The organism is Streptomyces sp. H27-H1 (assembly GCF_026627445.1).
Classification (GTDB): Bacteria; Actinomycetota; Actinomycetes; order Streptomycetales; family Streptomycetaceae; genus Streptomyces.
Window position 1 is genome coordinate 112697 of sequence record NZ_JAPNLJ010000006.1, and the last position, 52678, is coordinate 165374.

Sequence of the window (52678 nt, forward strand, 5' to 3'; positions counted from 1 at the left end):
TCCCCACGAATCTGTTGTCCGCAGCCGTAAGCGGTGTCGAGACGAACGTCAGCGGCTGGACCGCAGGAACGAACACGACGCTTGCACACAGCGTCCGCTTCTATCAGGGCACTCGGTCTCTTGGCCTAGTGGCTGATGCCAGTGGATCCGTATCGGCTGTAACTGTCGCGCGTGTTCCGGTGGAGGAAGGTGCGGAATACCAGGCCTACGCTTTCTTTACACAGCAGAGCAGCCCGGGAGCTGCACGCGTGGCGTCGGTCCGCATCAACTGGCATACGGCGGCGTCGGGCGGATCAATTGTCTCGACGTCCACGGGTGCGGGCGTAACCCTGACGAACGACTTGACGTGGAACACTCCGCCTCCGCAGGTGACAGCATTCGCCCCGGCCGGGGCGACCTATGCCACGCTGACGCTCACAGTCACGGGTCTCACAGCCGGCGCTGTGGTCGCGGCGGATGTGATGACGCTGGGGCTGCCAACCGTCTGGCCGAACAACCTCCTGCCCTATACGACGGCCAGCTGTGAGACGAGCACGGCTGGGTGGGGCGCCTACCAGAACGCCAGCATCGACAGGGTCTCCACGGATTCGTGGGAGGGCTGGTACAGCCTTCGTATCGTAGCCACGGCCGCGGGTGCCGCGCGCGTAAACACAGCATCAGGCGTGCCTGCGGCAGACGTCACCGTGGGCTTCGAGTATGCGGCTGTGGCCATGGTCTTGGCTGGCCAGGACAGCTCCTTCATTATCGAGCTTCGCTGGTACGACGACGGCGGGTCCCTAGTGTCCGCCACTCCGGCTACATGGACGGTCACCGCTGGCTCATGGATCCGGGTAACGGCTATCGGTAATGCTCCTACGGGCGCAGCCACCGCACGGATTGCGCTGCGTCCTACGGCAACAGCGGCCGGGCAGACGTGGCTGTGCGACCAGATGGGGGTCTTTCGCACGCCACGGCTACCGAGCTCGGTGCTCCCATACAACACGCAGGGCATGGAAGTCGATGCCAGCGGGTGGACGGCAATCTCTGGTTGCGGAGTCTTTCGCTCGACCACCGTCGCCGTGCAGGGTGCCGCTTCCCTACGCATCACTCCGACGGGTGACGAGCCTGACGCAATGCTGCAAATGACCGACGCTGTCCCTGTGCTTCCGGGAAAGGCATACCGGGCGGCAATGTGGATCTACCACATTGCCACCGCCAAAGACGTCAACGTCGACATCATCTTTACGTGGTACGACGCTTTCGACGGAGAGATCGCCCGCGGCACTTTTCGGTGGGTAATGGACAAGGGTCTCGGCTGGTATACGCCCGTCGGATCCGACGTCGCCCCCGACGCCGCGCGTTCGCTCCGAGTGTCGATCAGGATCCTGAACCCAGACTCGATCAACTACTACATGGACGAGGTCGGCCTCTCCCGCGGCGGACTTGGCGTCACTGCGGTCGTCATCCCAAGCGCGTACGGCGCAGAGATCAGCATGCAGGGCCTTACGACCGGAGGGCATACCCACTACGGGCTGTGGAGGATGCGGGAGGATGGCGCCATCACGCCTCTTCGCGGGCCGGCCGGTGACACGTCGGCCATACCGATCACGGGAGACCTGGCAGTAGCCGCCGACTACGAGGCACCGCTAGGTATCCCGGTGCGCTACCTCCTGCGTGCCTTCACGGGCAGTACCTACCTTCAGGCGACGTCACGACCCGTTGAGCTGCCGGAGCCGGCCTCGACAGACATCGTCGTGAAGGACCCCACGGAGCCGGTCAGGCAGGTGACGCTAACCGTCGCGACGCTCCCCGACTGGACTCGGGCGGCCCGTCAGGGTGTTCACCAGATCTGTGGGCGAGAGCGCCCGATCGTGATCACTGACGTACGGACCAGCCGGACAGGAACCCTGTCCGTGGTTAGCGCCTCACAGGCCGAGATCCAGCAACTGTGGTGGGTACTGGAGCAGGGAACGACGCTACTGATTCAGTGGCCGTCCACCTGGGGCGAGGCAGACGCCTACGTGCAGGTTGGGGACGTCACCGAAGCCCACATCGTGCAGTGGGCTGACTACGCCGACCGCGCTTGGACGCTCGCCCTTACCGAAGTTGACCGCCCCGTCGGTGGCCTTAGCGGGTCTGCGGCACGCACGTGGGACGACGTAGCCACCGACTCCGTCGACTGGCTCAACGTGCTCACCCGCTACGCCTCATGGATGAACGTCTACAGCGACAAGGAGCGCTGATGCAGTCGACTACCAGCGCATTCCGGCAGGCGCTCACCTCGTCCCACCGCATGGCCGTGCAGGTGGACGCTTATTACGACGGCGAGTTGACGTATGAGAATCTGCCCATCGTCGACGGAGCCGTCACCCTGGACCGTGGCTCGAAGGTCCGTCGATCCCTCGCACTCACGATCGGAGACCTGTCCCTCCTTCCGTGGGACTCGGCGGACCCCTTGGCCGTCTACGGACAAGAGCTCGTGGTCAAGCGCGGAATCCCGCTGGCCGGCGGAACGGAATGGGTCCCACTGGGGACGTTCCGAATCGACGAGCCATCGGCAGATGTTCGGATGGGGCCGCTGACGCTAACTGGGAAAAGCGCCGAGGTTGCTATCCAGGACGCCAAATTCGTGGTGCCGACGTCGTCCCGGGGACATGGCACCTGCATGGACGTGATTACGTACCTTATCCGCGAGGTAGACCCGGATGCCGTTATCGTCAACAACACGGTGGGCGCCAGAAATCCGGGCTGCCCCATCGCGGACTGGACCGCGAACGCTGACCGATGGGACGCCGTAACGCAAGTTGCGCGGGCAATGCATGCCGAGATCTATTGCGATGCGTCGAATCGATATGTTGTTTCCGACGTTCCCAATCCCCTGACATCTCCCGTCGCTTGGGACATCGCAGACGGAGAGGGAGGAACGCTGATATCCGCCGCACGAACGCTGTCCCGTTCAGCCGTTTACAACGCCGTTGTGGTGATCGGTGAGAACACATCATCGGGCAACGCGCCGGTAAGCGCCATAGCTTACGACGACGATCCGACGAGCCCCACCAGATGGGGTGGGCCCTACGGGAAAGTGCCGTTGAGCTACCCTTCGGCGCTTCTGACGTCGTCAGCCGATTGTCAGGCCGTAGCGGATTCAATGCTTTTCGATGCCACGGCGGCGAACGTCCAGGTCGCAATCAACGCCATCCCTAACCCGGCGCTCGAAGCCGCGGACTGTGTCAGAGCCAGATATGCCGGGCGCCTAAATCTCTTCATCATCCAGGCACTGACTATCCCGCTGACTGCCCACGGGGCTGCCTCGATCACCCTGCGGGGCGGAAAGGAGGACCCGTCATGACACGCCTAGCGACGGCAGTTCAGAGGGCCGCAGAGGCGGCCGTCAGCCAGGGCGCCGCCGGCTGGATGCTCGCCACGGTGACAGCCGTAGGGGCTGCCGGGACCGTGGACGTCGCCACGGCCACTGGCCCCGCACTGGCCGTGCGCTACCTCCGGCGCTGTCGGCCTGCCGTGGGAGACACGGTCATGGTGGCTACGTCGCCTGCGGGAAACTGGCTGATCATCGACGCGCTTGCCGCCGGGCCCGGCTTCGTCCATCTCGCTCGCAGCGCTGATTGGAGCCTCCCCGCCTCGACCTACACAGGAATTCCGTGGGACGTACAGGTTGACGGAGCGGACACCATGAAGCCCGCTGTTGGCACCCCCACGCGGATCCCGCTGACGGCGGGCTCTTGGCTGGTCCACCTTCAACAGGCTTGGCCGTCGGGCTCCACACAAGCACGTGTACGAGTCCGCCGGGCTGACGGTGTCGAGTTTCAGGCCTCGTATATGCCGACATCCGCCGGCGGGCAGGGCGACTCCGGCACAGTCCCCATCTTCATTCCCTCCCCGACGTACATCGAAGTTCAGCTCTACTCAACTGATTCCATCACTGTCCCCGCCGAGTACTCGACAGTCCTCGTCGAGCGCGTACGTGGGTAGACGAGAGGAGACTTGCAGTGCCCGGAATTGACGACCTTGGCCAAGGAATTCCCTACCCGCTCCTGAGTGACCCGCCCAACATCGAGTCCGCGCTCAGCTCCATGGTTGACAGCGCTGTTCCGCGGATGAACATGCGTTTCGCCAACGCCAACGCACGTGCTGCAACGATTCCTAGTCCCGTTGCCGGTATGGAGTGCTACCTCATCGCAGAGAAACGCAAGGAGTTGTACGACGGGGCGGCGTGGGTCACGATCACGCCCTCGGGTTGGGTGCCCATTACCTTCGCATCGGGATATCAGGCACGGGCAGGAAGTCCGTCGTACCGGATCCTGAATTCCTGCGTGGAACTGCGAGGCTCTGTTCAGCGCGTCGGCTTCACCCCGTTCATCAAGGGGACGGGCTTTTCCATCGCCACGCTTCCCACTATTTGCCGCCCTCCGCATTACCGCACCTACGCCGTTGCCACGGAATGGGCAACGGACATGTACGCGCGGCTGGAGGTAACGCCGGACGGGGAGGTTGAGATTGGCATACCCACGATTACCGGGACGGCGGCCCGCTGGCTCTGCCTTGACGGAGTGCGCTACTCCCTGATTTAGCACACGCACCCCAGGATTTTCGGCCCCGCATCGACGGGGCCTTTTTCATGCCTAGAAATGGAGCACCCATGGGTGAGATATGGATCCCCGAAGCTGCGCGACTCGGTGACGGCAGCATCGGCGGAGCAATGGACACTCCGTCCGCGCCGGCCCGCGCCGTCTGGCACACCACGGAAAGCCGAGCGGGGGACGCCTCGTTCAAGTCGGTCGGCAAGTACCTGATCGACGAGGCGTCGGAGCCGCACATCCTCTACGACCCAACGACTGATCGCCTGGCGCAGTACGGCCCGCTGAACCAGTCCGCCCGGGCGCTGAAGAACGACGGATCGCTGAGGACGAACCGGACCGGCGCCGCGTGCATCCAGATTGAGGTTCTCGCCCGCGCCGGGAAGCCCTTCACGGAGTACTGGAGGCCGGGCCCGAACTTCAAGGCCCTCATGCGTGCTATCCGCTCGTGGGGCGTCCCTGACGTCTGGCCGGCGGGGGAGCTGGCGAAGAGCTACAGCGACCAGTCGAACCGGTCCGCGGCCACGTGGACGAGCAAGGGCGGCCACTACGGCCACTCGAACGCGCCTGGCAACGACCATTGGGACCCCGGCAACATCAACCGCGTGGCACTCCTGGCGGCTGGCGGAAGCGCGCCGAAGCCTCCCGCACCACAGCCGTCTAAGCCCTCTGTGAGCCTCGCTCATGTCCTGGCGGCGTCCCGGCGTGACCCGGGTCTCCCGCAGGGTGGGACGACGTACGCCACAGAGGTGCGGCTTGTGGAGGGGGCGCTCCGTGCGGAGGGTCTGCTCTCTGCGAAGTACGCCACGGACGGCAGCTTTGGCAGTCTCACGCGAACGGCTTACGCGGGATGGCAGCGCCGGCTCGGTTACTCCGGGTCGGACGCGGACGGCTACCCCGGCAAGACCTCCCTGACGAAGCTGGGGTCCAAGTACGGCTTCACGGTGGCCGGCTGACATGGGCCCTGAAGTGCTGATTGCTCTGATCTCGGCTGCGGCGCTCATTGTCGCAGCCGGGCTCGGCGCTGCGCCCGCTCTTCTGCGGCGTACCCGCGTCGCCGTAGCAGAGGACGGCGCCACTACTCGCGAGCACCTGGACTCCATGAAGGAGCTCCTGAACCGACGCATCGACGATGTCCGCACTGACGTGCGTGGAGACATCTGTGACGTCCGCACCGACGTATCCCGCGTCCGCGAAGACGTCGCGCGCGTCCGCGAATGGCAGGCAGGCCATGACGCGGAGCACGTCCTACTGACCGGCCATCGGCCACCACGAGGGGAGGACTAATGCCATTCCCGCCAGGCGTAGCGACGGTCACACTGACCGGCCGCTACTGCCACCCTGACGGTACGCCGATCAACGGCACCGTCACGTTCGCGGCCCCATCGCTACTGACGATCTCGGGGGCCGACACGATCGCCACCGGATCCGTCATGGTGACGCTCGTCGACGGACAGTTCAGCGTTGTATTGATCGCTACGGACAACCCGAGTGCGCAGCCAACAGACTGGCTCTACAACGTCACTGAGCGGCTCCAGGACGTCAGCAGCCGCTCGTACGCCATCGCGCTCCCGCAGGCGACGCCGCTGGTCAACCTCGCTGACATCGCGCCGGCCAACCCGGCAAGTGGCAACTACGTTCCCGTGATCGGCCCTCCGGGGACGCCGGGAAAGACGATCCTGTCCGGCACGGGCGCGCCAGGTGTAGGCGTCGGCATTGCTGGCGACTTCTACATAGATACCGCCACGTGGAACATTTACGGACCCAAGTCCGGGACCTGGCCCGCGGGCGTCCCGCTGGCGGGCAGTGGACTCGTTAGTGCCGTAAACGGCATGACGGGCAGCGTCTCCCTGAACGCGGGCCACGTCGGAGCGGATCCCGCAGGAACATCAGCCACGGCGATTGCGTCTGAGGTTGTCAGGGCCGACGCGGCTTACGCTGCGGCATCCGTCACAGGACGCGTCACAACCGCTGAGGCAACGATCGCGGCTCAGCAGCGACGGACTATCCGGCGCGGAGGAATCGACCCCTCTCTCATCGACGCCGTCTACTCCGGCACCGCTCCGACGATCACCACAACGCAGACGACGACGAGCAGCATCACGACTCCTGTGAAGTACGCCCCGCCGCTGGTGACACTGGCCGGCTCCGACGTCCGCGGAGACTTTCTCTTTCTCGGAGCAACCGACTTCGCGATCGGAGCCGGGGCTCCTGACTCGTCATACGCGTTGCCGACGTCAAAAATCCCCCACACGTACGCGAGCGGTCAGAGTTCGTGGGCCTTCGAGTTCGTCACGGATGCTCCTGAGCTGGAGTTGCGCTTCAAGTACATCTCAGCCGCCAGCATGTACCGCCTCAGCATCGACGGCCGTCCGATGACCCTGGCGCCACAAAGCGTGGGCGGGACGACGGCCGGCAGTGGGCACATGCTGAAGATTGCGTTCGGATCCTCCGTGTACCGCCGGATCCGCGTCGACATGTACAGCGTCCCCTTCGGGGGCATCTACATAGGCACTGACTACCGCCTCTACCGCCCGGTGACGTCCCGCGGTCGCCTGATGGTGCTGGGTGACAGCATCACCGACGGCAGCGCGCAGAACGCCGGTGGAGGCACGGGAACATGGCTCTACAAGGCCGCGCGCATGCTTGGTGTGACGGACGTCTGGGACCAGGCGCGCGGAGGCACGGGGTACATCACGGCGGGTTCCTACGCAGTCTTCGGTGACCGACTGGCGGCCGACGTCACGGCCTACGCACCCGACGTACTGATCATCAAGGGCGGCTACAACGACAACGGTGGAAATCAGACGACCGTCGGCACGGCCGCAGCCGCTCTGTACTCCGCGGCAAAGACGGCTCTCCCGTCGACACAGATCATCGTGGTCGGGCCTCTCGCCCCGACGGCTACGCCCAGCACGGGAATCGTCAACACGGACAACACCCTTGCCGCCCAGGCGCTGGCTGCGGGGCTGCCCTTCGTCTCACTGGTGACCGGCGAGACGAAGAACAGCACGGGCGCAGTCATCAGCACGCAGAACCCATACATCACCACGGCCAATGTGACGTCCTACATCGGTGCGGACAGCGTCCACCCAACGGACGCGGGTCACGACGCACTCGGGCGCTGGATGGTGCGCGCCCTGGCGCCAGTCCTGCCGCTCTGAGGTTGCGTCTGACATTCGCGCTCTTCCACCCCACTACCCCGGTGACAGTGCGAGTAGGGGAGAGGGACGCTATGAACATCGGACTCATCGGCCGGGCAAGGTCAGGCAAGGACACCGTCGGCAGGATCCTGCTGGAGCACGGAGGCTATGAGCGCGTGGCCTTCGCGGACCCGCTGAAGGCTGCGGCGCTGAGGCTCAACCCGATCGTCGAAGACTTTGGGGACGACATGGACTCCGATTTCTACCGTCTGGCTGACGTTGTCCGGGACTACGGCTGGGAGCAGGCCAAGGAAAAGCCCGAAGTCCGCCGCATCCTCCAGGAACTGGGCGCCTCCATCCGCGCCGTCGACCCGGAGGTATGGCTCCGCGCCGGCCTGGCCCGCGTCGACGAGGTCAACCGCACGACGGGCCGCCCGGCAGTGATCACTGACGTCCGCTACCCCAACGAGGCGGCTTCACTGGCCCGCTCCGGGTTCAAGCTGATCTACATCGACCGCCCCGGGGTCCCGCACTTGAACCACGAGTCCGAAGGCGCAATCGACCCAGTGTGCGCCCACTACGTCATCGAGAACGACGGCCCTCTCGACGACCTGAAGGCGCGTGTCCACGAGGTGTGGGGCGAGATCCACACCGCCGAATCGCGCCGCCAGTACGCCCGATCCCTCTCCTGAAAGGACTTCATGTCCAAGATCACTGAACGCATCAACGACGCCACCACCCGCGCCTACGTCGCGCTCCAGATCTTCGCCGCACAGGAGCCCGTCCGCGTCCGCGCTGGAGTCGCGTCAGTCGTCCTCGCGGCTGGAGCCTGGCTGGGCCTGGACGTGAGCGGCTACCTGGAGCCGACGGCCGTAGTAGGAGCCGTAGTCCTGCCGATCCTCGTCGGGGAATCCACGCGGAGGAAGGTCAGCCCGACGCACGACCAGTAGTGCCCAGCCCCCTGGCTCTTCGGAGTCAGGGGGCTTTCTGCGTAGGAGGAGATGCGCAGTGGATGAGATCACAGAGAAGAAGTGCACGAAATGCGGGGCGGCGAAGGCGCTGGACGCGTTCTACGCGAAGGCCGGGGGCAAGGGAGGCCGCGCGGCTAGCTGCAAGGTGTGCAACCGGGAGGTCGCCCGGGGGAACAGCCGTCGACGGCGCGAGGAGAACCCCGAACGAAGCCGGGAGAGCGCCCGTCAGTGGCGTGAAGCGAACCCGGAGCGAGACAGGGAGAACAAACGTCGGTGGCGCGAGGAGAACCCGGAGCGACACAGGGAGCACAAACGTCGGTGGCGCGAGGAGAACCCCGAACGTGCGCGTGAGGGTACCCGTCAGTGGCGTGAAGCGAACCCGGAGCGAAGCCGGGAGAGCGCCCGCGAGAGTACCCGTCGATGGCGTGAAGCGAACTCCGAGCGAAGCCAGGAGATCGTCCGTCAGTGGCGCGAGGAGAACCCCGAACGCCTCCGCGAGTACAGCCGTCGACGCCGTGCGCTCGAAGCCTCCGCAGCCATCGAGCCCTTCACCGCCCGGGACCTCCGCGCCGACTGGGAAGCCCTGGACCTCTACGACTGCTTCTACTGCGGAGGCCCGCCGCAACCGCTTCATGTCGACCACTTCTACCCGCTGAAGCCGGCCGACGCGGACGAGGCTCCCGGCCCCCACGCGCTCTTCAATCTCGTCCCGTCGTGCGAGACCTGCAACCTGTCGAAGAACAACCGCGACCCCTGGCAGTTCCTCCGTGACGCCATGGAGGAACGCGGCGTAGACCTGGACGCCTGCATGAAGTTCATCAGCGGCCGGTGACAAAAAGTGCCACCTCAGAGCCCTCGTTCTCCCGCCACCGGGAGGGCGGGGGCTCTTTTGCGTTTCCGGGCAGGAGCGTCTGCGGCGCACACCCCTGACGCGCAACCCTGCCCTCTATTGTGATGTGGAGCACAATCGCGGTTAGGCGCTCCGGCCAACGGGCAGGGCAAGGCACTATGCCACGACCGAGAACCTTAAATCCTCCGTAAGGCACCTTACGGAGGGGGGCCTAGCCACAATCAACGGGCGTACCCTCATGATCATGCCGACCTCACCCGGCGCCCTGGTAGACGCATTGACGACCACATGGACGCGCGTTCGTGCCAGCGTGCCAGAGCTACCAGATGCGCAGATCGCAGTAGTAACAACCGCGCCACCCGCTGACCACGGACCGGAGCGATGGAACCTGAAAAACGACGTATTGCAGGGCCTGGCCGTGAGCGCAGAAGTCCTGACAGGGGGCCCGGAGGATGTAATTACGTCGCTCCTCCATGACGCGGCACACGTGCTGTGCTGGTCGCGTGGCGTGAAGGACACCGCAAGCCGTGGCTATTACCACAACGAGGCGTTCCGGGATGCCGCTGTAGAAGTGGGACTTGAGTGGCCGGCGGACCGAGAGCGCGACCGGGTGCGGGGATACCCCGACCCCCGAATGACCTCTGAGGCTCGCGAGCGGCACATCGGGGACATGGAGTCACTGAGCGACGCCATTCCAACTGCGCTGCCACATCTCGAACCCCCGCGTACAGGGACCAAACGCGCGGCTCGCCCGGCGTTCCAGTGCCAGTGTGACCCCCCGCGACGGGTCTGGGCGGCACAGTCAACGATGGATCTGGGCGGGATTACTTGCTCCGTGTGTGGAAAAGCCTTCACGTGACACTCACAATGCGCCGTAGACAGAGCCCCCGTCACTCGCGCTAAGGTGACCCTAAGACCACCGTGAGGAGCTAGCGCATGTCCCGATCGACCCTCCCCGTCCCTAGCGGGAAGAGGACGGCCGCACAGGCGACGTCGCACACCGAGCAGCCGTCGCACCCGGTGCTGTCCCCTGACCTTATCGAACGTGAGTCCGAAGAGCAGCTACTTAACCGAGGCGCCGCGTACGCCCGCGAGTACGACGCGATCAACGGCAAACAGACGACGCTACTCAAGAACGTCGCTGTTGTGCTCGTGGAGTTGAGGCGCCGGTCTGACGACTGGCTTGGACGCTCCCACGAGTACCGGCAGCTAGCCGCGTCCCTCTACTCGCGGTCCGGTATCCCGTCGGACAGCCAGGCAGCCATTCAGGCAGCCGTCCGCTGGCACATCGGCAACCACCTGAGGACCGTCGTGTCTCCGGCGGAGCTGGCAGGACACGACCTGAAGATCGCAGGGCCGGCAGAGCGGGAGAAGACCGCGCGCCAGTCTCGGAACGCCATCGTCATGACTGCTCGGGCTGAGCTGGAGTCTTCGGCGAAGGCACGGAAGACGTCGAAGAAATCGGCCGGCGAACCCAACGACGTCATCCCGGCTCCTGCGTCCTACCCCGTGGCTGACCACCTTCGGCTGGGCCGCGGAGCCCACGACATCCTGTCGCAGCTGTCAGCGTCGGTCGTCGACGACATGACCGACGGGCAGCGTGCCAAACTGGATGACGAACTTGAGCAGATCCAGAAGGTAGTCGCGAAGCTGCGACGCCACACGAAGAAGCGCAGCTCAGAGGGCTAGTCGGCTGCCTCGTCGACGTCGTCCGCGTCCTCCCCGAGGGCCAAAGTGCCGAACCGGACCCTATTTTCTACTTTCCCTTAACGCGTCTTAAGAGAAGTGGAAAAGAGGGTCTAGTGCGGCACTTTGGCCCTTGGTCTGTCTCGGGGCGTGTCTCCCGAAGATCTTGAATCTCCCGTCTGACATCTGACCGTCTCCACCCCATAACCGTGGAGGAAGACGAACAGACAGACGGAGGGCAGATGGCCGGAGTCAGCACCATCAAGCGAAGCGGGTCCCGCTTCTACATCGACCCGGACGACGGGCGCATCAAGGTCCCGGGCGTAACGTCCGTGGTAGGCATGCTTCCGAAGGACTTCTTGACCTACTGGGCCGCGAAGGAAGCGGCGGAGGCCGCCGTCAAGAACTGGGACATCGTCTCCGAACTGTGCAAGCGGGACCCCAAGGGCGCAGTCGACTACCTGAAGGGCGCGCACCGACGGACGTCCGGTGCAGCCGCGGACCTTGGGTCCGGCGCCCACGATCTCTTCGAGCGCATGGCACGCGGCGAGACGATCAACGCGAAGCACGTACACGCTGACCTCAAGCCGTTTGTGCGCTGGTTCTCCGAGTTCCTCCAGGAAATCCAGCCGCGGTTCCTCTACCTGGAGGAGACGGTCTGGTCGGACACGCACAAGTACGCCGGCTCGTTCGACGCCATCGCGGAGATCGACGGCGAAGTGGTCGGGATCGACTGGAAGACATCGAAGGCCGTCTACGAGAGCGTTGCGCTCCAGCTCTCCGCCTACCGGTACGCCGACCGCATCATTCTGGCGGAGACCGGCGAGTCGGTACCCATGCCGAAGTGGTCCGGCGGCGCCGTCCTCCACGTCCGCGCGGAGGGTTGGCAGCTTGTGAAGGTCGCGTGTGGGCCTGACGTGTTCGAGCACTTCAAGTCGCTGCGTCACACCTTCGATTGGGAAGCGGAGGCAAAGAAGGGCGTTGTCGGCAAGCCGCCGGTCGCCTTTGGCGGGGCGCTGGTGACGGGAACGCAGAGGCGGGCGGCGTGATGGAAGAGCCGATTGAGTTCTTCGGAGGCTACGTCCGCCACATCGACGACCCGCACTATGTAGAACTTGGCCTCAAGAGCGGCCCCTTCCGGACGGCAACTGGCTTCGTTGAGTACGACGAGGACGCTGCGATTGCAGACCCCTTCCTAAGCCGCGTCCGGACTACTCGCCGGACTGTCGGCCTGCGCATGGACCGCCAGGTGTGGGACGCCCTGATCTCGGCCGCAACGGAGGATCAGACGGCGAGGTGCGCGCGCACGGTGGTGGATCTTCGTCAGGCACGGGACATCGCTCGGGCCGATGTGGCCGGTCTGCGTGACTTGCTCCGATCCGAGAAGGCGCGGGCTGACGCAGCCATCGCCCGGGAGGAGGCAGCAGACGAGGCCGCCGAACAGTTCGAGGCGGAGCGGGACGAGGCGCGGGAGAAGAGCGCGAATCTGGCTTCCGAACTGTGCGCCGCACGGGCAGCCCTGCGCCGGGAGCCCGCACACATGGTCATCCACACCACGGCCGCGGAAAAGACGGACTGGTTGTCGGGCGACGTCGTCACCGCTGACGTTCTCGGCAAGATCGCTGCAACGGCGCCGGTCGGTTCGCTCGTCGACGACCTGAAGAACGTCATCGTCAGCCAGGCGCGGGAGATTGCGCGACTGAAGGGGGAGAGCGAGTGAGTGACCTTGGTCCTCTGCAAGCGCAACTCAGCGACGTTCAGCGCCACGTCGTGTACGACGGTGATGGCGACATCCCGCACGATGTCTACTCGCTCTTGGAAGATCTCGCGAACGCCGTTGACGCGCTGACGGCGACGGCGACGACAGAAAGCGCGGCGGTCACCGTCGGCATGTCTCGCGCTGACGCCCTGAAGATCGCACGGGATCATGTGGAGGCCATGAGTACAGGTGCTCGCGGGTACCAGGACGGCGTGAAGCTGTCCGACAAGGTTTCGGCCGTGGACCGGTTCGCCCGGTTCCTGATGGGGGAGACCGAATGACGATCATCGAGACCGCGGAAGAGCGTCGTAAGCGCCGTGCGAGCGAGGCCATGGCTGCTGCTGCGGCGAGCGTCGGCATGCTGTCGCTTGAAGCCTGGCTCCTGATGCTCCTTGCCGGCGGGCTTCATTCGACGTTCGCGATCATCCCAGCCTTCGGGTTTGGGCCCGCGGTCCTCGTGGTCCTGGCGGTTCTTCTGTCCGCGCACATGACGGACAAGTTCCGCCCGGCCCAGTAACACCAGTCACTCATACAGCGGGGCGTCCAGTACGGGCGCCCCCGCTATCGCCCATGCGCAGAGGAGAGACGTTGTGGACGAGCTTATGAAGTTACTCGGCGCTGATTCTCACGCCGCACTTGGGGCGCTGTATGAGGTCGCTGTTCGAACCACGACAGACCGTGCTGACGCCTGGCGGATAGCAGAGGCGGCGTACAGGCAGTTTGGGATCTTCATCCCCTTGCCTGAACCGATTCTCGCCGAAGAGTTGCACATTGCGGATCTCGTTCGTGGTCAGCACAAGTACAAGTCGCGGACCGGTCAACTCATTCGCGCCGAAATCCTCGCCGCGTACGGCCTTCACTGAGGAGAGAGCATGTTGGAATTCACCTTCACCCCCTGGCCAAAGACGGCGCGACTCTTCCGGGACGTCGTCATCACGGAGAAGCTCGATGGAACCAACGCGGCCATCCACGTTGCGGACGATGGCCGGGTAGCGGCGCAGTCCCGGAACCGGCTGATCACGCCGGACAAGGACAACTACGGATTCGCGACGTGGGTCCACGCCAACGCCGCGGACCTGGCATACATCCTCGGGCCGGGCCTTCACTTCGGGGAGTGGTGGGGGCAGGGGATCCAGCGTCGGTACGGCCTGGAGACGAAGCGCTTCAGTCTGTTCAACACCGCACGCTGGTATGGCGCCGAAGGAGAGTCGGACACGCCGTGGAACCGGGCTGTACAGACTGCCCTTCGCGACGTCGTCGACGCTGTGCCGGTGCTGTACGAGGGGCCGTTCAGTGAACCGGCAATCACGGGCACCCTCGGAATCTTGCAGCAGAAGGGTTCTCATGCGGCCCCCGGCTTCATGAACCCCGAAGGCATCTGCGTATTCCACTCGCAGTCCAAGAACGTCTTCAAGGTCACTCTCGACCACAACGACGCCGCCAAGTGGGAGGCGGCGTGACCATCCGTCGGCCCCTGGTCGCTCTGGCCCTCGTTGCCCCGCTCCTTCTGACGGCCTGCGCCGCGGAGGACAACCCGCCGTCGGATTGCTACGAGATCGACATCGACCACCCCAAGCCAAAGAAGACGACGAAGCCCGTCGCCCCCAAGCCGGCCGCCAAGCCCCCGACGACAACGAGGAAGCGATGAGCGACGAGCGCAGCCCCGACTACTGCTGGACGCACGGCTGCATGCGCGGCTCGTGCCCGACACCGCACTGAGGAGAGCGTGTGACCCTCGAAGAGCACGCCCGCGCCATCGAGGCAGCGATTCAGGCTGCCGCGGATGATGGGTTCGAGCTGGACAACGGGTATGGCGATCTGCCCCGTCTGGAGCTGAACGACTACGACGTGATCCGGTGGGAACGCCTCTACGTGGCTGAGCCCTCCAAGCAGGAGTAGCGCACGTCACACACGCAGCACCACAGCCCCCTGCCTCTCCGGAGCAGGGGGCTTTCGGCGTGTACCCACACAGCAGAGGAGAGACGATGCTCCGCTCATCCACCATCCACACCGCCGACGGCTCTACCGTCACCATCCGCCCGCACGGGAACCACTCCTACGACCTGGAAACCCGCAACGCCCGGGGCGAGACCATCGCCACCGTGGTCATGAACCGCGACGACGTACACGCCCTCGTCGACGAGGCTGCGGAGGCCCTGACGTGGTGAACGCCGAAGAATTCCTTATCCGCCGGCTCGCACACCTGCTGACGAAGCAACGCGGCGGGACGTACACGCACAACGAGAAGGACGCGAAGGCCATGGTCGGCCGGGTCAAGGAAGAGTGGAGGGGATCACGATGACGCAGTACCGCGACAAAGACGGCGACGTCTGGGAGGACCGGGGCGAGCGCATGGAGGTCGTGCACTCTACGGACGCGGCGATTCTCGGGTGCACGCTGGAGCGGTGGAAGGTCGAAGACTGCTACGGCCCCCTCACCACAGTGAATCCCCACGCTGACGCCGACATGTTTCGCGTCATCCGTCTGGAACTGGCCCTCGTCCTCGACGAGATGGCCGACGAGGTGTGGTCGCCCTACAACTACTCCGGGGTCGACGACGACATCCGCAGCACGATGCGGAACGTCTTCGAGGAGAAGGCGCGGAAGCTGCGGGAGGCCGCGGAATGAGCGCCCGAGAGAAGATCATCGGCATGATGGCCGGCGACTCGGAGGGGAGTCTCCGCGTCGTGGCGGGACGGGTGGCTGACGAGATCCTGGCGGAGCATGCCCACGAGCTGGCATCGCGGATCCGGACGCACTCCGAGCGCGATGACTTGGACTACTACTCGCCACAGGGCATGTGGGAAGCGGCGAACCTGATCGACCCGGAGGTAGACGGATGAGCCCGGACCACACTGACCCGGTCATGGAGGCCTTCGGAGACCTTGCCCGCGCGCTGGACTGGACTGCCCCGGCCATCGAGTGGCCGGCGGTGAAGGCGCTCTTCAAGCTTCTCGACGTCCACGCACATGAGCTGGCGGGGCGGATCCGGGATCACGCCGATGCCGACAACGACTACTACTCGCCGGCGGGCCAGTACGTGGCAGCAGACCTCATCGACCCGGAGGTGTCCGAGTGAGTGCATGGGGGCGGCTCGTGTCCAAGGCGGAGCCGGAGGACCTGGAGGAACTGAGCGCCGCTCTTCTGGAGGTGCAGCGCGAGACGTCGCGACGCAATGCGGCGCGTATCCGCAGCTATGCGGACACCATCCGAGAGGCCGATTGGTTGGCGGACCAGATTGACCCCGAGGTGCCCAATGTCTAACCGCGTCACCGGCTATCCCGGTCACTTCATCCTCGATGGCGACACGTCCACCTGCCCTTGCCCCGAGCACCGCAACGGCCCGGCCCGTGAGGAGCTGGAGCGTGCGGCGTCGGAGGTTGGCAGCCCAGAGTACGACGTGTGGTTTGGGCTGCTGCTGGACGCGTACGTCACGGAGGCACTTCACGAGGCTGCTCGCCGGATGGAGGGAGCTGGCTGCGACGACGACGCTGTGGCGTTCCTGGATCTGCTGGCGGATGGAGGGTGGACATCGTGAGTCATTCCCGCGGAGGAACCTGCCCGCGCTGCAAGAACTACTGCGGGTTCAGTGTGCAGGCGACGACCCGCAGCTGTACCAGCACCGGACTCCCGAGCCGTTCCGCAGCCGGTGCCCGGCCGGAGGCATCACATTCTCGGAGGCTCGTGCGGGGTGGACGGTGACCAGCCTGCGCACGTACCGGTGGCTCCTCGTCAACAAGCCTGAGGATGCTGGCACGTATCGCGCGGCTCGGATCAAGCCGGAGGCCCAATGACCGACATCGACCCCGGAGAGCCCTCCACAGCCGCGCAAATGACTGAGGGAGCACTCCGGCGCCTCGACCTGTTCAACGCGGCCTACGAGGCCGTACAGGGCCGCGAATGGGGCGCCACACCTGACGTCGTCAGGGTTGCTGAGTTTCTGGCGGACGGAGAGAGGGACTGATGGCGAAGATCAAATCAGCCGGCACTGTCGACGTGGAACTCACGATTGCGGAGCTGGAGATCATTCGGCGTGTGCTTCGCGTGGTCCCGAACTCAGACGCCTATGAGGACTCGGACGCCGCACGCAACCTGTTGGCCGACCTCTCGGAGCTGCCGTCATGACGGTCTCGATACCTATCCAGGAGCCCGGAGACTTCGCGCTGACGAAGATTCGCGGGATGGCCGGTGCCTTCGTGAGTGCCGGCCAGTGGCTCATTGGGGACGCTGCGCCCGTGCACCACGCCTTCGTTTACGTCGGTGACGGCCTGGTCGTCCAGGGCATGCCGGGCGGCGCCGAGCTGATTCGGTTGGAGGATGCATCACCCGTAGTCGAATGGTCAACGGGGCGTTTCGATCTGACGGATTGGCAGCGTGACGTCATCGTGGATGAGGCCCTGCGCCTTGTCGGCACCCCGTACAGCTTCCTGGACTACGCCTCGATAGCGCTGGCCCACTACGACGTGCGTCCGCGAGTGCTTCGCGACTTCGTGGCGTCGACGGGGCACATGATCTGCTCGCAGCTCGTCGACGAGGTCTACAGGCGGGCCGGTGTGCATTTCTTCGACGACGGCCGGTTGCCCGGAGACGTCACTCCGGGGGATCTGCATCGTGTCCTCAGGTGCCAGACCGGGACGTGCCATGGAGGTTGAGGAGCGGTTCTGGGCAAAGGTCGACGTCAATCTCAGTGACGCCCGGGAATGTTGGCGGTGGCGCGCGTCTCGAACCCGCGGAGGGTACGGGCAGTTCTTCTTGGCGGGGGCGATGGTGTTGGCTCACCGGGCGGCTTACGAGTTGGAGCGCGGATCCATACCTGAGGGCGCTGACCTGGACCACCTCTGTCGAATCCGCTCCTGTGTAAACCCCTGGCACCTAGAGCCTGTGTCGGAGCGAGAGAACGCGTTACGGGGTAACGGGCCTACTGGAATTAACGCTCGGAAAACCTCATGCCCGTCAGGGCACCCGTATGACGTTGAGCTTACGGAGGCTGATGGTGGCCGTCACAGGCGATGCCTGCGGTGCTATCGCGCGACGGGGCGAGCACGGCAGGCTCGATACCGGAACCGGAGGAAGAACGATGGCGACTGATCTTCTCTGCGTCGGACTCTGTCGGCGCCGGAAGCCGCGGACTGCCTTCCGTGAGACGCCGTGGCACGGCCGCGCGGCTGACTGCCTCTCCTGCGAGGGCCGCGGGTGGAAGGGGGAGAGGGAGGAGCGGGTCTATTGGGAGCTGGAGCAAGCCCGGGAGAAGCTGCGGGCCAAGTCGCGGTACATCAGAGCGCTTCAGCTCCGTGCGCTCATCCGATCCATGCCGACTTCTGCCGACGTTGTGCAGGCGGCACGTGACCCCTGGGAGCGCGCCGTAGAGCACAAGGTGCGTATGTGGTCGATGGCCACCGCAGAGGCCCTGAGAGAGGCGGAGAACGATGTCTGAGCGCACGCGCGAAGAGCGCATCGAGGCGTACTACCACGAGAGCGCGTGGATCTTGGTAGAGCAGCTTGTCGACGCGGAGGACACAAACGCGGAGCTTCGGGAGGAGATCGGGGACGAAGTCGACGGCCTGTGCACGGGTATGCATGCTGACGTGGCGGAGGCTCATTCAGCGTGGGAGGACGTGAGCGCAGAACGCAACCGATACCGCTCCGCCTGGCACTCCGCCCGTCTCCGCGCAGCCGACGCCTACACCTACGGCGCAGAAGCCATGGACCGGAAGGCGGCAGAAATCGCCACCCTGTCCGCCGAGCTGCGCCGACACCGAGCCCTCGCTGATGAGGTGCGTCAGATCCGCGGCAAGACCATGTGTGCCGACACGCCGACGGAGCTTCTGGAGTCCCACCTCCGCCCCATCTACGCGGCGCTGCACGAGCTGACGGCAGCGGACAGGGAGCGGAGACCCTTCGTCCCGCGCATCGAGCGAGAGCGTGCGGCCGACGAGTACGGACGCCTGCCCCTCCGTAAGGCGCCTTACGGAGCCCCGGTGCTGGAGGTTATGGGAGTGGACGAGGACGGCTCCTCGGTGCTGCGCCTGAAGGTGGCGCCGTGATCACGAGCGCTCGAAAAGGTCCTGAAGTCCGCGTCTGACATCGGGGAGGCTCCACCCCATAACAGGAGAGCGAGACGGAGAAACTCGCAAGCCACGCACACACACGCACACGGAGGTACACCTCTTGGGTAAGAACAATCTCTCGCGAATCTGGGACACGGACCCGGACGCCGCTCCGCAGGAGCGCACGAGCTACGCGGACGACACTGTCGGTCGCTTCCGCTCTGGTCGGCTGGTTGTGATCAACGGCAAGGATCAGCCGGAGAGCCTGAACGAGTGGCGCGTGACTACGGGGGATCCCGTCGTTGCCGACCGTGTCGCAGCACTCATGGGCGGTGACCCGGAAAGCTGGGAGACGGACAAGGAGGACAACCTCCAGATCCTGACCGACTCTCCCTCGGTACAGATCATCATCGAGCCGGACGGCGTAGACGCCTCGTTCAAGCAGTTTGTCCCCGGCGCTGGCATGATCCACCACTGTGACGGCTACGAGTACCTCTCTCCCGACGAAGACAAGGGCAAGGCCTGCGGCTGCCCGTCCCTGATCGCGGAGCGGAAGTTCGAGGCACAGAAGATGCGCGGCCCCAAGCCGTCCGTGGACATCACGTTCCGGATGGTGGATGACCCCGCGCTGGGCATCTGGCGCTTCAACTCGGGCTCCTGGAGCCTCGTGAACGAGCTGGGGAAGCTCTTTGCGGAGCTGGACAAGTATCCCGGTCAGCAGGTCCGCGCGTCACTGACGATTAAGAACGTCAGCTACGTGCCGAACAAGGGCCCCCGCGCCGGCCAGACGGTCTCTTTCAACGTTCCGGACATCAAGGTCTACGGCGCGTACGAATCCGCTGCGCCTCTCGCCAACGCCGCCTAACCGGCACCACGACCAACGCCCGCTCCTTCCGAATTGCGCTCGGAAGGGGCGGGCGTTTCCACGATTCTACGCACACTGAGGAGAGATCAAATGGCGATCTATCTAGTCCGCCGCGCGGACGACCCGGGGGTGGACGTGGCCACGGCGCTCGTTGTCATCGCGAACCACGAGGCGGAGGCAACGCAGCTCGCCTCCGAGGAACGTCCGGAACTCCGCGGGGTGCGGCTGACTGCGGATCGGGTTCCGCAAGCCGGACTTCTCCACGTGCTCGACTCGATGGGTGAGGGCTGATCCGGTGCCGATCCTCGAACTCTGCGCCGGATACGGCGGACTTGGAATCGCAGTAGAGGCGCTGACGGGGGACAAGGTCACCGTCGTCGCGGAGGTGGACGAGGCGGCGTCACGGATTCTGGCGCACCGTTTCCCAAGCGCTCCGAACATAGGAGACATCACGGCCTGCGACTGGGCACAGTTGCTCGGCCAGGTGGACATCATCACGGCGGGCTTCCCCTGCCAGGACATCAGCAACGCCGGCAAGCGGGAGGGGATCGACGGTGGGCGATCAGGGATCTATCGGAACGTCGTTGAAGCAGTTCACATCCTTCGACCACGACTTGTCTTCCTGGAGAACGTATCGGCCATCCGGTCGCGCGGTCTCTGGCAAGTCGTCACCGACTTGGCCGCGATCGGGTATGACGTCCGGTGGACGTGTCTACGAGCTTCCGACGTGGGAGCCCCACACCACCGTGACCGGTGGTTCGCAGTCGCCTACCCCGCCGGACGTGTTCCCGACTCCGAAGGCTTCCGACGGACCGCATGGGGGGCCGAACCAACGGAGCAGCAAAGGGCAGTACGACGCCCTTCCGGGGCACGTGGTGAACTGCCTTCCGACTCCGACAGCCCGCGACTGGAAGTCGGGGGCATCGAACCTGCATGGGACGAACAGCAGGCCCCTGTCGGAAGTGGCGCTTGTCCTGAAGACCCCGACGGCGCAGCTCGGCCGGAACGGGGCAGCGCAGCACCCGGACAAGCGGAAGAGGGGGGGGGCACGGCCCCACTCTCGATGATGAAGTCAGCTTCCTACTTCCCGACCCCGACAGCGTCGGACGGAACGGGAGGAGCGGGGACGAGCCCGAACCGGAAGGGCGGGGAGAACCTGCGGACGGCAGTTACTCACCTGCCGAGTGGTGGGGAGACTACCTTCCCGCCATCCGACGGTGGGAGCTCCTGACTGGCCGCCAGGCGCCGGCCCCGACAGAGCTTGGCCCCCGCGGCGGACGCCGACTGACGGCCCGATTCGCTGAGTGGCTGATGGGCCTCGACGACGGACATGTAACCGGCGTGCCCGGCCTCGTCGACGGCAAGCGCGACCCCCGGGCGAAGCAGCTCCACGCGATCGGCAACGGCGTAGCTCCGCAGCAGGCCTTCGCGGCATATCGCCATCTACTCACGCTAGACATTTACGCAGAGGAGAGCACACATGGCTAAAGCCCGTCTCACCGACTACACCGGCGCCGAAATCCGGCCCGGGGTCCTGATCTCCTACGCGACGCGACAGGGCAACCTCGTCCGCCTCTCGGAAGCCGTGGTCCTGGAGCTGAAGAGCGACAAGTCCAGCGGCGTCGTCGTCCCCATGGTGAAGGTACGGCCCACCGGCCGTGACTCTGGATTCATCGCGCGAAAGACTCGCGCGGTCCAGACCGTGTCAGCCAACCGGCTCGTGGTCATCGGTGAGCCCAGCGAGGGAGAGAAGTGACGTACAAGGTTGGCGACCGCGTGACCGTGTGTGGAACGCGTGAGGTCGAGGTTACGTACGGTCCCGTGAAGAGCACGTTCGATCGCTACGTGATGTACGTGGTCCGGGAGGACGGCGGTACGGAGCGGACCGTCAAGGAATCGGATCTGTCCTCTGCGCCGCGCGTATTCGGCAAGGGCGACCGAGTGAAGTCCCTTCGAGAGTCCTACACGGTGGAAGCCGGGCCGTTCGATGGCATCGGGGGTGACTGGTACGCGGTCAAGGCCGACGAAGGGAAGGTCTACTCCAGCGGCGGTATGTATCTCACCCTCGTCTCTCGCGCGCCGGAGGCGGAGGCGCCGGACGTGGAGACGTACTACGACATCGTCTACGACTTGACGGCCACCTACCGAGACAGGGACGGCGACATCTGGAGGTTCGCGCGCTTCGGCGGTGCAGCGCGCGGCGAGTACGGCGGTAGTGCGCCGAGTGAAAACAGCAGCAGCCTTTGGTACGCGGTCGACAACTACGGCCCCCTGACAAAGGTCTAACGGCCCTGTCCTCAGCCCCCGGTGACTTTGGTCCCGGGGGCTTTCGGCGTAGGACAACACAACACTGAGGAGAACCGATGGCGCTCTACGAAGTGACCCGTACCGACAACCCCGGCCCGCGCGAGCTCATCAACGCTCTGGTAATCGCAGGAGGTGCGGCGCAGGCGCGGAAGGCCGTGGCGCACCTGGAGGGTGTGACCGCAACGAACGTTGTGGCGGTCCGTGTGGACGTTGCGGGAGGCCCGAGTCTCCTTGCGGCCTACTGGGACGAACGGTGACCGGCGCCTTCCACGTAGTCGATGACGCCATGGCCCCCGCCCTTGGCGACGTCCGCAGCGCCGGCCCCGGTGACCTGATCTACATCCGCCGGGCAGCGACATCCCGCAAGGACTGGCCCCGGTACTGGGAGGCGGCCGGCGTGGCGCTTGCGCGGGGCGCTTTCGTGCACGTGATGAATCGAGAGGAGACGTTGGTCTGATGTCCCGTCGCATGGTCGGTGATGACCAGGACGTGTTCCGTGTGCTGGTCGTAAGGCGCACGCAGGTCCGAAACCCTGATTGGCAGCTTGGTAACGGTAGCCCGATGTACGTGTGCACGGGAGAGGCACACGAGACGTCCTACGGCCCGTACAACACCATTGGCGCCGCCCGCGGGCAGCTCACGCGGGAGACGTGGGATTCGTACAACTCCGAGATGTACGCCGGCGTCGTAAGCGGGCGCGTGCAGAAGGCTACGACGACGTGGGAGGACGTGAGCTGATGGCGCGGCCAAGCATGGAAGCCCAGTGCGCCCGCTACCGCGACGCGCTGAGGTACGAGTCTTTCGCGTCGATCATCCCGGCCCGCCGGCCGGAGGTGAAGTACCACGTCGGCCTACACCGGGCGAAGTTGGCCGTCGGCTACGTGGAGTACGAGCGTGTGCGCGGAGGCGAGATCTACGAGATGACGGCCGACGGATGGTCGCTGCTGTACCGGGTCGAGTACGGCACGCCGACTGATGAGCTGCCGTGGAAGGAGCGTCCTTGAGCTACATCGACGTCTACACCTACGACGGCGACGCGGAGGAGTATCGGGAGGACGAGCCGGACAGCCTCGGCGACCGTGAGCCCGGACACCGAAACTTCAGGGAGGGGGAGGAGCTGGACGCCGCGCAATTCGTCATCGGGCTGCTTTCCGACGGCACGCACTTCGACGTGCGACACACGAGGTTCTGATGGCCAACGCAAGTAAGGCCAAAGGAACAAACTGGGAATCCGCCCTCGTCACCTACCTCCGCGAGCACCACAACCCCGCCGCACACCGCAACGTGCAGATGGGCGCGAAGGACATCGGGGATATCGACGGTTACTACCTTCACGCCCTGGAGGCGAAGGCGGAGAAGTCGATCACCCTCTCCGACTACATCGCGCAAGCCAACCGTGAGGCGATCCATGCCGGCCAACCCTTCGGCTGCGCGGTCGTCAAGCGGCGCATGAAGGGGACCGCGGATGCGTATGTCGTGCGGGACCTGGCGACGGACGTGCGGCTGATGAACCGGCTGAAGGCAGCGGAGACGCTCCTTCAGTACCACGCTCCGGATCCCGTATGGCGCATCTTCGACGAGTACCACCGGGAGGCAGTGTGAGGAAGGCCGTCATCGAGTTCACAGCCACCCTCGAAGTCAAGGAAGACGGCGACGAGTGGGAGGGCGGGAACCTCTCTCCGTCCAACGCCCAGGGATGGGCGTCCGCCTGCCTGGAGCGCGGCGATAAGCACGCGTGGAACTACACGGCGTACGGCGTGAGCGTCTCGTCAGTCACTTACGAGGATGTCGAGGAGGAGGAGTGAAGCGCATCGTGCGGTTCTCCGGAGTGCTGGAGTACGACCCGGAAAGCACGGGCTTCGATCCTGAGTGGGCGGTCGACGTGGCGCTTTCACGCGGCGACAAACACGCCGACTATCACCTGTTCCACACCGGGCCGATCACCTTCGAAGACACCAACGGCCGACCGGGCGAGTAGCACCACAACCGAACACCGCTGAAAGGGGCGTCCTACGGGGCGCCCCTTCGGCATACCCGCGAGAGGAGAGACCTTGCGACTGACCGACATCCTTGCGCGGCTGAAGGGCGTGGAGGAGGACCACGACGGCTACCTTGCCCTCTGCCCGGCGCACAACGACCGCGCGCACCCGTCGCTGAAGCTCACGTTGAAAGAGGACGGCGTACTTCTCATGGTGTGCCGGACGGGCTGCGCGAAGGCGGACATCCTGAAGGCCATCCCCCTTCCCGCCTCCGCGCTCTTCGACGTCGACGGGCAGGGCGCGCGGACCATCAGCGCAAAGGTGCCGGAGACGATCGGGCCGGCGGAGATTGCCGGACTGCGGATGTTCGTCGACCAGACGTCGTCCTGGCTGCCGGACGTCGACGACGCGGAGGAGTACCTCACCAACCGCTTCGGCCTGTCTGTGGAGGCGGCGCAGGAACTAGGGGTTGGCTACTTCAGTCACCACCTGGAGTTCAAGGCCCCGTGGCTGTCCGGCTCCTTCACGCGGTATCCGCGACTCACCGTCCCGCTCGCGGGATTCGACGGTGTGATCCGCGGACTTCAGGGCCGCGATCTCTCCGGCAAGTGCCCGGCGCGATGGGTCGGCCTGACGAACGTCGACGGGAAGGCTTGGTCAAAGTACGGGGTGATGCGCTCCGGCGCAGGCTTCGACACCGTACTCATCTGCGAGGGTCCCGGCGACGCTCTGACGTCTGTGGGCGCGGGATACGACGCCGTGGCCATCCGTGGTGCTGGACTCGCCCGCAACGCCGCCCTTGTCGCGGAACTGGCGGGGGGGCTGCGGGATCTTGACGTCGTCATCTGCGGCGACCGGGACCGCGCGGGAGCCGGGTTCACGGACTCCCTTGCCGTCGCGCTCGTCCGCGCCGGCGTCATGGTGCGTCGCCTTGAGATCCCGAACGACGGAGACGACCTCACCGACTGGAGGGCCCGCGACGTGACCGCATTCCCCGCAGAACTGCACCGTGCCGTCCGCTCCGCCCCGGTCGTCGAGCCGGAGGCGTCGAAGGCCGCAACCCCAGACGTCCCCGCGACGGACGCCGCTCTTGCGGAGATGAGTCAGAGTGCCCGCCAGATGTTCGACAACACAGACGTTGGCCTGGCGGTTCGCCTCAGGGACTTCATGGCCCGCAACGGCGGGGGAGTTCGGTACGCCGCGGGACTTGGCTTCCTCGTCTGGGACGGGCGTATCTGGGTGTCGGGGGGTGCTGAGGTACGGCGACAGCTTCATCTGATGGGGGCCGAGCTGATTGCCTCCGGAGACGACGCGAACCGGCGCCTGGCGCTGAAGGCTCTGACGAACAAGTCCATCGACGCCACGCTGAAGGAACTTCCTTCCGTCCCCGGCGTTCCCGCACAGGCTGCGGACTTCGACGCGCGTGAGGATCTGCTCAGTGTCGAGAACGGCACAATCAACCTGCGAACCGGGCAGCTTCAGCCGCATACTCCAGCCGACATGATCACCAAGCGCCTAAGGGTGTCGTACCACCCCGACGCGCCCGCGGAGCGTTGGAATCTGTTCCTGACGGAGGTGTTTCCGGGACACACGGACCTGTCGGCCTTCATGCGTCGGCTCGTGGGCTACGGGATCACCGGCTCGACGTCGGAACACTGCTTCGCCTTCCTTCACGGACAAGGCAGCAACGGGAAGTCGGCGTTCCTCGACGCTCTAATTCACGTGTTCAGCGGCGTGGTGCAGGCAACGCAGTTCAGCACCTTCGAGAAGTCGGTGACCGTCGGCCAGGCGTCGCCAGAGCTTGCAGCTCTTCGCGGGTCCCGGTTGGTGACGGCCAGCGAGACGGAGAAGTATTCCCGCTTGGCGGAGGCACTGGTCAAGCAACTCACCGGCGGAGACCCGATCACCTGTCGGTTCCTGAACCAGAACCCGTTCACCTACGTCCCGTCGTTCCTTCTCCTTGTCGCCGGGAACTTCAAGCCGGCGATTCTCTCGCAGGACGAGGGGACGTGGAGGCGAGTCAAGCTGATCCCGTTCGACGCCACGTTCTCCTACGCACTGGGCAACAAGGACATCACGCTTCCATCCAAGCTCCGTGCGGAGGCGGAAGGCATCCTCGCGTGGGCCGTGGCGGGCGCCGTGGAGTGGTACGCCAACGGACTGGGAGAGCCCTCGTCCGTAGCCACCGCGACGCAGGACTACCGCGAGAGCGAAGACCGTCTAGCGGAGTTCATTGCCGCTCGGCTGGTTCAGGAGTCAGGCGCGCGGGTGGCTCCGATGGCGGTCCGGCGTGCCTACGCGGAGTGGGCGGAGGACGCGGGGCTGAGCCGTAAGGAGGTGCTGTCCGGCTGGGCGCTGGGCGTAGAGCTGGAGAGCCGCGGGTTCACAAAGCGGCGTGCCGGCGCGCAGGGCAAGTGGGGCTTCGATGGCGTTCGTCTGGCCACCGACGTGGAACGGGAGCTAGCCAACCGGACCGCTGAGGGCGTGGACGAGCCGGACGGATCGACGGACATCTTCGGGCAGACGAAGGAGGCAGCATGATCACGCACACGTTCCCTGTGTTGGGGGAGCCGATCCCGGTATACGTACCTCAGACCGTCGAAGACTTCCGCGACTTCCAGCGCTACGTACTCGACGTCGCGAACTCTGGTCGGCGCATGGCGTATGACACCGAGACGACGGGGCTTGCCACCTTCTCCAAGGATTTCCGCATCCGTACCGCGCAGTTCGGCACCCCGGATCAGGCGTGGGTCCTTCAGGTGGAGAAGGGCGACGACCTTCGACGTCTTGCCGCATGGGCCCTTCGGACGCTTCCCGCCCTCTCCATGCAGAACCGCAACTTCGACATGTTGGCTACCGACAGGCACTTGCCCGGCGCCTCCCTGGAGATGCTGGCGCCGAAGACGCTCGACACCTACATCCACCTCCACCTGTCCGATCCCCGCCGACGGGATCAGGGCGGGGTGGGCAACGGACTGAAGGATGCTGCGGCCCACTACGTCGATCCGTCCGCGCCCGACACCCAAGCGGGGCTGATAGGCGAGTTCCACAAGATCGGCCACACGAAGGACACCGGGTGGGCGCACATCGACATCGACAATCCGCTGTACCTCAGTTACGCCGGCGGGGACGTCATCTTGACGTCGCGGTTGCTGCCGCTCGTGGAGGCCCGCGTCAAGGAGCTGGGGGTCAATCCCGGCCTGATCCCCTTCGAGCACGACGTCGGTTACGTCTGCGCCCTCATCGAGCGCCGCGGGATGCGGATCGACCGCGACTACACGACCCAGCTCTCTACACACCTTCTGGACGAGTCGGCGGAGTGGGCCGGTCGTGCCGCCAGGTACGGCGTGGCCAACGTGAACTCCACTCGGCAGCTCTCGGAAGCGCTGTTGGGCATGGGAGAGGTGATCCCCGAGCGGACAGACGGGGGCGCCGTACAGGTGAACGGCACGGTGCTGAAGCGGCTGGCGGACGTGGACAAGGAATGGGAGCCCATCGGCAGCCGGACACCGAACCCGCTCGCCATGGCAGTACTGCGCAGTAAGCGGGCGTCGAAGTGGCGCACGTCCTACGCAGAGGCCATGCTTCGGACCGCTGACGAGAATGATCGCGTGCACCCGAAGATCGGGGCACTTGCCGCCAGAACTGCGCGTATGTCCATCAGTGACCCGCCCTTCCAGCAACTCCCATCGGGCAAATGGCTCGTACGGCGAGCCGTCGTAGCGGACGACGGACACCGGGTCATCTCCGTCGACTACTCGTCGGTGGAGCCTCGCGTCATGGCGGCCCTGTCCGGCGACGAGAGGATGACCGCAGCCATCCTCCGCGGTGACGACCTCCACAACCTCACGGCCGCGAGCGTCTACGGCCCCGACTTCACGCCCGGACAACGCAAGGTCGCCAAGGTGGTGCAGCTGGGGGTTGCCTATGGGGGAGGGGCCAAGACGATAGCTGCTCAGACGGGCTTGTCCCTGGCTGCGGCACAGGACGCCGTCAAGGGCTACAAGCGGACCTACCCGCAGTTGGCTCGTTACATCCGGAGCTTGCAGAGCAAGGTGATCCGCAACGGCTACACGCTTCGCACACCGTCGGGACGCCGGCTGGTCTTCGACCGTGACGCCGCGTACGCCAGCTTCAACGGAGAGATCCAGTCGACGGCCCGGGACATCTTTGCCGAAGGGTTGTTGGAGATCCACGCGCGTGGTTTGACCTCTCACGTGTTGCTTCCGGTGCATGACGAGATCGTGGCAGACGCCACTGACAACGAGGCACACGACGTGGCCCGGGAGATTGGGGAGGCGATGACGATGACCCTCCGTGGCATCCCGCTCGGCACCGATCCGGAGGTTGGCGGGTCGTCATGGGGCTCCCTCTACATGAAGAAGGCACGGACGATGATCGACAACGACCCCTGGTACGCGGCGAACCCGGAAGCCGCGGAACTTGCCGAGACGGCAAGGAAGTGACTCCGATGAGGGGTCCTGCATCGACAACACAGAGAGTGACATCGGCTCCTAGAGCGCCGGTAGAGAACCGACTCTCAGGGTTCCGACCTGTCAGGAGAGTTGTCACGATTGCTCCCCTCATGCGTAAGCCTGAGCCCCCTAGTGGCCCCACTCGACGCGACGTATTCGGTCTCCTGGAGGAGCTGGACTGTTGGTCATGCGCCTACTGTGACGCCCCGTTTGGTGGGTCGGTGGAAGCCGAAATGGACCATGTGAATCCGCTTGCAAAGGGCGGCGTTCACGACTGGAGCAACATCGCGCCGGCCTGCCGGGACTGCAACCGCCTGAAGAGCGACCAGGACATAGCGGACTGGCTGGGGCTTCTAGCTGGACCTTCCTCAGCGGAGTGCAACTCTCCGGATATGCAGAGCGGTTGAGGAGTGGCTGATTCCGGTTCACAGGATCTCCATAAGATTACGGTTGCGTAACGGTGAACCGTTGAAGGTTGTCCTGTGGCGTACGTCATAACGGCAGGTCAGATGGGGAGTACGCCATAAGTTGTACGGCGGTCCCAACTTTTTCTAACCAGGACAGATGGGGGCGAATCTTGACAAACGACTTGGCATATACCAACCGCACGGCAATTGCGCCACAGCAGAGCGTCACTTACGGTTTCGACCACACCAGCGGACATCCCCTGTCACAGCTGATCAACCGCCTTCAGAGAGCGGTCGACGAGCTACGCCAGTTGACCGCTGCATACGACGACGCTAAGACCGCACGCAGTCGGAATCCGCGGGCGGCCCCGGACGAGACCGGCCGCTCCGCAACCCGGGGCCCGTCGCGCCCCACTGAGGACATCGCACTAGACAGCGCACGCCAGGCGCTGCACGACGAATTGAAGATCGGCGCCCCGTATCTCGCTGCTGCCACCGCGTACGTGCTGGGCGTTACCGCATCCATGGATCGCGCCCTAGCCCGATGGGAAGGGGACGATTTTGCAGCACGGGGGTCTGAATGATCGTCATGACGGGACCGCAGGTCACGGTCCAAGAGTGTGAGGAACTGGCCGAACTGGCCGGGTTTCATGGTGCCCTGCTGGTCAGCGCACACCACATCCCATGGGCTGACGTTCACGCCCTTTACCGCCTCGCCGGCTGGGCAGTCTGCCCGCTTGCCAGCGCCGACGTCACGATGGCCGGCGCTTTGGGTATCCCAATGTATGACCTGACGAGCTAGCTCCGTAAGGCACCTTACGGACCTGCCCCCGTTCCGCGAGGGACGGGGGCTTTGTCGTACCCGGGCTCAGGTCTCTTGTGTGGCCTAGGTCACATAAGTCACTTCTGACATGCACTCCTCTCCACCCCATTACTCCCACACAAGCAGCTAATGAAGGAGATCGACATGACGAAGGCGTCTGTAGACATCGAGGTCGTACGAGCCGCGCAGGGAGGCGACCAGAACGCCATGTGGATCGTGATCAGCGAGTACGACGGCGTACTGATGAGCATCGTTCGATCCGTAGCTCCCGCCGCTTCGCGGACTGACGTCGAAGACCTGCATCAGGAAGCGCGGGCCGCTTTGATTACCTGCCTCCGCGCCTACGACACGACCTCTGACGCCTCCCTCAGTAGCTACGCGTACGCCAGCGTCCGCCGTGCCGTGGCTGAGCACTGGGTGCGGTCCACGACCTCCCTCACCGTGGACCCGACGGCGGTTCTCCGCGTCCGCCGCGCCCTGTGGACCAGCGAGGGTGACATAGAGGGAGCGTGGATGCTCCTGTCGATGAGCGCTGACTCCCGAAAGATCATGTCACGTGAGGTCTTCGTGTCGTGCCTGGAGACGCTGCACCCGAGAATCTCTCTCGACGCCCCCGTGTCGGATGACGAGAGCGACGGCGACCGGCGCACCCTGGCGGACGACATCCCGGACGTCGTCGACACGGAGTCGGACACCGACCGTCGGGACTTCGCGCGTTGGCTGCTGACGCAAATCTCTCCGCGTCAGTCCTACGCCCTGCGCGCCTTCTATGGCATCCGCACGCAGCAGATGCCCGATGAGGCGGTTGCGGACGAGCTTGGAATCCGGCCGGCGACCCTCCGTCAGCTTCGAAAGGACGGCAAGGACTCCGCACGTCGGGTGGCCGGGCTGATGGACCTCGACCTCACGCGCACCTACCGACGTCGGGAAGCCGTAAGCGTTGCTGCGTGAGGCACGGACAGAACTATAACCGAGGAGTGATCATGACCCGACTTCCCTCTCTTGACGCATACGACGTCCAAGGGGTCCGCGCCGACGAGGCGGCCCTGTGGGGCGACGACGTCCGCCTCGCCGTCGACGAGCTGAGCGACGCTGCCCCCGACGTCGACGAGCTGCTGACCTGACCTCCGTAAGGCACCTTACGGAGCTACGAAACTCACCGAGGAGAAACTGTGGACGAGACCTACCGCGCTCAGTGCCGTTGGGCAAAGGACGACTACATGAAGGCCCTCCGCGTGGGGGATAGCGTCCACTTGGATGCCTTCGACGAAGGCGACGACGGCGCTAGCGTCTCGCTGCCCGCGGCCGACGCCCGCGCCTTCGCCCGCGGCATTCTGGCCCTGGCGGATGAGATCGATGGGGGAGAAGCGCCGCCTGCCGCTGAGGCAACGTCCGCCGTCGACGCACCGATCAAGGTTGGCGACGACGTTCGCGTACTGGCCGACGGCGCTGAACATGCCGACGTGCTGCGAGGTGACGTCTTCCGCGTGGCGCGCATCGAGGGCGCCCCCGAAACGCCTCGATATGTGGTCGACGACGGTGAAGGCGGCTTCTGGTACTTCGTCGGCGAGAGCATAGAGCGCGTAGTGAAGCCCGTCCCTTCCGTCGCCCCTTCCACCCGCGCCGCCCTCTACCTCGAAGCGCGAACCCTCGCCGGCCCCGATGCATCCGTGTTCGATGTACTGGCCGTAGCTGCGTTCCTGACGGGCGGTGGCGAGCGATGACGGTGTTCAGCGAGGGCGGCCGCGTACAGCACGCAATCGACCGCCACCGGATCGGCACTGTCATGGAATACGACGCGCACGACTCCTCTCTTCCGTACTACGTCCGGTGGGACGGCGATGAATACGCGATGTGGATGTCTGCGGACGACGTAGAGGGGCTCTCCGCCCCGCAAACCACTTCCCGCGAAGCACTCGCAACCCGCGCGAAGGAACTTCTCGCCGGCACCGCCCACACGGGGGCCGACGTCGTCGCCCTGGCCGCCTTCCTGGCCGGCTAGTAGCCCAACACAGAGGAGAGACCATGACCCTGACCCTGACCAAGGAAACCGGCGCCGCGGACCTGGACGGCGTGACGAAGATGGCCATCGGCGCATCGTGGGACACCACGGGCGGCGGTTCTGGTGGGATCGTCGGATGGGCCCGAAAGGCGCGCGGTACCGACCTCGACGCCGTAGCCATTCTCATGCAGGGCGACGACCCGGTGCGCATTGCCGGCCTGGATTCCCTCGACCCGCTCAGCAACGGCGCCGTGGTGCACAGCGGGGACAACCAGACCGGCCACGGGGCCGGCGACGACGAGACGATCACCGTCGACTTCAGCCGCATTCCGCCGCACGTGACGTCCATCGTCTTCGTCTGCGCCGCCTTCAAGCGCGGCGCGTCCTTCGACAAGGCGACGAACGTCAGCTTCAAGGTGTACGACGCCTCCGACGGCCGGCCGGAGCAAGTGGCGGACATCTGGCCGTCGCTGCTGGGCTCCGGCAACGCGTGTGCCGTAGCCAAGGCGTACCGCGTGGGCGGCTCGTGGCAGCTGGAGGTCATCAACTCCAGGGGCACCGTGCGGCAGGGAGATCAGTCGAGTCTGCTGCGGTTCGCCATCGGGCACTGACATTAGGACTTGTGGCGTACGCCATAACTGTGTCACCATGGAGTCACGCCAGGGACTCACGGACTTGGTTCTGACAGAGAAGAGGACCGCCAATGTGCCCCTGCTGTGGCGCCGAGACCAACCGCTTCAACATCGAGTGTGAGTCGTGCTTTACCGCGCTTCTCGAAGGCCGCGAGTGCAGGCACGCCGCCGAGAACAGCGTGAGCGACTGAACGTTTCGCCCCGGCATCCAGCCGTGAGGGCGCGGGATCGACTCCCGCCCGGGGCACTCGAACCACAGAGGGAGATGGCCATGACGTACGCGGTGCTTGCCGACAACGGCGCGACCTACTTGGAAGGGCCGTTCGATACAGAAGCAGAGGGCGACCGTGCAGCCCTGAAGTTCCGCTCCCAGCACGCGGACGCCGAAGCGGGGGAGGTCTGCCCCTGGCACCCTCGCTGCGCTTACGACAGCTGCCCCGGCAACTGACAGCAAACCCGCCCCGGCACCGTCAGGGCGTGGCCGGGGCACCCGAGCCGACCTTCGGGCATCCGCAAACGATGGCCTCCCCGCGCTGATGAGGCAGGCCGTAGGGGGAGAGATGAAGTTCCCGATCTTCAAGAGCCGAGACGCTGACAACATCCGTGTCTACGTAGAAGAGGTGCACCCAGGAGCGTGGACTTTCACACGTAAGGAGGGCGCCGAGGTCACACAGACGCTGGAGCTTTCCGGCATCGACGCGGAGCGGGAGATGACTGCGTACCGGAACGCTGAAGCCGTGAGTTTCTTCCGCTACTACGCCGGCGGATCCACCGCCTGAACGACCGCCCCGCAAAGGCTTCACCCTCCGGCTCTCCGCCGGCGGGCGCGCGGTTCGAATCCGCGGCGGGGCACTCGAGAAACCACCCAATGGACGTGGAGGCACTGTGTCTCTCTACCCCTACGACCTTCCGCCGGCCGACGAACTGACTCCTGACCAGTGGGACGGCTTCGACTGCACCTACTGCCCCGGCAACCGGGACGGAGCCATGCGTGTTGTCGGCCGCATCCGGGGGCGAGTTCTCTTCGCCCATGTCGAGTGTGCCGACAAGCACCGTTGGCCCGAAAGCTAGGAGACGTCATGTCCTCTCGCCCTCTCCGCACTGGAGACCGCGTCACCGTAACCACAACTCCCTGCCACACCCGAGAAGGCACCCGGGGCCGACTGAGGGCCGTCGACATGCAGAGCGACATCCTGGAGCCGTACCACGTCAGCGACGGGCGCGGGCACAGCGTCTGGGCATCGTCGGTACGCCGTAGTCGGCTCCAGTACCCCGAGCTGCCCTACCGCCCTATCTTCGTCGGCCTGGCGCTCTTCGCCGCCTCGGTCGTGGCGCTGGTCGGCTACGGCCGGCACGAGACGCAGACGGAGCCGATGCAGCCGACGCCGTGGGTAGTCGAGTACGGGCCGACGGAGATCATCGCGCCGTGGCTGCCGCCGGAGGAGCGCGCGGGGCACACGGACCGAGTGGGGGAGCGCGTGGATTTCTTTGGCGAATGAGTTGTGGCGTACGCCATAACTGTGTGACTATGGAGTCACAACAGGGACTCACGGAGGAGCAGACATGAAGACCGAGACCTACAAGGGCCGGACGCTGAAGACGACAAAGGGCCGTGAGTACGGCTACGTTCAGCACTCGGTCAACGGGGTCAGTCTCGGCAGGCACCTCGGTAACGAAGAGTCTGCCCTCGACTACATGCGCCGGTCGATCGACTTCATCGACCAGGAGCCCGTCAACGGCGACCGGTGGGCCGCGGAGTGGTACGCGCCGGGCACCTTCGAGATGTGCGACGAGGGTCACGCGAAGGAAATCGGTAAGGCTTGTCGGCACAGCTGGTGCGTAGAGCAGCGCGCGAGCGTCGCGCCGACCGTCGAAGCGACTAGCGAAGAGCACGTTCCCGCTCACGAGGTCACCGGCGCCTGTCAGCACCCGACGGAGCTGAACCGCTACGGCCTGCCGTCGCGGGTTTGCGGTGCGGACGCTGTGGAGCACCGTCCCGACCGCCTGTTCGTGCGTTACGTCTGCGCCGACCACGTCGTGCGAGAGGCCAGCAGGCCGGTTGGTGGCGTAGCCCGGATCCTTACCGAACTCAGTGAGTGGTGTGACGAGGTGGAGTCCACCACCTCCGCTCCGCAGCCCATCACCGACCGATTCGGAAGGGTTTGGGAGTGGAAGCAAGGTGACGTATACCGGCACGGTGTATCGGCTGTGCCGAAAGCCCTGATTCCGGTCAAGTAGCAGCGTCGGGGCCCCTGCGAATTGCGCGCGCAGGGGCTCCGACCATCACGTCAGTCACTCACTCTAGGGGTAGCTGTGAGCATCCTGAAGGAAGTCCACACCGTCGCGTACAAGATCAACCGCCACGACGTCTTCACCCGCCACGGCCGGGAGTGGAGGGCCGCACAGGAAGCGGCGCACGTTGGCACGGACGACGTCCGCATCCCGGCGGTAGGCGGGGGAGTGGTCATCCTCCCCCGCGACGCCAGCGTGACCGTCCGCCGGCACGTGGGGGAGCGCCCGTGCGCTACCGCGTGACGTTCGAGAGCGGGGCGACGGCCCTCGTCGACGAGGACGCACAGAGCCGGCTCGTCAGGCAGGCGCGGGAGCGGAGCTGGACGGTTACCCCCGTCCGCCGTGGGTGGGTTGTGACGCTCCCTTCCGGCGCCCTTGTGGCGGTCCTGAGGGAAAGCTCCGTAAGGCACCTTACGGAGGTCGGCCGTTAGGGGTTGTGGCGTACGCCATAAGTGTGCGACTCTGGAGTCACGCAAGGGGCACACGAACCGAGGAGTCTTAATGAACATCACCGCCGAGATCTGGGACCAGGGCCGCACCGGCTTCGACTTCCACGCCTTCGTGGACGGCGTTGCGCTGTGCCACAAGGGCCGCAAGGTAACGGCGATGTTCGCGAGCAACGCCAAGGACAAGGCCGCCGCGCAGAAGTCGGTGCGGAACACTCCGGGAGCCGCGATGTGCAGCAAGTGCGAGGAGAAGTTCCAGGCGACCGTCACGGTCGAGGCAGAGGAGATCCCGGCAGATGAATCCGTAACGCCCGTCGAGCACACCTCGTACGCCGGAACCGGCTACGTCAAGGATCTGATGATGGGCGACGTCTTCCGCCTCCCGGGCAACCCCATGGAGGTCTTCGGCCCCGTGCGATCCGCGGACAGCGACTACATGCTCTACGGCACTACCGTTGACTTCGGGCGCGGCAATAACCGTGAGTGGCGCGCGTGGACTCGCATCGAGCACGTCAAGCGCGGGCCGAAGTGCGAGTGTGGGCGCTTCCTGGAGCTGTGCGAGAACGGGTGCCCGTGGCCGGAGGAGATGGAAGCGCTCTTCATGGCGAACTGACCGACCCTGGAGCCCCTGCGAATTGCGCGCGCAGGGGCTCCTCCCATGTACACACCATTCACATGACAGAGGAGCCATGAGAAACCGCCTGAGCCGCCTACGCGACGTCGACCCCATCCTGATCCAGGCCGTCATCGCAGCTGCCATCTCCTTCAGCCACATCCACGATGTAGCCGCTGCCGCCGGCCAGGACGGGTGGAAGGCTTGGGCGTACCCGGTGAGCGTCGACCTTCTGCTCGTCATGGCGTGGAGGCGGATCCGGGTAGCGCGGAAGGCGGGCATTCAGGCACGTGGCCCCTGGCTGTGGTTCGTCCTCTCCCTAGCTGCCTCGCTCGGGGCAAACGTGGCCACGGCGGGCGTGCTCGACATGGCGGCGCTCCCCGTTTGGCTTCGCGTGACGGTCGCCGGGTGGCCTGTGCTGGCGTTCTTCGGCGGATCACTGCTCATCCACAGCCGGAATCAGACGGTCGTCGACGAGGTGCTTGAAGTGGTGCCGGAAGAGCCCCAGTTGCCCGCTGTGGAGCCGCAAGCGGAGCCGGGGGAGGATCTGCCCGCCGGGCCCCTGGAGGAGCCGGAGAGGCCCCTCCTGAGGACGTATACGGAAGTGGCTGACAGCCTTGGGCTAGCGGTGCCTACGATCCGGGGATGGGCCAACGACGGGCACGTCAAGAAGTACCCGGGGGAGAAGCCCGCGCGGGTACTCGTTGACCTCCGCGAGTGCACCCGGCGTGACCGCGACATCCGCCGGCCCGTGAGTGTGTGAGGAGAGCGCGTGATTTACGAGATGCACGACGTGAACGACGGCATCGGTCCGTTCGACACTGTCACCGTAGCTACCGGAGACGAAGCCGCCGGGCCTGCGGGCACGGTGACACTGGATACGTCGGGACGGAGTGAGCTGACCTCTGCCGAAGCCCGCGCCTTGGCGCACGCGCTCCTCCGCGCGGCTGACGCGGCAGACTGGGCGAGCGGGGTCGACACGTTTCCCGCGGTCCTGGCCGGGGATCTTCAGGTGGGCGACGTACTCATCAGCGGGAAGTCACCGGAGCCGCCGGAGCTGTGCGTTGCCGTAGAGGTCACCGTTACCCGTGGCCGTGTCACGGTCGTGTGGCAGACGGAGGGAAACATGATGACTACGTACCACGGTGTGCGTGACTCGGTCACCCTGCGCCGCCGAGGTGCATCGCTGACCGCCACAGATTGAAGCCGCCCGCCCCCGTCGGACATCCGGCGGGGGCTTTTTGCGTTCCTGCTCCGTCACCCGATCGGCCCTCCCGCCTCGTCGACGAGCGGCGTCGCATCGACGCTGGAGCCATGAGCCCACGAATAGTGGTCGACCCGCCAAACGAGGCCGGGGCCCGGCACGTGCACGTCGACGCGGAGAGCCTCGGCATGGCGACTGGCCTCCGCGACGTGGCGGAGTTCCTCCGTCGTGCCGGCCTGGAGCTGGAGCCGGAGGAAGTTGCCGTCTTCCCACTCATCGAGTGGCGCGGGGGAGGGCCTCAGGCGTGGGGCCCAGAAACGCCGTAGCGCCCGCCCCGTGGTCCGGAGCGGGCGCTCTGTGCGGGGGATGGGGCTAGAGCTGTCCGCCCTTGACGGCGTCGACGAAGACGCCCCAGCTGGAGTCAGCGATGATGACCGCGGGGCCAGACGAGACCTTGGAGTCGCGAACAGGCATGACGCCGGCGAGCTGACCGGCTGCCACCTCCACGCAGTTGTTCCCGCCGTCGGAGTAGCTGGACTTCGACCACGTCAGGCCGTGGGCGGAGGAGTCGGTGAGAGTGGTCATGAGTGCTCCTGCTTGATTCTTGCGGTGAGGTCGGCCGACCTGTCGAACGGAAGCGCATGCGCTCGAAGATGCTCAAACGCTGACCCGTAGACCGACACGTCGGCGGCGTCTTCAACATATAGGGCGCTGGCCAGGTGCTCCACGAGAACGACGTCAAGGTCTGCCGACTCTGGGAAGCCCAGTACGGTGAACGGACCGGCCATGCCGGGATGGGGCGGGGCAGTCAGGGGAACGATCTGTATGGAGACGTGCGGCAGGTCCATCAGGTCGAGGAGTCGCTGACACTGGTCTCGCATCACTGTGGAGTCTGCGTGGGCTGGACGTAGAGCGGCCTCGTGGATGATGGCCCAGACCTCCAGTGGCTCCGGGCGTGACAGCACCGACTGTCGAGCCATGCGGACTTCGACGAGCGCGTTCACCTGCTCGGTCGACGATCCCATGTTGATCGCAGAGATCGACGCACGGGCGTAGGACGCCGTCTGAAGGAGTCCGGGGACGAGAAGTGTCTGATAGGACCGCAGGCTCTTCGCGTCCGCCTCCAGGCTGATCAGCTCCGCGTAGGCCGGCGAGATGATGTCGCGGTACGTCTGCCACCACCCGCGACGCGCGCCGTCGCGGGCGAGTGACATGAGAACGTCGCGCCTCCCGATGTCGGCCACCGCATAGATGTCCAACAGCGCAGCCAAGGCGTCGGGCTTGATGCCAAGTGCTGCTCGCTCCACGCGAGAGAGCCGGGGTCCGTCCCAACCGTGGCCCATGCGCCCGGCCACGTCGTCCAACTTGAGCCCGTGGCGCTCTCTCAATGCCCGTAGTTCCGCGCCTAGTCGTCGGCGCCGTACTGACGGAGCGCTCATCCTGCCCTCCACTTCCCCCGCCCTGTGGCGGCCGAGCACATGGTTTCACAGCGCGATGCGAGGCGGGGTGAATATGCAATTTTGTAAATCATGGTCTGGCGGTTGCAATGCGTGCTTGCACCTGCCACGCTGAGTTTACAAACACAGGCGGTAGCGGAACCGTAACGGTGAGGGTGGCCCATGCCGATCTCTACGCACGCAAAAGTCCCGGACGACGTACTCAGGCTCTTCCCCCGTCCTCAGCCGGTGGAGGACTGCGACGTTTGCGCGTCGCTGGCTCAGCAGCGACTGAACGCGCTGAACAAGAAGTCGCCCGACTACAGCCCCCTTAGGGCGCAAGAGGCGTCGGACGAGATCTGTGCACACCCGCACGGAAGTTAGCCGACATGTCAGACGCTGGTTACCGCTTCACTGCTGAGTACCTGTCGGAGCTGAATGCGGCCGTGGAGGCGCGACTCCAGCCCGCGCAGGAGTCCGCATTCCTCATAGCTGCACGGACATACGTTGAAGACCTTGCAGCGGCCCTGGAGAGGCCTGTAGGGCACCCCAGAGACCCGTCGTCGACCGCTTAGGCGGTCGTTCGGCGGAGGGGCGGCAGGGTCGTGCGACCGGTGAGGTCGGAATCGCGTGACCCTGCCCGCTCCCTCGACTGGCGTGCCACACCCCAAAGACTCCGTCCCCACCTAGGCGACCCACCTCAAGCCGTTATGGCGAGGAGCGGCCCTAGGCGGGGACGGGCACGATCCCCGCTCTTCACGGAGCGGGCAGCACCACCAGTCATGCACCACCCATCGAGAGATAGGGCAAGGCACATGTACCGAGTGGCACCGCAGTGGATCGTCAAGGGCGGGGACAACACCGACATCGAGGACGGCGACGGCGGGGGCTCCAACCCGCCCACCGGATGTGGTGACGACTTCACCATCTAGCAGCAAGTGATCACAGCCCCGCCCTGGTTGACTGGGGCGGGGCTGTCCCATGGGTGAGGAGAGGCGCAATGGCTAAAGAGATCTTGGGGACGAGCAGGGTGACTCTGTTCCCTCTGCTGCACCTGTGGCCAGACACGTACGGCGTAGCGGCCTACGCCAGCTACGGCCACTTCGGGACGTCCGCGGTTGTGGGCTACATCCCGATCCCGGAAGTACCTGACATCAGCTTCATGGACGTGGCAGCCCGGCATGTGAGCGGCGCCATGTCGGCAGTTAACTGGGTTCTCTGCACGGGATGGTCGTCCCGCACCGTCCCCAAGCCTGACAGCCTGGTTCTAGAAGACGTGCAGTGGCATCTTCAGGTGGACACGAGAGGCGACGCCGAGGGCGACAAGGGGAGCGGCTTCATGTACGGGCACTCTGAGCTCTACACGGGCCGGTTCACCCTCATCGACGGCGTGGAGGAAGTGGAAGAGGTAGTCAACGGCGCGGCCAGTAAGGCGCGCCGGCTGATCGTCAACGAGCCGCTGATGAAGCAGGCGCGTGAAGTGCTGCCGCTGCCGCGCTGACCTGGTTACTGGGCCCCGATCACCCCATGGTGGTCGGGGCCTTGCTGTTTCCGCAGGTGGGGGCCGCGGAGTGAGGGAAGCGCAAGCGCCGGATGGCAATTTTTCAGACGTTCATAAATGGCTGGTATCTGTAGAATTTGACGGATCACCCAAGACGCGGTGTCCTGCGTCCATGACCAGGAAAACGAGTGGCAGCGCCGGTGCCCGTCGTCAGGCTCCTGCATTCGAACTGCACCCCGACGGGGTCGATTTGAGCGTAGATCACGTCCCCAACAACCCCGTTGCGTGGCTCGGACTCGGGCTCTGTGTCGCAGGTGTCGGGCTGCTGCACTTCAGCGGGGCCGTCGGGCCTAGCGCGCCGCCTACGCCGACATGATGGGGGTTTCGCGTATTCGCAGGTCAGGCAGCCAGCATCACATGCAGGTCACTACGGCTTGCGAAGGCAGTGCGGTAGGCGGTGACTCCGACCACGGCCAGCCACTGCGGACGCAGGCGCTCCACCTTGGCCGTCAGGATGCGGCCGCCCTCGCGGAACTCTTCCGCGCTCAGCTCGTCGGCGCGGGCCGTGGCGCGGGCCACGACGTTCGTGATGCCGAGGCGGTAGGTCGGCAACTCCTCCTGCTCGGAGGGGGCCAGCACGCGCGGGGTGAAGCCCGAGAGGTGCAGGACGGGCCAGAAGCGGTTGCCCGGGCGGGCGAAGTGGTAGCCCGTCGCGGCGGAGAGGAGGCCCGGGTTGATGCCGCAGAACAGGACACGAAGACCGCCCGCGACCACGTCCGGGAGGACGTGGTCGCGGGCGGCGTCCAGCTCTTCGGGGGTCAGAGGATCGACCCGGGGGTGTAACCCGCGGCTTCCGGGTGCTCCTTGGTGATCTCCTCGATGCGCGAGACCACCGCGGCGACCTGGTCGCCCGCCGCGCCGGTGAAGGACAGCTTGTCGGCCATCAGGGCGTCCAGCTGGGCGCGGTCCAGCGGCATCCGCTCGTCGGCGGCCAGCTTCTCCAGCAGCTCGTTGCGCTCGGCACCCTGCTCGCGCATGGCGAGGGCGGAGGCCACGGCGTGCTCCTTGATTACCTCGTGGGCGGACTCGCGGCCCACGCCGGCCCGCACGGCGCCCATCAGGACCTTCGTGGTGGCGAGGAAGGGGAGGTAGCGGTCCAGCTCGCGGGCCACGACGGCGGGGAAGGCGCCGAACTCGTCGAGGACCGTCAGGAAGGTCTCCATCAGGCCGTCGAGAGCGAAGAACGCGTCCGGCAGCGCGACCCGGCGGACCACGGAGCAGGAGACGTCACCCTCGTTCCACTGGTCGCCGGCCAGCTCGCCGGTCATCGACGCGTAGCCGCGCAGGATGACCATCAGGCCGTTCACGCGCTCGCAGGAGCGGGTGTTCATCTTGTGCGGCATCGCGGAGGAGCCGACCTGGCCGGGCTTGAAGCCCTCGGTGACCAGCTCGTGGCCGGCCATCAGGCGGATCGTCTTGGCGATCGAGGACGGCGCGGCGGCCAGCTGCACGAGGGCGGTGACCACGTCGTAGTCGAGCGAGCGCGGGTAGACCTGGCCGACCGAGGTGAAGGCCTGGCCGAAGCCGAGGTGGGACGCGATCCGCTGCTCCAGGTCGGCGAGCTTCGCGGCGTCGCCGCCCAGCAGGTCGAGCATGTCCTGCGAGGTGCCGACCGGGCCCTTGATGCCGCGCAGCGGGTAGCGGGTCAGCAGGTCGTCCAGGCGGCCGTACGCGACCAGCAGCTCGTCGGCCGCGGTGGCGAAGCGCTTGCCCAGGGTGGTCGCCTGCGCGGCGACGTTGTGGGAGCGGCCGGCCATGACCAGCTCGGCGTGCTCGCCGGCCAGCTTGCCCAGGCGGGCGAGGACGGCGACCGTGCGGTCCCGGGCCAGTTCCAGCGAGAGCCGGATCTGCAGCTGCTCGACGTTCTCGGTGAGGTCGCGGGAGGTCATGCCCTTGTGGACGTGCTCGTGGCCGGCGAGGGCGTTGAACTCCTCGATGCGGGCCTTCACGTCGTGCCGGGTGACCTTCTCCCGCTCGGCGATGGAGCCGAGGTCGACGGTCTCGAGGACGCGCTCGTAATCGGCGAGGGCCTCGTCGGGGACCTCGATGCCGAGATCCTTCTGGGCGCGGAGCACGGCGAGCCACAGCCGCCGCTCCAGCGTCACCTTGTACTCGGGGGACCACAGGACGGCGAGCTCCGCGGAGGCGTAGCGGCCGGCCAGGACATTGGGGATGCGGGGCTTGGCAGTCACGTGGAGGGATTCTACTTGGGCCGCGGCTGTGCGTTTACGCAGGTAGGGACCCCACCTGGGATTGTGCCTTGCTACGAGAGCGGCCGGTGCGGGCGGGGGCCCGGCGGGCTACACGAGCCGGTCGCCCGCCGGAGCCTCGTAGGGCAGCAGTTCCGGGCGCTTGGCAGGCAGGCCGTCCCCGCTGGAGCGGCCCGTCAGGCGGCGGCCGACCCAGGGGATCAGGTGCTGCCGGGCGAAGCTGAGGTCCTGCGAGCGGCGCGCGGCCCAGCCCGCGGACGCGACCGCCGGCAGTTCGGCGCGCCAGTCCGCCTCGGCCGGCAGGCCCAGGGACTGCCAGACCGCCTCGGCGACCCTGCGGTGGCCTTCGGCCGTCAGGTGCAGCCGGTCCACGTCCCACATCCGCTGATCGCCGAGCGCGGAGGACCCGTACAGGTCGACCACGAGGGCGCCGTGCCGCGCGGCGAGCTCGTCGATGATGACGAAGAGCTCCTCCATGCGCGGGCGGAAACGTTCCATCACGGGACCGCTGCGGCCCGGCGAGCGCATCAGGACCAGCGTCCCGCAGGAGGGCGCCAGCAGGCCGACGGCCTCCTCCAGATGCCCGCGTACCCGGCCCATGTCCACCTTGGGGCGCAGGGTGTCGTTCAGCCCGCCGACGAGGGCCACCACATCGGCGCCCATCGCGGCGGCCGCGGGCGCCTGCTCCCCGGCGATCTGCCCGATCAGCTTGCCGCGGACCGCGAGGTTCGCGTAGCGGAAACCCGGCTCGCGCGCGGCGAGGCGGTCGGCGAGCAGATCGGCCCAGCCCCGGTAGGAGCCGTCGGGAAGCAGGTCCGACATGCCCTCGGTGAAGGAGTCGCCGACCGCGACAAAACTGGTGTAACGCGCATTCATCTCCATGGCGGGAGCGATGCTACCGCGCGGTACCCAGGTCCCGCAGGCGGGGCCGGGGTACCGCGCAGGCAGGGCGGGCTACGCCGACGCGGGCCTGCCGAACAGCTCCCGCAGGACGTCCTCCATCGTGACCAGGCCCGTCATGGCCCCGTCCGGCCCGAGGACCGCCGCGAGGTGCGTACGGCTGCGCCGCATCGCGGTCAGCACGTCGTCCAGCGGGGTCTCCGCCCGGACCTGCGCGATCGGCCGCAGCGCGGAGACCGGGAAGGGCTGGTCCCGCTCCGCCGCGTCCAGCGCGTCCTTGACGTGCAGGTACCCGAGGATCCGGCGCTGAGCGTCGATCACCGGGAATCGGGAGTACCCCGATTCGGCGGACAGCCGCTCCAGTCCGGCGGGCGTGATGCCCTCGCGGGCCGGAACCACCCGGTCCGCCGGCAGCACCACATCGGTCACCGGCCGCCGCCCCAGCTCCAGGGCGTCGTACAGCCGCTCGCTCGCGCGGCCGTCGATGAGTCCCGCGTCGCTGGAGTCCTTGACGATCCGGGCCAGCTCGTCGTCCGAGAAGGTCGCCGCGACCTCGTCCTTGACCTCCACCCGCAGCAGGCGCAGCAGGGCGTTGGCGAAGGCGTTGATCGCGAAGATCACCGGCTTCAGGGCCCGGGTCAGCGCCACCAGCGGCGGTCCGAGCAGCAGGGCGGTCCGCACCGGCTCGGCCAGTGCCACGTTCTTCGGCAGCATCTCGCCGAAGAGCATGTGCAGGTACGTGGCCACCGCCAGCGCCACCACGAAGGAGATCGCGTGCGTCAGCCCCGACGGCACCCCGAGGAAGTCGAACGCCGGGGTCAGCAGGTGGGCGATGGCCGGTTCGGCCACCACACCCAGCACCAGGGTGCACAGCGTGATGCCCAGCTGGGCCGCCGCCATGAGCGCCGACACGTGCTCCAGGCCCCACAGCACGGCGCGCGCCCTGCGGTCGCCCTCTTCGGCATGGGACTCGATCTGGCTGCGCCGCACGGAGATCATGGCGAACTCCGCGCCGACGAAGAAGGCATTGACGACAAGGGTCGCCAGGCCGATCAGCAACTGGACGGCGGTCATCGGGCCTCCTCCCTACCATCACCGGGCGTCGGTTCGACCGGCACGTGCAACAGCACCCGCGCGGCCCGCCGCCCACTCGCGTCCACCACCTCCAGGAGCCAGCCGCCGAGCTCCAGGCTGTCGCCGACCAGCGGGATCCGTCCCAGCTCGGTCGCTATCAGGCCGGCCAGCGTCTCGTACGGGCCGTCCGGTACGCGCAGCCCGATCCGCTGGAGCTGGTCGGTGCGCGCGGAGCCGTCCGCGGAGAACAGGGCGCGCCCGGAGCCGTCCTCCCCGGCCGGGGCCAGGTCGGCGGTCTCGTGCGGGTCGTGCTCGTCGCGGACCTCGCCGACGACCTCCTCGACGATGTCCTCGAGCGTGGCCACACCGGCCGTGCCGCCGTACTCGTCGATGACCACGGCCATCGTCTGCTTGCCCGACAGGCGGTCCAGCAGCCGGTCCACGGTCAGCGACTCCGGTACGAGGAGGGGCTCGCGCAGCAGCTGCGACACCGGATGGCGGTGCCGCTCCTCCGCCGGCAGGGCCAGTACGTCCTTGATGTGGACGGTGCCGACGACGGTGTCCAGGCTGCCCCGGTAGACGGGGAACCGGGAGAGGCCGGTGGCGAGCGTCGCGTTCGCCACGTCCTCGGCGGTGGCCTGCACGTCGAGGGCGGTGACCTGGACCCGCGGGGTCATGACGTTCTCGGCGGTCAGATCGGCGAGGTTCAAGGTCCGCACGAACAGTTCGGCGGTGTCCTTCTCCAGGGAGCCGGCCTTCGCGGAGTGCCGGGCCAGGGCAGCCAGTTCCTTCGGGGTGCGCGCCGAGGCGAGCTCCTCCGCGGGCTCCATGCCGAACCGGCGGACCATGTGGTTCGCCGTGGTGTTCAGATGGCTGATGAAGGGCCTGAAGGTACGGCTGAAGATTCGCTGCGCGGTGGCTACCCGCTTGGCGACGGCCAGCGGGGAGGAGATCGCCCAGTTCTTGGGGACCAGCTCGCCCACGACCATCAGGACGATGGTCGACAGCACGGTGCCCAGGACCAGGGCGGTGGAGGAAGCGGCCGCGGCGGACAGCCCCACGGCCTCGAAGGGGCCCTTCAGGAGGGCGGTGATCGAGGGCTTGGAGATCATGCCGATGACCAGGCCGGTCACCGTGATGCCGAGCTGGGCGCCGGAGAGCTGGAACGTCAGGCTGCGGACCGCGGCCAGGGCGCTGTCGGCGCCGCGTTCACCGCGTTCGACGGCCCGCTCCAGCTCACTGCGCTCGATGGTGGTCAGCGAGAACTCGGCCGCGACGAAGACTCCACAGGCAAGGCAGAGCAGCAGCGCCACGACGAGCAGGAGGACTTCGGTCATCGGTCCTTCACCTCCGTCCCATGATCAGCCAGGAGGAGGGGTGTCGCGCGCTGTCGCGTACGGGAAGGGAGGGGACTGGGAGGCTCGCCCATGGACGGACGCTCACACCTTTCGCTTGGAGATGGAGAAGGAGAAGACGAAGAAGAGGTACAGCTGCCTACATGGTAAAGGAAAGGCAAAACGAACGGATCGTCCCTTCGGCGGACGGGTGACCCGTCCGGCCGTGCCGGGGCCGGATGTCAAGGATCTTCGCATCGAACCCGCGCCGGTGTCTCGGTGGGCGGAAGTCGGTGGCGGGCCGGCAACCGGTCGTGCTTGGCTCCCGGGCATGACCGATCTGCACATACGGGCCGCTACGGCGGCCGATGCCGAGGACGTGCTCGCCTTCTGGAAGGAAGCGGCCGAGGGCACGTCGATCACGGACGACGCGGCCGGCGTGACCCGGCTCGTCACCCGTGATCCCGACGCCCTGATTCTCGCGGAGAGCGACGGCCTCCTGGTCGGGTCGGTGATCGCAGGCTGGGACGGCTGGCGCGCTTCCCTGTACCGGCTCGCCGTGCTGCCGTCCCGCCGGAGGCAGGGCATCGCCTCGGCGCTCCTGGATGCGGCCGAACGGCGCTTCGTGGCCGTCGGGGGTCGCCGGGGTGACGCGATGGTCCTCGAAGCGAACGAACCGGCGCAGCGGGCGTGGGCCGCCGCGGGCTACCACCGCGAGGATCACTGGCGGCGCTGGGTCAAGCCGCTGGGGGAGTCGGCGTGAAGGCGGCCACCGGCGCCCGTGCGCGTACCCGCGCCGTACCCCTGCTCCTCGCCGCCGCGGTGGCCGCAGCGCTCGCGCTGACCGGCTGCGGTACGAGGACCGCGGGGGCCGGGGGCGCGGAGGAGCCCCCGGCGCCGTCCGCGGCGCCCTCCGTGGACTACGCCGCCCAGGCGGCCGCCGCGGTCGCCCGCCACGACAAGCTGTTCCCCGAGATCGCGGCCCGGTGCGCCGACACGGCAGTGGCCGGCGCCGAGCCGACGGCGGGAGAGCTGCCCGCGGATCCCGAGGCACGCAAGTACGCGGAGAACCACGCCTACAAACAGCAGGCGGAGCTCACTCCCCGGGCCGAGTGCCGGGGCGACGCGCACGCCGCGCGGATCAAGGCGGCGCTGCTTGGCGGCTCCGGCGGGAAGGGCGCGCCGCACACGGTGGAGGAGCTCCGCGCGGTCCTGACCGGGCTGGGGTACGGGTTCGAGGGCGGGGGCGTGTACGGATCCGGGGCGGTGAACGTCTCGTTCGTCCTGTCGGTCCCCGAGAGCGGCCCGTGTGTGACGGGCCGGCTGGGCCCGCCGGTGAGCGTCAAGGCGCACGGGATGTACGTCGAGGGCGGCTGCCCGGAGCCCCGCGGAGGTCACTGACCTGCGCGGCCCGGCTCCGGGACCTCCGCCGCACGCTCCCTGTTGGGCGTCCGTCCCGGAGCCCGCCCCGACGCCGTCAGTCCGTCGGCGCCGACCAGGTGCCGTGCAGGGGCGCCGCGATCCAGCCTGACGCCGAGGCGCGGAAGACGGCCGGGGTGAGGGCGGCGGCGCCGGCCGGGACGGCGCCCAGGAGGGGGAGTCCGGATACCGAGGGCAGGTCGGCCAGGTTGCAGCGGGCCGCCAGGTCGGGTTCGGCCGGCCAGCTGCCGATGACCACGCCCGGGGAGGTCAGGCTCCGGGCCCGGAGGGCTTCCGCCGTGAGGGCGGTGGAGTTGAGGGTGCCGAGCCCCGCCGGAGCCACGATCAGCACCGGAGCGCCGAGCAGGCGGGCCGCGTCCGCCAGGGTGTGGCCCGCCTCGTCGAAGCGGACCAGGAGGCCGCCCGCGCCCTCGACCAGGACCAGGTCGTGGGAGAGGGCGAGCTCGCGGGCCGCCTGCGCGATCCGCTCCGGGGAGACCGTCGGGAGGCCCGCACGCCGGGCCGCCGTGTCCGGGGCCAACGGTTCCGGATAGCGGGCCAGTTCCACCGTGGTGACGGCCGGGCCGGCCAGTCGGCCGACCTCCGCCGCGTCTCCGGGCTCGTCCGGGCCGACGCCCGTCTGGGCCGGCTTCAGGACGGCCACCGAGAGACCCGCGGCGAGCGCGGCCGCCGCGACGGCCGAGGTGACGACCGTCTTGCCGATTTCGGTTCCCGTCCCCGAGACCACCAGGACCGCCATGTCAGGCCTCCTTCGCGGCCGCGAGCACGGCCCGGCAGATGCGGGCCACGTCGGCGTCGCCCGTCACGAACGGCGGCATCGTGTAGATCAGGTCCCGGAACGGGCGCAGCCAGACGCCCTCCCGGACCGCCGCCGCCGTGGCGCGGCCCATGTCCACCGGGTGATCGAGCTGGATGACGCCGATCGCGCCCAGGACCCGTACCTCCTGGACGCCGGGCAGGTCCGCGGCCGGGGCCAGGCCCTCCAGCAGGGCCGTCTCGATGCGCTTGATTTCGCGCTGCCAGTCCTGTCCGAGCAACAGGTCGATGGAGGCCAGGGCCACCGAGGTGGCCAGCGGGTTGCCCATGAAGGTCGGCCCGTGGGCCAGGACCGGGACCTCGCCCCGCGAGATGCCGTCCGCGACCCGCTCCGTGCAGAGCGTGGCGGCCAGCGTGAGGTACCCGCCGGTCAGCGCCTTGCCCAGGCACATCACGTCCGGGGTGATCCCGGCGTGGTCCGCCGCGAACAGCGCGCCCGTGCGGCCGAAGCCCGTGGCGATCTCGTCCAGGATCAGCAGCACGTCGAACTCGTCGCACAGCTCCCGCAGCACCCGCAGGTAGCCCGGGTTGTGGAAGCGCATGCCGCCCGCGCCCTGGACGACCGGCTCCACGATCACGGCCGCCAGTTCGTCCCGGTGCGCGGAGAACAGGGAGCGCAGGTGGGCGACGTAGGACTCGTCCAGGGGAGTGGAGAAGCCGCTCGGCGGGGCGTCCCCGAAGAGCTGGCGCGGGAGGATGCCCGACCACAGCTCGTGCATGCCGCCCTCGGGATCGCAGACGGCCATCGGCTGCCAGGTGTCCCCGTGGTAGCCGCCGCGCCAGGTGAGGAGGCGGCTCTTCTCGGGCCGGCCCACCGACCGCCAGTACTGGAGGCACATCTTCACCGCGACCTCGACCGAGACCGAGCCGGAGTCGGCGAGGAAGACGTGCTCCAGACCGGCCGGGGTGAGCTCGACGAGCTTCGCGGCCAGCCGGACGGCGGGCTCGTGGGTGAGCCCGCCGAACATCACGTGCGACATCCGGCCGAGCTGGTCGGTGACCGCCTCGTTCAGCGCCGGATGGTTGTACCCGTGGATCGCCGACCACCAGGACGACATGCCGTCGACCAGCTCGTCCTGCCCCTGCGAGGGTTCGGCCAGCCGCAGGCGCACCCCCGAGGCGGAGGCGACGACGAGCGGCTCCTGCCGCCCGGGCATCGGGCCGTACGGGTGCCAGACGTGCTGCCGGTCCAGCGCGAGCAGTTCGGCGGCCGGCAGCGCCTCGGGCGAGTGGTGCGCGGGGCGCTGGTCAGGCATTGGGAGCGAGATCCGTTCCCGCACCGCGACGGCGCACCGCCACCAGACCAGGCCGGACCTCGCCCGCTTCCGCCTGAGCCGGTACGGGGGCCTGCGCGGAGGCCGCCACGGGAGCCTGCGCGGGAGCTTCTACGGAGGCCTCGTGCTCGGCATGCCCAGAGCAGCCGCCGCACGCCGAACCGCAGCCGGACCCGTCCGCCGGGGCGGAGGAGCCGCAAACTGGGGCGTCCGCGCCGTGCGAGCCGCAGCCACCGCCCGCGGCCGTGACCTCGGAGCGGTGCGCGGGAAGGGTGGACGTACCGGCGCCCTCCACCTCGAAGCCGGCGTCCGCGATCATGTCGAGGTCGGCCTGTCCGGCCTGGCCCTCACTGGTCAGGTAGTCGCCCAGGAAGATCGAGTTGACCAGGTGCAGGGCGAGGGGCTGCATGCTGCGCAGGTGCACCTCGCGGCCGCCCGCGAGGCGGACCTCGACGTCGGGGCAGACGAAGCGGACCATCGCCAGGATCCGCAGGGCGCGCTGCGGGGTGAGGTTCCACTCCTTGGCCAGCGGGGTGCCCTCGAAGGGGATCAGGAAGTTGACCGGCACCGAGTCCGGGTCCAGCTCGCGCAGCGAGTAGACGACGTCGACGAGGTCCTCGTCGCTCTCGCCCATGCCCGCGATCAGGCCCGAGCAGGCCGACAGGCCGGCGGCGTGCGCCTTCTGCACCGTGTCGACCCGGTCCGCGTAGGTGTGGGTCTTGGTGATCTGGCCGTAGGTGGCCTCGGAGGTGTTGAGGTTGTGGTTGTAGGCGTCCGCGCCCGCGTCCTTCAGGCGCTCCGCCTGGCCGTCCGACAGCAGGCCGAGGCAGGCGCACACCTCGACGCCCTCGTTCTGCTCCTTGATGGCCGCGATCGTCTTGCCGACCCGGTCCACGTCGCGGTCCGTCGGACCGCGCCCGCTCGCCACGAGGCACACCCGCTTCGCCCCGCCGGCGACGCCCGCGGCCGCGGCCTGCGAGGCCTCGTCGGGCTTCAGCCAGGTGTACTTGAGGATCTCGGCCTTCGACCCCAGGCGCTGGGAGCAGTACGAGCAGTCCTCGGGGCAGAGCCCCGACTTCAGGTTGACCAGGTAGTTCAGCTTGACCCGGCGCCCGAACCACTGTCGGCGCACCTTGCCGGCCGCGGCCACCACGTCGAGCAGTTCGTCGTCAGAGGTCGCCAGCACGGCGAGTGCCTCTTCGCGGGTCGGCAGCTCACGCCGCAGCCCCTTGTCCACGAGGGTGTTCAGCAGGTCCATGACGCCGATCCTGTCCCACACGAGTACTCCCGGCCAAGGAGAGATCGAACAACATGGCCGGAAGAGAGTGTGTGTATCGCCACACCTGACGCAGGGGTCACCGGCCGTTAGGGTCGGGCAGGTCTGTGGACTGCCGACAAAAAACGCGAGGACCGTCGATGCCCGACCAGCACACCCCCGCCCCCGTGGACGTCTTCTCCTGGATCGACGAAGCAGAGCAGGCCCGGGAAATGGCCGGTCTGGTCCGGACGCTGCGTCCGCGCCCGGCTTCCTCCCCGTTGCTCGATCTCGCCAGCAACGACTACCTCGGGCTGTCGCGGCACCCCGAGACCGTGCGGGGCGCGCGCGAGGCGGCCGAGCTCTGGGGCACCGGCGCGACTGGATCACGTCTCGTCACCGGCACGACCGAACTCCATGCGGAGCTCGAGCGGGAGCTCGCCGCCTTCTGCGGGTTCGAGGCCGCCCTGGTGCTCTCCTCCGGATACGCGGCCAACCTCGCCGCCGTCACCGCGCTCAGCGACCGGGGCACCCTGGTCGTCTCGGACGCGGGCAACCACGCCTCGATCGTGGACGGCTGCCGGCTGTCCCGCGCCGACACCGCCGTCGTCCCGCACTCCGATCCGGACAGTGCGCGCAAGACGCTCGCCGCGCACGAGGGGAGGGCGCTGCTGGTCACCGACTCGGTGTTCTCGGTCGACGGGGACGCGGCCCCGCTCGCGGCCCACGCGCGGGCCTGCCGGGCCGAGGGCGCGGCTCTGCTCGTGGACGACGCGCACGGTCTCGGGGTCCTGGGCGAGGGCGGCCGCGGCGCGCTGCACGCCGCCGGACTCGCGGGGGCTCCCGGGGTGGTCGCGACGCTGACCCTCTCGAAGTCCCTGGGCAGCCAGGGCGGGGCCGTCCTGGGCCCGGCCAAGGTGATCCGGCACCTGGTCAACACGGCTCGGACCTTCATCTTCGACACCGGGCTGGCCCCGGCCGCGACCGGCGCCGCGCTGGCCGCCCTGCGTCTGCTGGAGCGGGAACCGGAGCGCGCGGACCGCGCCCGGGCGGTGGCCGCCGAACTGTACGGGCGCCTCACCGCGTCCGGCCTGACCGCGGCCCGGCCGGACGCGGCCGTGGTGTCGGTACGGGCCCCGTCGGCTTCGGCGGCACTGCGCTGGGCCGCCGACTGCCGCGAGGCAGGTCTGTCCGTGGGGTGCTTCCGGCCGCCGTCGGTACCGGACGGCATCTCCCGGCTGCGACTGACCGCGCGGGCGGATCTCACGGGGGACGAGATCAGCCGTGCGGTGGAGACGATCCTGAAGACCGCTCCGGCCGGAGCCACGGACCGCTGAGCGCGGCCGCGGGAGCTACGCGAGCACGTCGCTCAGTGGTTCCGTCCCGATGGAGGCGAGGAAACCGTTCCAGGCCGGCCCGGTGAAGAGCACGGCCGGGCCGTCCGTCCGCTTGGAGTCGCGGACGGCGAGCAGGCCGCCGCCGAGGGCGGCCGTCTCCACACAGTTGTTCATTCCGGTGCTGCGGCTGCTTCGCCGCCACCGCGCGCTGTTCAGAAGTCCGCCTGTGGATAAGGGGGTTGCGGACACGGAGGTGCCTCCTTACGCGTCGTCAGCGAGGGCGCTGATGAGATCCGACGAATCGCGGGGCGGGAGGGCGTGCGCCTGGATGGTGCGGAACGCGGCGCTGTACGCCTCAAGGTCTTCCTTCCGCTCCAGATAGAGGCTACTCGTCAAATGGTCGAGTACCACCACATCCAGATCGGCGATGTCCGGAAATGAGAAAATGACGAACGGTCCGGTCAGGCCGAGATGTCCCCCCACACTGAACGGCAGTACCTGCAAACGCACTTGGGGCAGGCTTGCCACCTCCACCAGGTGCCTCAGCTGCTCCGTCATCACCCCCGCCCCGCCGATCGTGCGCCGCAGCACCGCCTCGTCCAGGACCGCACTCAACTCCAGCGGTGGATCCGCCCGCAGTACGCACTGACGCGCCAGCCGTACGTCGACCAGCGCGTCCACCTTCGGCTCCGGCAGCCCGCCCAGCGCGGCCCGGGTCACGGCGCGCGCGTACTCCGGGGTCTGCAGCAGCCCCGGAACCACCGACAGTTCGACGGTGCGGGCCGAGCGGGCACCCGCCTCCAGGCTGATGAAGTCCCGGTACTCCTGCGGCAGCAGCCCCCGGTAGTCGTGCCACCACTGGCGGCCGCGCCCGGTGTCGGCGTCCGGGGCGGGACCCGCCGCCGAGGCCGAGAGGGCTTCCAGCAGGGCGCGCTGCTGCGCGCTCACGACCTCTCCGTACACGTC

The 52678-nt window shown here is 67.1% G+C and carries 78 protein-coding genes and 1 pseudogene (2 of these 79 cut by a window edge); 66 read left to right on the forward strand and 13 right to left on the reverse strand.

The window, feature by feature from the left end; genetic code table 11:
• From OTB20_RS08375 to OTB20_RS08390, 4 genes are all read left to right on the forward strand, one after another.
• A protein-coding gene (locus OTB20_RS08375) for a hypothetical protein (RefSeq protein WP_267816005.1) crosses the window boundary here: on the forward strand, positions 1–2222 show its 3' portion. Its footprint begins 7 nt before the window's first position; 2222 of the gene's 2229 nt are visible here — the last part of the coding sequence; its start codon lies off the left edge, out of view; its stop codon occupies positions 2220–2222.
• Positions 2222–3328, forward strand: a complete 1107-nt coding sequence (locus OTB20_RS08380; RefSeq protein ID WP_267816007.1) for a DUF5047 domain-containing protein — start codon at positions 2222–2224, stop codon at positions 3326–3328. The genes OTB20_RS08375 and OTB20_RS08380 overlap by 1 nt, the downstream gene beginning before the upstream one ends.
• Before the next feature lie 658 nt (positions 3329–3986).
• On the forward strand, positions 3987–4568 hold the full coding sequence (locus tag OTB20_RS08385; RefSeq protein ID WP_267816009.1) for a hypothetical protein: 582 nt from the start codon (positions 3987–3989) through the stop codon (positions 4566–4568).
• A 68-nt stretch (positions 4569–4636) separates the two neighbouring features.
• Complete coding sequence (locus OTB20_RS08390; protein ID WP_267816010.1) at positions 4637–5530, forward strand: peptidoglycan-binding protein LysM; 894 nt, start codon at positions 4637–4639, stop codon at positions 5528–5530.
• Here OTB20_RS08390 and OTB20_RS08395 read toward each other — a convergent pair.
• The gene (locus tag OTB20_RS08395) at positions 5514–5807 is read right to left on the reverse strand and encodes a hypothetical protein (RefSeq protein WP_267816012.1); all 294 of its coding nucleotides are present in this window, start codon (positions 5805–5807) and stop codon (positions 5514–5516) included. The two genes, OTB20_RS08390 and OTB20_RS08395, sit on opposite strands and share 17 nt — an antisense overlap.
• 53 nt (positions 5808–5860) lie before the next feature.
• Between OTB20_RS08395 and OTB20_RS08400 the strand changes: the two genes are divergently transcribed.
• The 58 genes from OTB20_RS08400 (at position 5861) to OTB20_RS08670 (ending at position 37401) form a co-directional block, all read left to right on the forward strand.
• Positions 5861–7738: an SGNH/GDSL hydrolase family protein gene (locus OTB20_RS08400; protein WP_267816014.1), complete on the forward strand. Its 1878-nt coding sequence runs from the start codon at positions 5861–5863 to the stop codon at positions 7736–7738.
• A 71-nt stretch (positions 7739–7809) separates the two neighbouring features.
• Complete coding sequence (locus OTB20_RS08405) at positions 7810–8409, forward strand: hypothetical protein (protein WP_267816016.1); 600 nt, start codon at positions 7810–7812, stop codon at positions 8407–8409.
• Between the two features lie 9 nt (positions 8410–8418).
• Positions 8419–8667 (forward strand): hypothetical protein, encoded by a 249-nt coding sequence (locus OTB20_RS08410; RefSeq protein WP_267816018.1) that lies wholly within the window; start codon positions 8419–8421, stop codon positions 8665–8667.
• Between the two features lie 58 nt (positions 8668–8725).
• The gene (locus OTB20_RS08415; protein ID WP_267816020.1) at positions 8726–9520 is read left to right on the forward strand and encodes an HNH endonuclease; all 795 of its coding nucleotides are present in this window, start codon (positions 8726–8728) and stop codon (positions 9518–9520) included.
• 954 nt (positions 9521–10474) lie between these two features.
• A complete protein-coding gene (locus OTB20_RS08420; protein WP_267816022.1) occupies positions 10475–11227 on the forward strand; it encodes a hypothetical protein in 753 nt (250 codons plus the stop codon).
• A gap of 206 nt (positions 11228–11433) precedes the next feature.
• Positions 11434–12273: a hypothetical protein gene (locus OTB20_RS08425; RefSeq protein WP_267816024.1), complete on the forward strand. Its 840-nt coding sequence runs from the start codon at positions 11434–11436 to the stop codon at positions 12271–12273.
• On the forward strand, positions 12270–12944 hold the full coding sequence (locus tag OTB20_RS08430) for a hypothetical protein (RefSeq protein ID WP_267816026.1): 675 nt from the start codon (positions 12270–12272) through the stop codon (positions 12942–12944). Before OTB20_RS08425 ends, OTB20_RS08430 begins: the two co-directional genes overlap by 4 nt.
• Positions 12941–13264 (forward strand): hypothetical protein, encoded by a 324-nt coding sequence (locus OTB20_RS08435; protein WP_267816028.1) that lies wholly within the window; start codon positions 12941–12943, stop codon positions 13262–13264. Before OTB20_RS08430 ends, OTB20_RS08435 begins: the two co-directional genes overlap by 4 nt.
• Positions 13261–13500 carry a hypothetical protein gene (locus OTB20_RS08440; RefSeq protein ID WP_267816029.1) on the forward strand — a complete coding sequence of 80 codons (240 nt, stop codon included), beginning with the start codon at positions 13261–13263 and terminating at the stop codon, positions 13498–13500. Before OTB20_RS08435 ends, OTB20_RS08440 begins: the two co-directional genes overlap by 4 nt.
• A gap of 73 nt (positions 13501–13573) precedes the next feature.
• Positions 13574–13846 carry a hypothetical protein gene (locus OTB20_RS08445; protein WP_267816030.1) on the forward strand — a complete coding sequence of 91 codons (273 nt, stop codon included), beginning with the start codon at positions 13574–13576 and terminating at the stop codon, positions 13844–13846.
• 9 nt (positions 13847–13855) lie between these two features.
• On the forward strand, positions 13856–14443 hold the full coding sequence (locus OTB20_RS08450) for an RNA ligase family protein (RefSeq protein WP_267816032.1): 588 nt from the start codon (positions 13856–13858) through the stop codon (positions 14441–14443).
• The gene (locus OTB20_RS08455; protein WP_267816034.1) at positions 14440–14631 is read left to right on the forward strand and encodes a hypothetical protein; all 192 of its coding nucleotides are present in this window, start codon (positions 14440–14442) and stop codon (positions 14629–14631) included. The genes OTB20_RS08450 and OTB20_RS08455 overlap by 4 nt, the downstream gene beginning before the upstream one ends.
• Positions 14632–14711: 80 nt before the next feature.
• Positions 14712–14882, forward strand: a complete 171-nt coding sequence (locus tag OTB20_RS08460) for a hypothetical protein (RefSeq protein ID WP_267816036.1) — start codon at positions 14712–14714, stop codon at positions 14880–14882.
• An 86-nt stretch (positions 14883–14968) separates the two neighbouring features.
• A complete protein-coding gene (locus tag OTB20_RS08465) occupies positions 14969–15151 on the forward strand; it encodes a hypothetical protein (protein ID WP_267816038.1) in 183 nt (60 codons plus the stop codon).
• Positions 15145–15285 (forward strand): hypothetical protein, encoded by a 141-nt coding sequence (locus OTB20_RS08470; protein WP_267816040.1) that lies wholly within the window; start codon positions 15145–15147, stop codon positions 15283–15285. The genes OTB20_RS08465 and OTB20_RS08470 overlap by 7 nt, the downstream gene beginning before the upstream one ends.
• Positions 15282–15611, forward strand: a complete 330-nt coding sequence (locus OTB20_RS08475) for a hypothetical protein (RefSeq protein ID WP_267816043.1) — start codon at positions 15282–15284, stop codon at positions 15609–15611. Before OTB20_RS08470 ends, OTB20_RS08475 begins: the two co-directional genes overlap by 4 nt.
• Positions 15608–15826, forward strand: a complete 219-nt coding sequence (locus OTB20_RS08480) for a hypothetical protein (protein ID WP_267816045.1) — start codon at positions 15608–15610, stop codon at positions 15824–15826. Before OTB20_RS08475 ends, OTB20_RS08480 begins: the two co-directional genes overlap by 4 nt.
• Entirely contained in the window at positions 15823–16062 is a 240-nt protein-coding gene (locus tag OTB20_RS08485; protein ID WP_267816047.1) for a hypothetical protein, read from the forward strand. Before OTB20_RS08480 ends, OTB20_RS08485 begins: the two co-directional genes overlap by 4 nt.
• A 17-nt stretch (positions 16063–16079) precedes the next feature.
• Entirely contained in the window at positions 16080–16247 is a 168-nt protein-coding gene (locus tag OTB20_RS08490; RefSeq protein ID WP_267816049.1) for a hypothetical protein, read from the forward strand.
• Positions 16240–16521 carry a hypothetical protein gene (locus OTB20_RS08495; RefSeq protein ID WP_267816051.1) on the forward strand — a complete coding sequence of 94 codons (282 nt, stop codon included), beginning with the start codon at positions 16240–16242 and terminating at the stop codon, positions 16519–16521. The genes OTB20_RS08490 and OTB20_RS08495 overlap by 8 nt, the downstream gene beginning before the upstream one ends.
• 252 nt (positions 16522–16773) lie before the next feature.
• A complete protein-coding gene (locus tag OTB20_RS08500) occupies positions 16774–16947 on the forward strand; it encodes a hypothetical protein (protein WP_267816053.1) in 174 nt (57 codons plus the stop codon).
• Entirely contained in the window at positions 16947–17108 is a 162-nt protein-coding gene (locus OTB20_RS08505; RefSeq protein WP_267816055.1) for a hypothetical protein, read from the forward strand. The genes OTB20_RS08500 and OTB20_RS08505 overlap by 1 nt, the downstream gene beginning before the upstream one ends.
• On the forward strand, positions 17105–17635 hold the full coding sequence (locus tag OTB20_RS08510; RefSeq protein WP_267816057.1) for a hypothetical protein: 531 nt from the start codon (positions 17105–17107) through the stop codon (positions 17633–17635). The genes OTB20_RS08505 and OTB20_RS08510 overlap by 4 nt, the downstream gene beginning before the upstream one ends.
• Before the next feature lie 112 nt (positions 17636–17747).
• Positions 17748–18071, forward strand: coding sequence for an HNH endonuclease signature motif containing protein (locus OTB20_RS42730; RefSeq protein WP_420716357.1), 324 nt, complete (start codon positions 17748–17750; stop codon positions 18069–18071).
• Entirely contained in the window at positions 18061–18417 is a 357-nt protein-coding gene (locus tag OTB20_RS08515) for a hypothetical protein (RefSeq protein WP_267816059.1), read from the forward strand. Before OTB20_RS42730 ends, OTB20_RS08515 begins: the two co-directional genes overlap by 11 nt.
• On the forward strand, positions 18410–19027 hold the full coding sequence (locus OTB20_RS08520) for a hypothetical protein (RefSeq protein WP_267816060.1): 618 nt from the start codon (positions 18410–18412) through the stop codon (positions 19025–19027). The genes OTB20_RS08515 and OTB20_RS08520 overlap by 8 nt, the downstream gene beginning before the upstream one ends.
• A 124-nt stretch (positions 19028–19151) precedes the next feature.
• Positions 19152–19895: a hypothetical protein gene (locus tag OTB20_RS08525; protein WP_267816061.1), complete on the forward strand. Its 744-nt coding sequence runs from the start codon at positions 19152–19154 to the stop codon at positions 19893–19895.
• A 90-nt stretch (positions 19896–19985) separates the two neighbouring features.
• On the forward strand, positions 19986–20186 hold the full coding sequence (locus OTB20_RS08530; protein ID WP_267816062.1) for a hypothetical protein: 201 nt from the start codon (positions 19986–19988) through the stop codon (positions 20184–20186).
• A 4-nt stretch (positions 20187–20190) separates the two neighbouring features.
• Complete coding sequence (locus OTB20_RS08535) at positions 20191–21126, forward strand: DNA cytosine methyltransferase (protein WP_267816064.1); 936 nt, start codon at positions 20191–20193, stop codon at positions 21124–21126.
• Between the two features lie 249 nt (positions 21127–21375).
• Positions 21376–21651 (forward strand): hypothetical protein, encoded by a 276-nt coding sequence (locus OTB20_RS08540; protein ID WP_267816066.1) that lies wholly within the window; start codon positions 21376–21378, stop codon positions 21649–21651.
• Positions 21648–22181 (forward strand): phiSA1p31-related protein, encoded by a 534-nt coding sequence (locus tag OTB20_RS08545; protein ID WP_267816067.1) that lies wholly within the window; start codon positions 21648–21650, stop codon positions 22179–22181. The genes OTB20_RS08540 and OTB20_RS08545 overlap by 4 nt, the downstream gene beginning before the upstream one ends.
• Positions 22182–22258: 77 nt before the next feature.
• Entirely contained in the window at positions 22259–22459 is a 201-nt protein-coding gene (locus OTB20_RS08550; RefSeq protein ID WP_267816068.1) for a hypothetical protein, read from the forward strand.
• A gap of 310 nt (positions 22460–22769) precedes the next feature.
• Positions 22770–22940 (forward strand): hypothetical protein, encoded by a 171-nt coding sequence (locus tag OTB20_RS08555; protein WP_267816070.1) that lies wholly within the window; start codon positions 22770–22772, stop codon positions 22938–22940.
• Complete coding sequence (locus OTB20_RS08560) at positions 22940–23206, forward strand: hypothetical protein (RefSeq protein WP_267816072.1); 267 nt, start codon at positions 22940–22942, stop codon at positions 23204–23206. Before OTB20_RS08555 ends, OTB20_RS08560 begins: the two co-directional genes overlap by 1 nt.
• Positions 23203–23394, forward strand: a complete 192-nt coding sequence (locus OTB20_RS08565; protein WP_267816073.1) for a hypothetical protein — start codon at positions 23203–23205, stop codon at positions 23392–23394. The genes OTB20_RS08560 and OTB20_RS08565 overlap by 4 nt, the downstream gene beginning before the upstream one ends.
• On the forward strand, positions 23394–23804 hold the full coding sequence (locus tag OTB20_RS08570) for a hypothetical protein (RefSeq protein ID WP_267816074.1): 411 nt from the start codon (positions 23394–23396) through the stop codon (positions 23802–23804). The genes OTB20_RS08565 and OTB20_RS08570 overlap by 1 nt, the downstream gene beginning before the upstream one ends.
• Entirely contained in the window at positions 23801–24007 is a 207-nt protein-coding gene (locus OTB20_RS08575) for a hypothetical protein (protein WP_267816076.1), read from the forward strand. Before OTB20_RS08570 ends, OTB20_RS08575 begins: the two co-directional genes overlap by 4 nt.
• Complete coding sequence (locus tag OTB20_RS08580; protein WP_267816078.1) at positions 24004–24180, forward strand: hypothetical protein; 177 nt, start codon at positions 24004–24006, stop codon at positions 24178–24180. Before OTB20_RS08575 ends, OTB20_RS08580 begins: the two co-directional genes overlap by 4 nt.
• A 73-nt stretch (positions 24181–24253) precedes the next feature.
• Positions 24254–26722, forward strand: coding sequence for a phage/plasmid primase, P4 family (locus OTB20_RS08585; RefSeq protein ID WP_267816080.1), 2469 nt, complete (start codon positions 24254–24256; stop codon positions 26720–26722).
• Entirely contained in the window at positions 26719–28647 is a 1929-nt protein-coding gene (locus tag OTB20_RS08590) for a DNA polymerase (RefSeq protein WP_267816082.1), read from the forward strand. The genes OTB20_RS08585 and OTB20_RS08590 overlap by 4 nt, the downstream gene beginning before the upstream one ends.
• 119 nt (positions 28648–28766) lie before the next feature.
• Positions 28767–29063: an HNH endonuclease gene (locus tag OTB20_RS42735; RefSeq protein ID WP_420716351.1), complete on the forward strand. Its 297-nt coding sequence runs from the start codon at positions 28767–28769 to the stop codon at positions 29061–29063.
• A gap of 182 nt (positions 29064–29245) precedes the next feature.
• The gene (locus OTB20_RS42740; protein ID WP_420716358.1) at positions 29246–29647 is read left to right on the forward strand and encodes a DUF7169 domain-containing protein; all 402 of its coding nucleotides are present in this window, start codon (positions 29246–29248) and stop codon (positions 29645–29647) included.
• The gene (locus OTB20_RS08595) at positions 29644–29865 is read left to right on the forward strand and encodes a hypothetical protein (protein WP_267816084.1); all 222 of its coding nucleotides are present in this window, start codon (positions 29644–29646) and stop codon (positions 29863–29865) included. The genes OTB20_RS42740 and OTB20_RS08595 overlap by 4 nt, the downstream gene beginning before the upstream one ends.
• A gap of 150 nt (positions 29866–30015) precedes the next feature.
• On the forward strand, positions 30016–30837 hold the full coding sequence (locus OTB20_RS08600; RefSeq protein ID WP_267816085.1) for a sigma-70 family RNA polymerase sigma factor: 822 nt from the start codon (positions 30016–30018) through the stop codon (positions 30835–30837).
• Positions 30838–30869: 32 nt separating this feature from the next.
• Positions 30870–31010: a hypothetical protein gene (locus OTB20_RS08605; protein ID WP_267816087.1), complete on the forward strand. Its 141-nt coding sequence runs from the start codon at positions 30870–30872 to the stop codon at positions 31008–31010.
• A gap of 48 nt (positions 31011–31058) precedes the next feature.
• Positions 31059–31610, forward strand: coding sequence for a hypothetical protein (locus OTB20_RS08610; RefSeq protein WP_267816089.1), 552 nt, complete (start codon positions 31059–31061; stop codon positions 31608–31610).
• Complete coding sequence (locus OTB20_RS08615) at positions 31607–31888, forward strand: hypothetical protein (protein WP_267816090.1); 282 nt, start codon at positions 31607–31609, stop codon at positions 31886–31888. Before OTB20_RS08610 ends, OTB20_RS08615 begins: the two co-directional genes overlap by 4 nt.
• A 23-nt stretch (positions 31889–31911) precedes the next feature.
• Complete coding sequence (locus OTB20_RS08620) at positions 31912–32499, forward strand: TerD family protein (RefSeq protein ID WP_267816092.1); 588 nt, start codon at positions 31912–31914, stop codon at positions 32497–32499.
• Between the two features lie 292 nt (positions 32500–32791).
• Positions 32792–32968 (forward strand): hypothetical protein, encoded by a 177-nt coding sequence (locus OTB20_RS08625; protein WP_267816094.1) that lies wholly within the window; start codon positions 32792–32794, stop codon positions 32966–32968.
• A gap of 112 nt (positions 32969–33080) precedes the next feature.
• Positions 33081–33299 (forward strand): hypothetical protein, encoded by a 219-nt coding sequence (locus OTB20_RS08630; protein WP_267816096.1) that lies wholly within the window; start codon positions 33081–33083, stop codon positions 33297–33299.
• Positions 33300–33405: 106 nt separating this feature from the next.
• Entirely contained in the window at positions 33406–33591 is a 186-nt protein-coding gene (locus OTB20_RS08635) for a hypothetical protein (RefSeq protein WP_267816098.1), read from the forward strand.
• Positions 33592–33698: 107 nt separating this feature from the next.
• Positions 33699–34019, forward strand: coding sequence for a hypothetical protein (locus tag OTB20_RS08640; RefSeq protein ID WP_267816100.1), 321 nt, complete (start codon positions 33699–33701; stop codon positions 34017–34019).
• A 64-nt stretch (positions 34020–34083) separates the two neighbouring features.
• Positions 34084–34758 carry a hypothetical protein gene (locus OTB20_RS08645; RefSeq protein ID WP_267816102.1) on the forward strand — a complete coding sequence of 225 codons (675 nt, stop codon included), beginning with the start codon at positions 34084–34086 and terminating at the stop codon, positions 34756–34758.
• A 75-nt stretch (positions 34759–34833) separates the two neighbouring features.
• Positions 34834–35055, forward strand: a complete 222-nt coding sequence (locus OTB20_RS08650; protein ID WP_267816104.1) for a hypothetical protein — start codon at positions 34834–34836, stop codon at positions 35053–35055.
• A gap of 258 nt (positions 35056–35313) precedes the next feature.
• Positions 35314–35871, forward strand: a complete 558-nt coding sequence (locus OTB20_RS08655; RefSeq protein ID WP_267816107.1) for a hypothetical protein — start codon at positions 35314–35316, stop codon at positions 35869–35871.
• 76 nt (positions 35872–35947) lie between these two features.
• The gene (locus OTB20_RS08660; RefSeq protein WP_267816109.1) at positions 35948–36634 is read left to right on the forward strand and encodes a DUF2637 domain-containing protein; all 687 of its coding nucleotides are present in this window, start codon (positions 35948–35950) and stop codon (positions 36632–36634) included.
• 9 nt (positions 36635–36643) lie between these two features.
• Positions 36644–37075: a hypothetical protein gene (locus OTB20_RS08665; protein WP_267816111.1), complete on the forward strand. Its 432-nt coding sequence runs from the start codon at positions 36644–36646 to the stop codon at positions 37073–37075.
• Positions 37076–37185: 110 nt separating this feature from the next.
• A complete protein-coding gene (locus OTB20_RS08670; RefSeq protein WP_267816113.1) occupies positions 37186–37401 on the forward strand; it encodes a hypothetical protein in 216 nt (71 codons plus the stop codon).
• A 46-nt stretch (positions 37402–37447) separates the two neighbouring features.
• On the opposite strand, the gene OTB20_RS08675 is transcribed toward OTB20_RS08670, so the two are convergent.
• Positions 37448–37660: a DUF397 domain-containing protein gene (locus OTB20_RS08675; protein ID WP_267816115.1), complete on the reverse strand. Its 213-nt coding sequence runs from the start codon at positions 37658–37660 to the stop codon at positions 37448–37450.
• On the reverse strand, positions 37657–38514 hold the full coding sequence (locus OTB20_RS08680; RefSeq protein WP_267816117.1) for a helix-turn-helix domain-containing protein: 858 nt from the start codon (positions 38512–38514) through the stop codon (positions 37657–37659). The genes OTB20_RS08675 and OTB20_RS08680 overlap by 4 nt, the downstream gene beginning before the upstream one ends.
• A 997-nt stretch (positions 38515–39511) precedes the next feature.
• Between OTB20_RS08680 and OTB20_RS08685 the strand changes: the two genes are divergently transcribed.
• Positions 39512–40012, forward strand: a complete 501-nt coding sequence (locus OTB20_RS08685) for a hypothetical protein (RefSeq protein WP_267816118.1) — start codon at positions 39512–39514, stop codon at positions 40010–40012.
• Between the two features lie 429 nt (positions 40013–40441).
• On the opposite strand, the pseudogene OTB20_RS08690 reads toward OTB20_RS08685, so the two are convergent.
• The 5 genes and pseudogenes from OTB20_RS08690 to OTB20_RS08710 all read right to left on the reverse strand — a co-directional run.
• Positions 40442–40834 (reverse strand): annotated as a pseudogene (locus tag OTB20_RS08690) (mismatch-specific DNA-glycosylase); the annotation flags it as partial.
• Complete coding sequence (purB, locus tag OTB20_RS08695; RefSeq protein WP_267758636.1) at positions 40831–42264, reverse strand: adenylosuccinate lyase; 1434 nt, start codon at positions 42262–42264, stop codon at positions 40831–40833. The gene purB and the pseudogene OTB20_RS08690, both read right to left, overlap by 4 nt.
• 108 nt (positions 42265–42372) lie before the next feature.
• On the reverse strand, positions 42373–43164 hold the full coding sequence (locus tag OTB20_RS08700) for an SGNH/GDSL hydrolase family protein (protein ID WP_267816120.1): 792 nt from the start codon (positions 43162–43164) through the stop codon (positions 42373–42375).
• Positions 43165–43236: 72 nt separating this feature from the next.
• Positions 43237–44256, reverse strand: a complete 1020-nt coding sequence (locus OTB20_RS08705; protein ID WP_267816122.1) for a hemolysin family protein — start codon at positions 44254–44256, stop codon at positions 43237–43239.
• On the reverse strand, positions 44253–45593 hold the full coding sequence (locus OTB20_RS08710; RefSeq protein ID WP_267816124.1) for a hemolysin family protein: 1341 nt from the start codon (positions 45591–45593) through the stop codon (positions 44253–44255). Before OTB20_RS08710 ends, OTB20_RS08705 begins: the two co-directional genes overlap by 4 nt.
• Before the next feature lie 328 nt (positions 45594–45921).
• Here OTB20_RS08710 and OTB20_RS08715 point away from each other — a divergent pair, with 328 nt between their 5' ends.
• Both OTB20_RS08715 and OTB20_RS08720 read left to right on the forward strand, forming a co-directional pair.
• A complete protein-coding gene (locus OTB20_RS08715) occupies positions 45922–46353 on the forward strand; it encodes a GNAT family N-acetyltransferase (protein WP_267816126.1) in 432 nt (143 codons plus the stop codon).
• Complete coding sequence (locus tag OTB20_RS08720; RefSeq protein WP_267816128.1) at positions 46350–46991, forward strand: hypothetical protein; 642 nt, start codon at positions 46350–46352, stop codon at positions 46989–46991. The genes OTB20_RS08715 and OTB20_RS08720 overlap by 4 nt, the downstream gene beginning before the upstream one ends.
• A 76-nt stretch (positions 46992–47067) precedes the next feature.
• Here the strand turns inward: OTB20_RS08720 and bioD are convergent, their stop codons facing one another.
• From bioD to bioB, 3 genes are read right to left on the reverse strand one after another with little or no spacing between them, the layout of a single operon-like run.
• On the reverse strand, positions 47068–47769 hold the full coding sequence (gene bioD / locus OTB20_RS08725; RefSeq protein WP_267816130.1) for a dethiobiotin synthase: 702 nt from the start codon (positions 47767–47769) through the stop codon (positions 47068–47070).
• Position 47770: 1 nt separating this feature from the next.
• Positions 47771–49102 carry an adenosylmethionine--8-amino-7-oxononanoate transaminase gene (locus tag OTB20_RS08730; protein ID WP_267816132.1) on the reverse strand — a complete coding sequence of 444 codons (1332 nt, stop codon included), beginning with the start codon at positions 49100–49102 and terminating at the stop codon, positions 47771–47773.
• Positions 49095–50378: a biotin synthase BioB gene (bioB, locus tag OTB20_RS08735; RefSeq protein ID WP_267816134.1), complete on the reverse strand. Its 1284-nt coding sequence runs from the start codon at positions 50376–50378 to the stop codon at positions 49095–49097. Before bioB ends, OTB20_RS08730 begins: the two co-directional genes overlap by 8 nt.
• Before the next feature lie 158 nt (positions 50379–50536).
• On the opposite strand from bioB, the gene OTB20_RS08740 reads away from it, so the two are divergent.
• Positions 50537–51712 carry an 8-amino-7-oxononanoate synthase gene (locus OTB20_RS08740; protein WP_267816137.1) on the forward strand — a complete coding sequence of 392 codons (1176 nt, stop codon included), beginning with the start codon at positions 50537–50539 and terminating at the stop codon, positions 51710–51712.
• Positions 51713–51727: 15 nt separating this feature from the next.
• Here OTB20_RS08740 and OTB20_RS08745 read toward each other — a convergent pair whose 3' ends face one another.
• Positions 51728–51961: a DUF397 domain-containing protein gene (locus OTB20_RS08745; protein ID WP_420716352.1), complete on the reverse strand. Its 234-nt coding sequence runs from the start codon at positions 51959–51961 to the stop codon at positions 51728–51730.
• 12 nt (positions 51962–51973) lie between these two features.
• Positions 51974–52678, reverse strand: partial view of a helix-turn-helix domain-containing protein gene (locus OTB20_RS08750; protein ID WP_267816140.1) — the 3' portion only. 180 nt of this gene lie beyond the right edge of the window; 705 of the gene's 885 nt are visible here — the last part of the coding sequence; its start codon lies beyond the right edge, outside the window; the stop codon is at positions 51974–51976.

Coding starts and splice junctions, on each gene's coding strand:
- OTB20_RS08380 (WP_267816007.1), top strand. CDS start 2,222: ATGCAGTCGACTACCAGCGCATTCCGGCAGGCGCTCACCTCGTCCCAC.
- OTB20_RS08390 (WP_267816010.1), top strand. CDS start 4,637: ATGGGTGAGATATGGATCCCCGAAGCTGCGCGACTCGGTGACGGCAGC.
- OTB20_RS08395 (WP_267816012.1), bottom strand. CDS start 5,807: ATGGCCTGCCTGCCATTCGCGGACGCGCGCGACGTCTTCGCGGACGCG.
- OTB20_RS08400 (WP_267816014.1), top strand. CDS start 5,861: ATGCCATTCCCGCCAGGCGTAGCGACGGTCACACTGACCGGCCGCTAC.
- OTB20_RS08405 (WP_267816016.1), top strand. CDS start 7,810: ATGAACATCGGACTCATCGGCCGGGCAAGGTCAGGCAAGGACACCGTC.
- OTB20_RS08410 (WP_267816018.1), top strand. CDS start 8,419: ATGTCCAAGATCACTGAACGCATCAACGACGCCACCACCCGCGCCTAC.
- OTB20_RS08420 (WP_267816022.1), top strand. CDS start 10,475: ATGTCCCGATCGACCCTCCCCGTCCCTAGCGGGAAGAGGACGGCCGCA.
- OTB20_RS08440 (WP_267816029.1), top strand. CDS start 13,261: ATGACGATCATCGAGACCGCGGAAGAGCGTCGTAAGCGCCGTGCGAGC.
- OTB20_RS08450 (WP_267816032.1), top strand. CDS start 13,856: ATGTTGGAATTCACCTTCACCCCCTGGCCAAAGACGGCGCGACTCTTC.
- OTB20_RS08465 (WP_267816038.1), top strand. CDS start 14,969: ATGCTCCGCTCATCCACCATCCACACCGCCGACGGCTCTACCGTCACC.
- OTB20_RS08475 (WP_267816043.1), top strand. CDS start 15,282: ATGACGCAGTACCGCGACAAAGACGGCGACGTCTGGGAGGACCGGGGC.
- OTB20_RS08480 (WP_267816045.1), top strand. CDS start 15,608: ATGAGCGCCCGAGAGAAGATCATCGGCATGATGGCCGGCGACTCGGAG.
- OTB20_RS08485 (WP_267816047.1), top strand. CDS start 15,823: ATGAGCCCGGACCACACTGACCCGGTCATGGAGGCCTTCGGAGACCTT.
- OTB20_RS08495 (WP_267816051.1), top strand. CDS start 16,240: ATGTCTAACCGCGTCACCGGCTATCCCGGTCACTTCATCCTCGATGGC.
- OTB20_RS08500 (WP_267816053.1), top strand. CDS start 16,774: ATGACCGACATCGACCCCGGAGAGCCCTCCACAGCCGCGCAAATGACT.
- OTB20_RS08505 (WP_267816055.1), top strand. CDS start 16,947: ATGGCGAAGATCAAATCAGCCGGCACTGTCGACGTGGAACTCACGATT.
- OTB20_RS08510 (WP_267816057.1), top strand. CDS start 17,105: ATGACGGTCTCGATACCTATCCAGGAGCCCGGAGACTTCGCGCTGACG.
- OTB20_RS42730 (WP_420716357.1), top strand. CDS start 17,748: ATGGTGTTGGCTCACCGGGCGGCTTACGAGTTGGAGCGCGGATCCATA.
- OTB20_RS08515 (WP_267816059.1), top strand. CDS start 18,061: ATGGCGACTGATCTTCTCTGCGTCGGACTCTGTCGGCGCCGGAAGCCG.
- OTB20_RS08520 (WP_267816060.1), top strand. CDS start 18,410: ATGTCTGAGCGCACGCGCGAAGAGCGCATCGAGGCGTACTACCACGAG.
- OTB20_RS08530 (WP_267816062.1), top strand. CDS start 19,986: ATGGCGATCTATCTAGTCCGCCGCGCGGACGACCCGGGGGTGGACGTG.
- OTB20_RS08540 (WP_267816066.1), top strand. CDS start 21,376: ATGGCTAAAGCCCGTCTCACCGACTACACCGGCGCCGAAATCCGGCCC.
- OTB20_RS08550 (WP_267816068.1), top strand. CDS start 22,259: ATGGCGCTCTACGAAGTGACCCGTACCGACAACCCCGGCCCGCGCGAG.
- OTB20_RS08560 (WP_267816072.1), top strand. CDS start 22,940: ATGGCGCGGCCAAGCATGGAAGCCCAGTGCGCCCGCTACCGCGACGCG.
- OTB20_RS08570 (WP_267816074.1), top strand. CDS start 23,394: ATGGCCAACGCAAGTAAGGCCAAAGGAACAAACTGGGAATCCGCCCTC.
- OTB20_RS08590 (WP_267816082.1), top strand. CDS start 26,719: ATGATCACGCACACGTTCCCTGTGTTGGGGGAGCCGATCCCGGTATAC.
- OTB20_RS42735 (WP_420716351.1), top strand. CDS start 28,767: ATGCGTAAGCCTGAGCCCCCTAGTGGCCCCACTCGACGCGACGTATTC.
- OTB20_RS08595 (WP_267816084.1), top strand. CDS start 29,644: ATGATCGTCATGACGGGACCGCAGGTCACGGTCCAAGAGTGTGAGGAA.
- OTB20_RS08600 (WP_267816085.1), top strand. CDS start 30,016: ATGAAGGAGATCGACATGACGAAGGCGTCTGTAGACATCGAGGTCGTA.
- OTB20_RS08605 (WP_267816087.1), top strand. CDS start 30,870: ATGACCCGACTTCCCTCTCTTGACGCATACGACGTCCAAGGGGTCCGC.
- OTB20_RS08615 (WP_267816090.1), top strand. CDS start 31,607: ATGACGGTGTTCAGCGAGGGCGGCCGCGTACAGCACGCAATCGACCGC.
- OTB20_RS08620 (WP_267816092.1), top strand. CDS start 31,912: ATGACCCTGACCCTGACCAAGGAAACCGGCGCCGCGGACCTGGACGGC.
- OTB20_RS08625 (WP_267816094.1), top strand. CDS start 32,792: ATGACGTACGCGGTGCTTGCCGACAACGGCGCGACCTACTTGGAAGGG.
- OTB20_RS08630 (WP_267816096.1), top strand. CDS start 33,081: ATGAAGTTCCCGATCTTCAAGAGCCGAGACGCTGACAACATCCGTGTC.
- OTB20_RS08640 (WP_267816100.1), top strand. CDS start 33,699: ATGCAGAGCGACATCCTGGAGCCGTACCACGTCAGCGACGGGCGCGGG.
- OTB20_RS08645 (WP_267816102.1), top strand. CDS start 34,084: ATGAAGACCGAGACCTACAAGGGCCGGACGCTGAAGACGACAAAGGGC.
- OTB20_RS08655 (WP_267816107.1), top strand. CDS start 35,314: ATGAACATCACCGCCGAGATCTGGGACCAGGGCCGCACCGGCTTCGAC.
- OTB20_RS08660 (WP_267816109.1), top strand. CDS start 35,948: ATGAGAAACCGCCTGAGCCGCCTACGCGACGTCGACCCCATCCTGATC.
- OTB20_RS08670 (WP_267816113.1), top strand. CDS start 37,186: ATGAGCCCACGAATAGTGGTCGACCCGCCAAACGAGGCCGGGGCCCGG.
- OTB20_RS08675 (WP_267816115.1), bottom strand. CDS start 37,660: ATGACCACTCTCACCGACTCCTCCGCCCACGGCCTGACGTGGTCGAAG.
- OTB20_RS08680 (WP_267816117.1), bottom strand. CDS start 38,514: ATGAGCGCTCCGTCAGTACGGCGCCGACGACTAGGCGCGGAACTACGG.
- OTB20_RS08685 (WP_267816118.1), top strand. CDS start 39,512: ATGGCTAAAGAGATCTTGGGGACGAGCAGGGTGACTCTGTTCCCTCTG.
- OTB20_RS08700 (WP_267816120.1), bottom strand. CDS start 43,164: ATGGAGATGAATGCGCGTTACACCAGTTTTGTCGCGGTCGGCGACTCC.
- OTB20_RS08705 (WP_267816122.1), bottom strand. CDS start 44,256: ATGACCGCCGTCCAGTTGCTGATCGGCCTGGCGACCCTTGTCGTCAAT.
- OTB20_RS08710 (WP_267816124.1), bottom strand. CDS start 45,593: ATGACCGAAGTCCTCCTGCTCGTCGTGGCGCTGCTGCTCTGCCTTGCC.
- OTB20_RS08715 (WP_267816126.1), top strand. CDS start 45,922: ATGACCGATCTGCACATACGGGCCGCTACGGCGGCCGATGCCGAGGAC.
- bioD (WP_267816130.1), bottom strand. CDS start 47,769: ATGGCGGTCCTGGTGGTCTCGGGGACGGGAACCGAAATCGGCAAGACG.
- OTB20_RS08730 (WP_267816132.1), bottom strand. CDS start 49,102: ATGCCTGACCAGCGCCCCGCGCACCACTCGCCCGAGGCGCTGCCGGCC.
- bioB (WP_267816134.1), bottom strand. CDS start 50,378: ATGGACCTGCTGAACACCCTCGTGGACAAGGGGCTGCGGCGTGAGCTG.
- OTB20_RS08740 (WP_267816137.1), top strand. CDS start 50,537: ATGCCCGACCAGCACACCCCCGCCCCCGTGGACGTCTTCTCCTGGATC.